At 63.7% G+C, this 57671-nt stretch carries 50 protein-coding genes; 30 read left to right on the forward strand and 20 right to left on the reverse strand.

All coding sequences use genetic code 11. From position 1 onward, the window contains the following. Window positions 1-105: 105 nt before the first annotated feature. Window positions 106-909: a heme-containing CO-sensing transcriptional regulator RcoM gene (rcoM, locus tag NE850_RS34545; protein WP_007181868.1), complete on the reverse strand. Its 804-nt coding sequence runs from the start codon at window positions 907-909 to the stop codon at window positions 106-108. A gap of 366 nt (window positions 910-1275) precedes the next feature. On the opposite strand from rcoM, the gene NE850_RS34550 reads away from it, so the two are divergent. The 8 genes from NE850_RS34550 to NE850_RS34585 all read left to right on the forward strand — a co-directional run bounded on the left by NE850_RS34550 (window position 1276) and on the right by NE850_RS34585 (window position 9674). Further along, window positions 1276-2142, forward strand: a complete 867-nt coding sequence (locus NE850_RS34550; protein ID WP_007181869.1) for a xanthine dehydrogenase family protein subunit M — start codon at window positions 1276-1278, stop codon at window positions 2140-2142. A gap of 25 nt (window positions 2143-2167) precedes the next feature. Further along, window positions 2168-2689 carry a (2Fe-2S)-binding protein gene (locus NE850_RS34555; RefSeq protein WP_007181870.1) on the forward strand — a complete coding sequence of 174 codons (522 nt, stop codon included), beginning with the start codon at window positions 2168-2170 and terminating at the stop codon, window positions 2687-2689. 16 nt (window positions 2690-2705) lie between these two features. Next, the gene (locus NE850_RS34560; RefSeq protein WP_007181871.1) at window positions 2706-5117 is read left to right on the forward strand and encodes an aerobic carbon-monoxide dehydrogenase large subunit; all 2412 of its coding nucleotides are present in this window, start codon (window positions 2706-2708) and stop codon (window positions 5115-5117) included. A 100-nt stretch (window positions 5118-5217) separates the two neighbouring features. Next, entirely contained in the window at window positions 5218-5844 is a 627-nt protein-coding gene (locus tag NE850_RS34565) for an SRPBCC family protein (protein ID WP_007181872.1), read from the forward strand. Between the two features lie 15 nt (window positions 5845-5859). Continuing rightward, the gene (locus tag NE850_RS34570) at window positions 5860-6753 is read left to right on the forward strand and encodes a MoxR family ATPase (protein WP_165186013.1); all 894 of its coding nucleotides are present in this window, start codon (window positions 5860-5862) and stop codon (window positions 6751-6753) included. Then, window positions 6747-7955, forward strand: a complete 1209-nt coding sequence (locus NE850_RS34575) for a VWA domain-containing protein (protein WP_007181874.1) — start codon at window positions 6747-6749, stop codon at window positions 7953-7955. The genes NE850_RS34570 and NE850_RS34575 overlap by 7 nt, the downstream gene beginning before the upstream one ends. Window positions 7956-7965: 10 nt before the next feature. Then, a complete protein-coding gene (locus NE850_RS34580; RefSeq protein WP_310699995.1) occupies window positions 7966-9027 on the forward strand; it encodes an XdhC family protein in 1062 nt (353 codons plus the stop codon). Next, entirely contained in the window at window positions 9024-9674 is a 651-nt protein-coding gene (locus tag NE850_RS34585; RefSeq protein WP_007181876.1) for an NTP transferase domain-containing protein, read from the forward strand. Before NE850_RS34580 ends, NE850_RS34585 begins: the two co-directional genes overlap by 4 nt. Before the next feature lie 47 nt (window positions 9675-9721). On the opposite strand, the gene NE850_RS34590 is transcribed toward NE850_RS34585, so the two are convergent. The 8 genes from NE850_RS34590 to NE850_RS34620 all read right to left on the reverse strand — a co-directional run bounded on the left by NE850_RS34590 (window position 9722) and on the right by NE850_RS34620 (window position 17716). Continuing rightward, window positions 9722-11275 (reverse strand): phospholipase D family protein, encoded by a 1554-nt coding sequence (locus tag NE850_RS34590; RefSeq protein WP_310699996.1) that lies wholly within the window; start codon window positions 11273-11275, stop codon window positions 9722-9724. Window positions 11276-11399: 124 nt separating this feature from the next. Then, on the reverse strand, window positions 11400-11855 hold the full coding sequence (locus tag NE850_RS39555; protein ID WP_405044915.1) for a TauD/TfdA dioxygenase family protein: 456 nt from the start codon (window positions 11853-11855) through the stop codon (window positions 11400-11402). Further along, complete coding sequence (locus tag NE850_RS39560) at window positions 11737-12351, reverse strand: TauD/TfdA dioxygenase family protein (protein ID WP_405044914.1); 615 nt, start codon at window positions 12349-12351, stop codon at window positions 11737-11739. The genes NE850_RS39555 and NE850_RS39560 overlap by 119 nt, the downstream gene beginning before the upstream one ends. Window positions 12352-12441: 90 nt before the next feature. Beyond that, on the reverse strand, window positions 12442-13818 hold the full coding sequence (locus NE850_RS34600) for an LLM class flavin-dependent oxidoreductase (RefSeq protein ID WP_007181879.1): 1377 nt from the start codon (window positions 13816-13818) through the stop codon (window positions 12442-12444). A gap of 46 nt (window positions 13819-13864) precedes the next feature. Beyond that, on the reverse strand, window positions 13865-14731 hold the full coding sequence (locus tag NE850_RS34605) for an ABC transporter ATP-binding protein (RefSeq protein ID WP_165186006.1): 867 nt from the start codon (window positions 14729-14731) through the stop codon (window positions 13865-13867). Window positions 14732-14765: 34 nt separating this feature from the next. Further along, the gene (locus NE850_RS34610) at window positions 14766-15644 is read right to left on the reverse strand and encodes an ABC transporter permease (protein ID WP_007181881.1); all 879 of its coding nucleotides are present in this window, start codon (window positions 15642-15644) and stop codon (window positions 14766-14768) included. Window positions 15645-15764: 120 nt separating this feature from the next. Further along, the gene (locus NE850_RS34615; protein ID WP_007181882.1) at window positions 15765-16616 is read right to left on the reverse strand and encodes an ABC transporter permease; all 852 of its coding nucleotides are present in this window, start codon (window positions 16614-16616) and stop codon (window positions 15765-15767) included. A gap of 32 nt (window positions 16617-16648) precedes the next feature. Continuing rightward, a complete protein-coding gene (locus tag NE850_RS34620) occupies window positions 16649-17716 on the reverse strand; it encodes an ABC transporter substrate-binding protein (protein ID WP_007181883.1) in 1068 nt (355 codons plus the stop codon). Between the two features lie 300 nt (window positions 17717-18016). Here NE850_RS34620 and NE850_RS34625 point away from each other — a divergent pair, with 300 nt between their 5' ends. From NE850_RS34625 to NE850_RS34700, 16 genes are all read left to right on the forward strand, one after another. Beyond that, window positions 18017-19516, forward strand: a complete 1500-nt coding sequence (locus NE850_RS34625; protein ID WP_165186002.1) for an MFS transporter — start codon at window positions 18017-18019, stop codon at window positions 19514-19516. Window positions 19517-19680: 164 nt separating this feature from the next. Continuing rightward, window positions 19681-21135 carry a SidA/IucD/PvdA family monooxygenase gene (locus tag NE850_RS34630; protein ID WP_310699999.1) on the forward strand — a complete coding sequence of 485 codons (1455 nt, stop codon included), beginning with the start codon at window positions 19681-19683 and terminating at the stop codon, window positions 21133-21135. 56 nt (window positions 21136-21191) lie between these two features. Then, window positions 21192-22253: an ABC transporter permease gene (locus NE850_RS34635; protein ID WP_007181886.1), complete on the forward strand. Its 1062-nt coding sequence runs from the start codon at window positions 21192-21194 to the stop codon at window positions 22251-22253. After that, window positions 22247-23077 (forward strand): ABC transporter ATP-binding protein, encoded by an 831-nt coding sequence (locus tag NE850_RS34640; protein WP_007181887.1) that lies wholly within the window; start codon window positions 22247-22249, stop codon window positions 23075-23077. Before NE850_RS34635 ends, NE850_RS34640 begins: the two co-directional genes overlap by 7 nt. A gap of 41 nt (window positions 23078-23118) precedes the next feature. Beyond that, entirely contained in the window at window positions 23119-24156 is a 1038-nt protein-coding gene (locus NE850_RS34645) for an ABC transporter substrate-binding protein (protein ID WP_007181888.1), read from the forward strand. A 12-nt stretch (window positions 24157-24168) separates the two neighbouring features. Then, window positions 24169-25446: a sulfite dehydrogenase gene (gene soxC, locus NE850_RS34650; RefSeq protein WP_165185999.1), complete on the forward strand. Its 1278-nt coding sequence runs from the start codon at window positions 24169-24171 to the stop codon at window positions 25444-25446. Further along, entirely contained in the window at window positions 25439-26017 is a 579-nt protein-coding gene (locus tag NE850_RS34655) for a c-type cytochrome (RefSeq protein ID WP_007181890.1), read from the forward strand. The genes soxC and NE850_RS34655 overlap by 8 nt, the downstream gene beginning before the upstream one ends. A gap of 535 nt (window positions 26018-26552) precedes the next feature. After that, complete coding sequence (locus NE850_RS34660) at window positions 26553-29648, forward strand: enterotoxin A family protein (RefSeq protein WP_232292903.1); 3096 nt, start codon at window positions 26553-26555, stop codon at window positions 29646-29648. Between the two features lie 237 nt (window positions 29649-29885). Further along, window positions 29886-30794: a TauD/TfdA family dioxygenase gene (locus tag NE850_RS34665; RefSeq protein ID WP_007181892.1), complete on the forward strand. Its 909-nt coding sequence runs from the start codon at window positions 29886-29888 to the stop codon at window positions 30792-30794. A gap of 48 nt (window positions 30795-30842) precedes the next feature. Next, window positions 30843-31895 (forward strand): ABC transporter substrate-binding protein, encoded by a 1053-nt coding sequence (locus NE850_RS34670; protein ID WP_007181893.1) that lies wholly within the window; start codon window positions 30843-30845, stop codon window positions 31893-31895. 70 nt (window positions 31896-31965) lie between these two features. After that, window positions 31966-32796, forward strand: coding sequence for an ABC transporter ATP-binding protein (locus tag NE850_RS34675; protein ID WP_007181894.1), 831 nt, complete (start codon window positions 31966-31968; stop codon window positions 32794-32796). Then, entirely contained in the window at window positions 32793-33671 is an 879-nt protein-coding gene (locus tag NE850_RS34680; protein ID WP_007181895.1) for an ABC transporter permease, read from the forward strand. Before NE850_RS34675 ends, NE850_RS34680 begins: the two co-directional genes overlap by 4 nt. Window positions 33672-33860: 189 nt before the next feature. Next, window positions 33861-35267, forward strand: a complete 1407-nt coding sequence (locus NE850_RS34685; RefSeq protein WP_165185997.1) for a selenium-binding protein SBP56-related protein — start codon at window positions 33861-33863, stop codon at window positions 35265-35267. Further along, the gene (locus tag NE850_RS34690) at window positions 35264-35941 is read left to right on the forward strand and encodes a hypothetical protein (RefSeq protein WP_310700006.1); all 678 of its coding nucleotides are present in this window, start codon (window positions 35264-35266) and stop codon (window positions 35939-35941) included. Before NE850_RS34685 ends, NE850_RS34690 begins: the two co-directional genes overlap by 4 nt. 220 nt (window positions 35942-36161) lie before the next feature. Continuing rightward, on the forward strand, window positions 36162-37499 hold the full coding sequence (locus tag NE850_RS34695) for an LLM class flavin-dependent oxidoreductase (RefSeq protein WP_310700008.1): 1338 nt from the start codon (window positions 36162-36164) through the stop codon (window positions 37497-37499). Between the two features lie 127 nt (window positions 37500-37626). Next, window positions 37627-38964: an LLM class flavin-dependent oxidoreductase gene (locus NE850_RS34700; protein WP_007181899.1), complete on the forward strand. Its 1338-nt coding sequence runs from the start codon at window positions 37627-37629 to the stop codon at window positions 38962-38964. 18 nt (window positions 38965-38982) lie between these two features. On the opposite strand, the gene NE850_RS34705 is transcribed toward NE850_RS34700, so the two are convergent. The 3 genes from NE850_RS34705 to NE850_RS34715 form a co-directional block, all read right to left on the reverse strand. Continuing rightward, window positions 38983-39759: a molybdopterin-dependent oxidoreductase gene (locus NE850_RS34705; RefSeq protein ID WP_007181900.1), complete on the reverse strand. Its 777-nt coding sequence runs from the start codon at window positions 39757-39759 to the stop codon at window positions 38983-38985. Between the two features lie 14 nt (window positions 39760-39773). After that, entirely contained in the window at window positions 39774-40400 is a 627-nt protein-coding gene (locus tag NE850_RS34710; protein WP_007181901.1) for a cytochrome b/b6 domain-containing protein, read from the reverse strand. Window positions 40401-40532: 132 nt separating this feature from the next. Continuing rightward, the gene (locus tag NE850_RS34715) at window positions 40533-40814 is read right to left on the reverse strand and encodes a pentapeptide MXKDX repeat protein (RefSeq protein ID WP_310700011.1); all 282 of its coding nucleotides are present in this window, start codon (window positions 40812-40814) and stop codon (window positions 40533-40535) included. 266 nt (window positions 40815-41080) lie between these two features. Between NE850_RS34715 and NE850_RS34720 the strand changes: the two genes are divergently transcribed. Further along, on the forward strand, window positions 41081-41653 hold the full coding sequence (locus tag NE850_RS34720; protein ID WP_007181903.1) for a sigma-70 family RNA polymerase sigma factor: 573 nt from the start codon (window positions 41081-41083) through the stop codon (window positions 41651-41653). Next, a complete protein-coding gene (locus tag NE850_RS34725) occupies window positions 41650-42291 on the forward strand; it encodes a DUF1109 domain-containing protein (protein ID WP_310700014.1) in 642 nt (213 codons plus the stop codon). The genes NE850_RS34720 and NE850_RS34725 overlap by 4 nt, the downstream gene beginning before the upstream one ends. A gap of 148 nt (window positions 42292-42439) precedes the next feature. On the opposite strand, the gene nudC is transcribed toward NE850_RS34725, so the two are convergent. Continuing rightward, window positions 42440-43399 (reverse strand): NAD(+) diphosphatase, encoded by a 960-nt coding sequence (nudC, locus tag NE850_RS34730; protein WP_007181905.1) that lies wholly within the window; start codon window positions 43397-43399, stop codon window positions 42440-42442. A gap of 186 nt (window positions 43400-43585) precedes the next feature. On the opposite strand from nudC, the gene NE850_RS34735 reads away from it, so the two are divergent. Then, window positions 43586-45031: a DEAD/DEAH box helicase gene (locus tag NE850_RS34735; RefSeq protein WP_165185995.1), complete on the forward strand. Its 1446-nt coding sequence runs from the start codon at window positions 43586-43588 to the stop codon at window positions 45029-45031. A 194-nt stretch (window positions 45032-45225) separates the two neighbouring features. On the opposite strand, the gene NE850_RS34740 is transcribed toward NE850_RS34735, so the two are convergent. The 3 genes from NE850_RS34740 to NE850_RS34750 all read right to left on the reverse strand — a co-directional run bounded on the left by NE850_RS34740 (window position 45226) and on the right by NE850_RS34750 (window position 48866). After that, on the reverse strand, window positions 45226-46242 hold the full coding sequence (locus NE850_RS34740; protein ID WP_007181907.1) for an aldo/keto reductase: 1017 nt from the start codon (window positions 46240-46242) through the stop codon (window positions 45226-45228). A gap of 55 nt (window positions 46243-46297) precedes the next feature. After that, a complete protein-coding gene (locus NE850_RS34745) occupies window positions 46298-47545 on the reverse strand; it encodes an ABC transporter substrate-binding protein (protein ID WP_007181908.1) in 1248 nt (415 codons plus the stop codon). A 76-nt stretch (window positions 47546-47621) separates the two neighbouring features. Then, a complete protein-coding gene (locus NE850_RS34750) occupies window positions 47622-48866 on the reverse strand; it encodes a DUF1479 domain-containing protein (RefSeq protein ID WP_007181909.1) in 1245 nt (414 codons plus the stop codon). 93 nt (window positions 48867-48959) lie between these two features. Between NE850_RS34750 and NE850_RS34755 the strand changes: the two genes are divergently transcribed. After that, window positions 48960-49934 (forward strand): helix-turn-helix domain-containing protein, encoded by a 975-nt coding sequence (locus NE850_RS34755; RefSeq protein ID WP_007181910.1) that lies wholly within the window; start codon window positions 48960-48962, stop codon window positions 49932-49934. Window positions 49935-50048: 114 nt separating this feature from the next. On the opposite strand, the gene NE850_RS34760 is transcribed toward NE850_RS34755, so the two are convergent. Further along, the gene (locus NE850_RS34760; RefSeq protein WP_165185977.1) at window positions 50049-50240 is read right to left on the reverse strand and encodes a DUF2964 family protein; all 192 of its coding nucleotides are present in this window, start codon (window positions 50238-50240) and stop codon (window positions 50049-50051) included. Between the two features lie 511 nt (window positions 50241-50751). Then, window positions 50752-51123, reverse strand: a complete 372-nt coding sequence (locus NE850_RS34765; RefSeq protein ID WP_165185974.1) for a hypothetical protein — start codon at window positions 51121-51123, stop codon at window positions 50752-50754. 180 nt (window positions 51124-51303) lie between these two features. Here NE850_RS34765 and NE850_RS34770 point away from each other — a divergent pair, with 180 nt between their 5' ends. Continuing rightward, window positions 51304-53178 carry a glycoside hydrolase family 15 protein gene (locus NE850_RS34770; protein WP_310700019.1) on the forward strand — a complete coding sequence of 625 codons (1875 nt, stop codon included), beginning with the start codon at window positions 51304-51306 and terminating at the stop codon, window positions 53176-53178. An 81-nt stretch (window positions 53179-53259) separates the two neighbouring features. On the opposite strand, the gene NE850_RS34775 is transcribed toward NE850_RS34770, so the two are convergent. Then, window positions 53260-55788 (reverse strand): transglycosylase domain-containing protein, encoded by a 2529-nt coding sequence (locus NE850_RS34775; RefSeq protein WP_310700022.1) that lies wholly within the window; start codon window positions 55786-55788, stop codon window positions 53260-53262. A gap of 180 nt (window positions 55789-55968) precedes the next feature. Between NE850_RS34775 and fabV the strand changes: the two genes are divergently transcribed. Then, a complete protein-coding gene (fabV, locus tag NE850_RS34780; protein ID WP_007181915.1) occupies window positions 55969-57165 on the forward strand; it encodes an enoyl-ACP reductase FabV in 1197 nt (398 codons plus the stop codon). A gap of 67 nt (window positions 57166-57232) precedes the next feature. On the opposite strand, the gene NE850_RS34785 is transcribed toward fabV, so the two are convergent. Next, entirely contained in the window at window positions 57233-57577 is a 345-nt protein-coding gene (locus NE850_RS34785) for a hypothetical protein (RefSeq protein WP_007181916.1), read from the reverse strand. Window positions 57578-57671: the final 94 nt, after the last annotated feature.

The following is a 57671-nucleotide window of genomic DNA, read 5'->3' on the forward strand; positions in this document are numbered from 1 at the left end:
GCCCCGGCCCCGGCCCCGATCGCGGCGTGGCTCAAGCTTGCCAAGGGTTCTGACATGCCCGATACATGCCCGCGCCGCGACGGAAGCGCGCTCGCCATCACCTTCTCAAACCACTCCGAGAAGCTCCTTCAGTTGCGCCGTTCGCGAGCGGCTGACCGGCACCTGGGTCTGTTCCGCGTCGTCCATGACGAGATTGACGCTCTCGTCCAGTTTGACCAGCTCGACCGCATATTGCAGGCTCACAATATGGCTGCGATGAACGCGCAGATAAATGCTGCTGTCGAGGCGCAGCTCCAGGTCGGCCAGTGAAAGATTGGACAGGTAGCGGTCGTCTCGCGTCACGATCGTCGTGTAGTGGCCGTCGCCCTGAAAGCGCACGATATCCTTCAGATCGAGCAGGATCACGCGGTTTTTCCGGTACACGGGAATCTTGAAGAGGCGTCTCGGCGAGGGCGCGCTGCCGCCTGCCGGCAGGCCGGACGGTTCGGTGGTCAGATCGGTGACGTCGTAGAAGATCATGCAGGTGCCGCACGCGCCGCCGGCGGCAATCATGCTGGACACCTTGATCATCAGGATGCGGTCGGGGATGTTGATCATCATCGCTACCGGCGGCGGCGACTTGACCGGGCAGCCACCCACGTCTTTCGACTGCAGCAGGAAGCGCAGCTTGTCGCGGCTTTTCTCCGGGTGCAGTTGCACCACGTCGATGCCGAACAGACTATCCTGCGTCACGCCTAGCGATTGCTCGCCGGCCGGCCCGAGAATTTGCAGCGCGACGTCGTTGAATGCCGTGACGCGGCCGTGCTGGTCCAGCCAGACGATCCCCGGATTGAACTGCTCGAGTTTGTGCTGGAACGTCTCCGCGCGGCGCTCGGCCGCCGATACGGAAGCGGGCTCAGACGATTTCATGCGGGCTCTCCTGTCCTCATGGGGCTGTCCACGTTCTCAGTCGATTTTTATCTGCCAGTCTCTGTATCTGCCGATTTTCGCGCAAATTTCCGGGTCGTTCACGCAGGTAAACCCGCCATTCGGGAAACCGGCGTCAAATGGCCCGTTGCGTAGTGAAATCGCGCTTTCTGCCGCGCGCGAGCGAACGAGCGCCGTAACGGCCGCATCAGCCGGGCGGTTCGGGTTTCATGTACGTTTTCCGGTAGTTGGCGCGCGTGAACCGCCGTTCGGGAAATTGCGTTGAATTGCTGCATTGCATTGTGAAATCCTTGACCAAAGGCCCGTGACGTTTCCGGTCGTGCGCCTTTGACAACAAAGGAGGCCAGTGTGATCCCCCGCCCGTTCGAATACCATGCTCCCCGAAGTCTGCCGGAAGCCATCGCGCTGCTCAGCGAATATGGCGACGAAGCGAAGCTGCTGGCCGGCGGCCACAGTTTGCTGCCCATGATGAAGCTGCGTTTTGCCGAGCCCGCTCATCTGATCGATCTGGGCAAGCTCAGCGAACTCAAGGGCATTCGCGAATCGGGCGGCGAAATCCGCATCGGCGCAATGACGACCGAGAACGAATTGATCTGGTCTGAACTGCTGCAAACGAAGTGTCCGTTGATCGTCGAGGGCGCGCGGCAGATTTCCGATCCGCAGGTACGTTACCGGGGCACGCTCGGCGGCGACCTTTCGCATGGCGATCCGGGCAACGACCACCCCGCGCTGATGATGGCGCTGGGTGCATCATTCGTGCTGGCAGGCGGACAGGGCGAACGCGTCGTGCCGGCCGACGGTTTCTTTCTCGGCACGTACACGACGCAGCTCGAACCCGGCGAAATCATGACGGAGATCCGCATTCCGACGCCGGCGCCGGGCACCGGTTATTGCTACGCCAAGCTCAAGCGCAAAACCGGCGACTTCGCGACGGCCGCCGCGGCGGTCACGCTGCGAATCAGCGCGGGAGCGGTCAGCGACGTGCGGATTGCTCTGACCAATGTTGCCGAGACCGCACTGCGTGCGAGCGACGCGGAGCACGCGCTGCAGGGCAAACCGCTGGATGACGCCACGCTCGCCGAAGCCGTCCGTCTGGCGATGGCGGCCTGTGCGCCGGTCGCCGATCTGCGCGGCGACGCCGAATACAAAACGGCGATGGCCGGCGAGATGACGCGCCGCGCGCTGACCAGCGCCTATATGCGGGCGCTGCACTGAACGCGGTTTCCAGGAGACAAGCGACATGAGCAAAAAAATCATGGTGTCGTTCAATCTGAACGGCAAGGAGACGGACGTGATAGTGGAGCCGCGCGAGCTGCTGATTCATACGCTGCGCGAAAAGTGCCTGCACACCGGGCCGCATATCGGCTGCGAGACCTCGCACTGCGGCGCCTGCACCGTCGACTTCAACGGCATGTCGGTCAAGTCCTGCACGGTATTGACCGTGCAGGCCGAAGGCGCCGAGGTGCTGAGCGTCGAAGGCCTCGCGCAAGGCGGCGAGCTGCATGCGCTGCAGGAAGGCTTCATGCAGGAGCATGGGCTGCAATGCGGCTTCTGTACGCCGGGCATGCTGATGCGGGCCTATCGGCTGTTGCAGGAAAATCCCGATCCGAGCGAAGAGGAGATCCGTTACTGGATGGCGGGCAACCTGTGCCGCTGTACGGGCTATCAGAACATCGTGAAGGCGGTGCAGTACGCGGCGCGCAAGCTGCGGGGCGAAGCGGTGGAGACATCGCATCCGCTGATGACAGCGGACACCCACTGACGACCGGGAGAACGTGATGGGCAATCTCGACACCAATCTCGATCGTCTCGCCGCGCTGGAAGGCATGGGCTGCTCGCGCAAACGCCGCGAAGATCCGCGCTTCATCCAGGGCAAGGGCACGTATGTCGATGACGTGAAGATGCCGGGCATGCTGTTCGGCGTGATGGTGCGCAGTCCCTATGCGCATGCCCGCGTGAAGAAGATCGACAAGTCGCGCGCGCTCGCGCACCCTGGCGTACACGCGGTGCTGACCGCCGACGACCTGAAGCCGCTCAAACTCCACTGGATGCCGACGCTGGCCGGCGACGTGCAAGCCGTGCTGGCCGATGAAAAGGTCTGCTTCCAGAATCAGGAAGTCGCGTTCGTGGTGGCCGACGACCGCTATGTGGCGGCAGACGCCGCGGAACTCGTGGAAGTGGAGTACGAGGAACTGCCCGCCGTGGTCGATCCGCTGACGGCGCTCGCCGCGGATGCGCCGGTGATCCGCGAGGACATTCAGGACAAGCAGGCCGGTGCGCACGGCGCGCGCAAGCACCCGAATCACATCTTCACCTGGCAGGTCGGCGACAAGGACAAGACCGACCGTGTGTTCGACAACGCCGAGGTCACGGTCACGCAGGACATGCTGTACCCGCGCGTGCACCCGTGTCCGCTCGAAACCTGCGGCTGCGTGGCGTCGTTCGACAAGGCGCGCGGCGACCTGACCGTCTATATCACGTCGCAGGCGCCGCATGTGGTGCGAACGGTGGTCGGCCTGCTGTCGGCGATTCCCGAGTCGAAAATCCGCATTATCTCGCCGGACATTGGCGGCGGCTTCGGCAACAAGGTCGGCGTGTATCCGGGCTACGTGACCTCGATTGTGGCGTCGATCGTGCTGGGGCGGCCGGTCAAGTGGATCGAATCGCGCGCCGAGAACCTGAGCAGCACCGCATTCGCGCGCGACTATCACATGAGCGGCGAACTGGCGGCGGATCGCGATGGCCGCATCAAGGCGCTGCGTGTGCACGTCACCGCGGATCATGGCGCGTTCGACGCCTGCGCGGACCCGACCAAATGGCCCGCCGGCATGTTCCATGTCTGTACGGGATCCTATGCGATTCCCAACGCCTTCGTCTCGGTCGACGGCGTCTATACCAACAAGTTTCCAGGCGGGGTCGCGTACCGGTGCTCGTTCAGAGTCACCGAGGCGGTCTATCTGATCGAGCGTATGGTCGACGTGCTGGCGCAAAAGCTCGGCATCGACAAAGCCGAAATCCGCTTGCGCAACTTCATCCGCAAGGAGCAGTTTCCGTACACCACGCCGCTCGGCCTGGAATACGATTCGGGCGATTACGAACCGGCGCTGAAAAAAGTGCTCGCCGCAGTCGACTACCCCGGACTGCGTGCCGAACAGGCCGCACGGCGCGCGGATCCGAATGCCGAATGGCTGCTGGGCATCGGCGTCGTGAACTTTACCGAGATCGTCGGCGCCGGGCCGTCGAAAATGTGCGACATCCTCGGCGTGGGCATGTTCGATTCATGCGAGATTCGCGTGCATCCCGACGGCTCCGCCATTGCGCGCATGGGGACGATCACGCAGGGACAGGGGCATCAGACCACTTACGCGCAGATCATCGCGTCAGAAGCGGGAATTCCGGCGTCGGTGATTACGGTCGAAGAAGGCGATACGTCCACCGCGCCTTATGGCCTCGGCACCTACGGCTCGCGTTCCACGCCGGTGGCGGGCGCGGCGATCGCGCGCGCGTCGCGCAAGATTCGCGAGAAGGCCCGGCAGATCGCCGCGCATCTGCTCGAAGCCAGCCCTGGCGACGTCGAGTTCGATCTCGACCGCTTTGTCCTCAAAGGCTCGCCGGGCCAGTTCAAAACCATCAAGGAAGTGGCGTGGGCGGCGTACAACAACGTGCCCGACGGGCTTGAGATGGGCCTCGAAGCCGTCGATTACTACGACCCGCCCAACTTCACGTTCCCGTTCGGCGCATACGTCTGTGTGCTGGAGGTGAACCGCTACACCGGCGAAACGCGGGTGCGCCGCTTCTACGCGCTCGACGATTGCGGCACGCGGATCAATCCGATGATCATCGAAGGACAGATCCACGGCGGTTTGACCGAAGGCTTCGCGGTGGCGATGGGGCAGGAGTTGCCCTACGACGAGGCTGGCAATCTGCTGGGCGCGACGCTGATGGATTACTTCGTGCCGACATCAGTGGAAACGCCGCACTGGGAGACCGATTTCACGGTGACGCCGTCGCCGCATCATCCGATCGGTGCGAAGGGCGTGGCGGAATCGCCGCACGTGGGCTCGATTCCGTGCTTTACGGCGGCGATGGTCGATGCGTTCGCGCACCTGGGCGTCACGCATATGAACATGCCGCACAACGCATATCGCGTCTGGCAGCAGTGCCGTGCGCTAGGACTCACGCGCCAGTGACGCCTGCCTGTATGCCGGGCTAACGACATACAGGCAGGCACGCCGGCAGGCCCACGGGCAGACACGCAGGCAGCGCGCAACACAGGCAAAGGATGGTCCGATGAAAGTCGTGCTCGAAAAAGTATTTCCGCTGGCCGCCACGGCGGACAGCGCGTGGCAACTGATGCAGGATATCGAGGCGGTGGCCGGCTGCATGCCGGGCGCGAAGATCACCGAACGCATCGACGACACGCATTACAAAGGGACGATCACGGTGCGGCTTGGACCGGCCACCATGTCGTTCAAGGGCGATATCGAGGTGCTGGATCTCGACCCGGCGGCGCGCAGCCTGCATCTGACCGGCAAGGGCGCGGACGCGACCGGCACCTCGGCGGCCTCGATGGATCTGGTCGCCGCGGTGCAGGCGAGTGGCGAGACCTGCGAGCTGACCGGCAGAAGCGAAGTGACGATGAGCGGCAAGGCCGCTTCGCTCGGCGGCCGGCTAATGGGCCCGGTGTCGGAGCAGATGCTCAAGCAGTTCGTGGCGAACTTCGCGGCGCGGCTGCCGGCTTTGCCGGCGCAGCAGAGCGCGTCGCCCGCCGGCACGGCGGCGGCAAACTCGCAGCCGCCGCAGCCGTCCGTCACGCCTGAAGCCGCCGCGCAGCCTTCCGAACTGAACGGCCTCGCGCTCGCATGGGCCGTGATACGCGAGTGGCTGCGGGGGCTTTTCTCCCGCAAGACGGCTTGAGGACGCGAAGCGATCATGGCCACCGACCGCATGCACGACGTCGTCGATCTGCAGGCGCGGCTTGCGCAGCACGGCTTTATCGCCGAGCGCAGCTTTGCCGCGACCTTGCTGCTGACGATGGAAATGCGCCGGCCGTTGCTGCTCGAAGGCGAGGCCGGCGTCGGCAAGACGGAGGTCGCCAAGGCGCTCGCGCGGCTGCTGGACACGCGGCTGATCCGCCTGCAATGCTATGAAGGGCTCGACGCGCATTCCGCGCTCTATGAATGGAACTACCAGCATCAACTGCTGGCGATCAAACTGCTCGAACAGGACGACCGGCCGATCCCCGACAAGGAGCAGGACATTTTCTCCGAGCGCTATCTGCTCAAACGGCCACTGCTCGAAGCGATCACCACGACGCCGGCACCCGTGTTGCTGATCGACGAAATCGACCGGACCGACGAAGCGTTCGAAGCCTATCTGCTGGAGTTGCTTTCCGACTTCCAGATGTCGATTCCGGAGTTGGGCGTGATACGTGCCGCGGAGCGGCCGTTCGTGATTCTGACCTCCAACGGCACGCGCGAAATCTCCGACGCGTTGCGGCGCCGCTGCCTGTATCAGTACGTCGACTATCCGGGCTTCGACAAGGAACTGCTGATCGTGCGCACCCAGATTCCCGACGTGCCGGAGAAGCTGGCGCGGCAGATGGTCGAATTCGTCCAGTCGGTCAGGCAAATGGATCTGCGCAAAAAACCCGGTCTTGCCGAAACGCTCGACTGGGTTGCCGCGTTGCTGCGCCTCGGCGTCAGCGCGATCGATGCGGACGGCGTCGAGCGGATCATGGATTCACTCGCCGCGCTCGTCAAAACACGCGAGGACCAGGCTGGCCTGACCCGGCCGGTTGTCGAAAAACTGGTGGCGTCATGCTGACCGGCATCGACCGCGCCGACGTGCGGCGCCCTCCGCCATCGAGCCTCGAAGAAGCACTGGTGGCCCGCTATGCCGGTTTTGCCGGCTGGCTGCGCACGAACGATTTTCATGTGACGAGCAGCGATGTGGCCGCCTCGATGGAAATCGCGCTGCGCATGGGCCAACTGGACAGCCAGGTGCTGCGCTGGAGCCTGCGCGCGTTGCTCTGCTCGCGTGCGCAGGAGTGGCGGCGCTTCGACGAACTGTTCGACGCGTATTTCCTCGCGCCGAACCGCCGCAAACTGGTCGAAACGCGGGCGGGCGGTGCGGGTCGCATCGAACGGGACAATGGCGCGGGGCTGCGCGACGGCAGCGAAGGCATGCCGCTCTCTCTGGCAAGCGGAGGCGACGGCGCCGCGGCGCTGCCCAACGGCAGCACGGCCGGGCAGGGCGCCAGTCTTGAGGCGTCGTTGGGCTACGCGGATTTCCGCCATCTGAACCAGCCCGACGAACTGTTCGCGATCGACGCCGCGATCCGCCGTTTCGCGCAGCGTCTGCAAGGCATCCAGTTGCGCCGCGAGCGGCGCGCGAACGCCGGCCGCGTGATCGACATGGCGTGGACGGTGCGCCGCAGCGTATCGCGCGGCGGCCTGCCGCTCGACCTGGGCTGGCGCCGCAAGCGGCGGCTGCGGCCGCGCATCGTGCTGCTGCTGGACGTGAGCCGCTCCATGAGCCTGTACAGCTTTTTCTATCTGCGGCTTGCGCGCGTGTTGAGCGCGCGGGTGTCCGACGTGCATTGCTTCATCTTTCACACGCGGCTGGTGGGCGTCGAGCAGGCGCTGCGCGACCCGGACCCGTGGCGCTCGCAGGAGCGCCTGCAATTGCTGTCGGCAGGGTGGGCGGGCGGCACGCGCATCGGCGACAGTCTCGACGAATTCAACCAGCGGCATGCCACGCGGCTGCTGCACTCGCGCACGGCTGTGGTGGTGGTCAGCGACGGTTACGACGCCGGTGAACCCGCGCGCCTCGAACAGGCGCTTGCCACGATGCGGCGCCGCTGCCGGTGTCTGGTGTGGCTCAACCCGCTGGCAAGCCGCACCGATTTCACGCCGGCCAGCGCCGGCATGCAGGCGGCGCTTCCCTATGTCGACCTGCTGGCCGGCGCACGCGATCTGGCGAGCCTCGAACGCGTGCTGCCGCAAGTGCTGTCGGTTTTGCAATGAGCATCCTGCCATGAGCAATGAAACCCTACTCCAACTCGAACAACGGCTGATCGAAGAAGCGCAGCCGTTCGCCGTCGTGACCGTGATTCGCGCGGCGCCGCCAACCTCTGCGTGGGTAGGTGCGCAGGCGCTGGTCGAGGGCGACGGCGCGTTGCATGGCTGGATCGGCGGCGGCTGTTCGCGCTCGATCGTGGTCGCGGCCGCCCTGCAGACCATCCGCGCCGGCCAGCCCAAACGTGTGCGCATCAGTAACGAGCCGGGCAGGCCGGAAGCCGATGTCGAGGCGCACGCCATGCCCTGTGCGAGCAACGGCACGCTCGAACTGTTCATCCAGCCTACCTTGCCCGCGCCGATGGTGCTGATACTGGGTTCGACGCCCACCTCGCTCGAAGCCTGCGTGCTGGCTCAGCGAGTGGGCCTGCGCGTGGGCGCCGCGGCGAGCGTGACGGCACCGCTGGCGGCGCTCGGTCTGCCGTGGGTGAGGCAAGGCTTCGACGCGGCCGCGTTCGACCAGATCGAGCCTCAATTGATTCTGGTCGCGACTCAAGGCGACAACGACGAAGACGCACTCGAAGCCGCCTTGCGCAGTACGGCCGCCGCCGTGCTGCTGGTCGCGAGCGAGCGCAAGGCAGACCGCTTGCGCGACGCGATGCGCCGGCGCGGCATTACGCCTGAGCGCCTCGCCGCGCTGCATTCGCCCGCGGGTCCGCACATCCACGCGCGTACGCCGCAGGAGATCGCGTTGGGCGCGGTCGCGGGCCTCGTGACGCTGCGCCGTGAACTGCAGCAACAGGCCGCCGCTGCCGGGGCCGACGCATCGCATCTCGTGAGTGGCGAAACGGTGCCGGCGTTGTCGCCGTGTGAAACGTCGGCTTCGATCGAAACGCCTCGCGCGCGCTATCTGAATCCGGTGTGCGGGATGGCGGTCGAGCCTGCGTCGGCAAAGCACGTGCTCGACTACGGCGGTGAGCGTGTCTATTTTTGCTGCGACGGTTGCAAGCTCGAATTCGAACGCGCGCCCGACAAATATCTGGCGATCGCTCAAGGGCGCGCCCAGTTGGAGAAGACATGAACGACGCATGGAAGGTCGCCACGCCCGGCGAGGCGCCGACATTCTCGGCGGTGGTGCTGGCCGCCGGCCTGTCGTCCAGGATGCAAGGGCAGCATAAGCTGCTGCTGCCGCTCGATGGTCAGCCCGCCGTCAGGCGCACCGTGGGCGCGCTCGCCGGGGCAGGTCCCGCGCAAATCGTGGTCGTCACCGGTTACAAGGGACGGGCGGTGATGGAAGCGCTCGACGGCCTGCCGGTCAGCTTCCAGAGCAATCCGCGCTATGAGGAAGGGCAGATGAGCTCGGTCGCTGCGGGCGTGGCCGCCCTGACCGCGCCGTGCGGCGTGGTGATGGTGTGTCTGGGCGACCAGGTACTGCTCGACGCCACCGATTACCGCGAGTTGATCGATGCGTTCGCCGCGATGCCGCGTGGCTCGATACTCGTGCCGTTCTTCAACGGACAACGCGGCAACCCTGTGGCGTTCTCCGCGAGCTATGCCGCCGAGGTTGTCAGCGGCCACGTGAATCCGGGATGCCGCAAGCTGATCGCCGAGCATCCCGACGACGTGTTCATCCACGAAGCTGCCCATGACCGCTTTACGATCGACATGGACACGCCGGAAGATTACGCGCGCATTCTGGAGCGGCTGGCGTCGCGGGAGAGATGCTGATTCGCTTCAACATGCCGGAGCATGACATGATGCACGTGGTCTGCGCATCACAACTCCGATTCGATCGGCAACAAGCCGAGAAACCAGATACCCACACGCTTCATACCGGACACACCCGGTTCGTCGCTCTCGGTCACCTTGCCGTCCGGCGCGGTGTCGATCCACACAATGCGGCTCGTGCCGTTGGCATCCGTGCGGGTTTCGAGCCGCCACGCGATCTGATCCAGTTTCGGTTCGAGTCCATCCGCGACTTGAGCGGCGAGCGGGGCGCTTTCGCAGTACACGCCAATTTCCGTATTGAGCGTGATCGAACGGGGATCGAGATTCATCGAGCCGATGAAGACACTGGTCCTGTCGAACACATAGGTCTTGGCGTGCAGCGAGGCTTTCGAGGAACCCAGAATCGATTTCTTTTTCTCGCCGTGGTCTTCGCCAGCAACCGGCTTCAGTTCGTAGAGGTGCACGCCCGCGTCGAGCAGATCCTTGCGGTAGCGCTGATACCCCGCATGAACGGCGGCTACGTCCGTGGCGGCGAGCGAGTTCGTCAGCACCGTCACGCGCACGCCGCGCTGCGTTTGTGCGCGCATCCACGCGACGCCCTTTTTACCGGGCACGAAGTACGGCGAGATAATCAGGACTTCCTTCGCGGGCTCGATACTCAGCGCATTGAACTGCGACAGCAAATGTCCCTGGGGATCGTCCGGCGAGCGTGTGATCTTGGCGGGATCGTCGTAGAGGAGCGTGGCTTTTCCCCAGGAGAAGTCGGTCTCGCGCGCATTCAGGGTGTCGCGAAGCCGGGCTCTTGCCTGCGTGACGTACGGCGAATCGTGCTCGGACGCAACGAATGCCGTGAGCTTCGCGCGATAGCCCGGCAGCGCGTCCGGTTCGGCGGCATGACCGGTCAGATTGACGATCGGATAGGCGGCATCCGAGTTCCAGAATTCGTCGAAGGCATTGGAGACTTTGTGGACCACCGGCCCGAACGTCAGCACGTCGAGATCGCCGAAATCGACCTCGCTGGATGCGCCGAAGTATTCGTCGCCGATATTGCGGCCGCCCAGGATGGCGGCCTGATTGTCCGCGATCAGCGCCTTGTTGTGCATGCGGCGGTTGATCCGGCTGAACTCCAGCGCGGTGCCGAGCTTCTTGAAGCTGCGGCTGGCAATCGGATTGAACAGCCGTATTTCGATGTTGGGGTGTGAACTGATGGCGAGCAGAACCTGGTCGTCGGCGCCGGTGCCCAGGTCGTCCAGCAACACGCGAACCCTGACGCCGCGATCGGCCGCCTTCAGCACGGCATCGGCCAGGTGGCGGCCGGTCAGATCGTCGTGCCAGATGTAGTACTGCAGATCGAGTGTGCGCTCGGCCGCATCCGCCAGCACGATACGGGCGAGAAGGGCATCGACGCCATTGGGTAACAGCTGGAATGCGCTGCTGTCGGGATGCTTGCGCTCCTGCGGCACGAAGGCGGCGCCGAGCCGGGTGCTGTCGGTGTCCGTCAGCGCGTGCGTCGCGCTGCGCCCGGTCTGCGGCGGTAAGCTCGCGCAGGCGGACAGCACCGCGATCAGCAGGATTACCGCAATGCCACGAAACGTCGCCATGTTGTGCCCTTCGATCGCCCAGTCCGTAAGATAGCCGCAGACTGGGGTCGAGTCGAGTGAGCACTGATGGTCCGGTCAGATTGGCGCGCTCATGCCGGTCATGCCGGGCGCGGGCGTGCTCAGGTCAGTTCAATGCGACGGCCGCAGCGGCGCTCACCGGCGAGCCTTCGATAGCCACCGATTGCGTGCCGTCCGGGCCGACGGGCACGTCGCCGACCAGCGTGGTGCGATACAGTTGCCGGTCGAAGTCGAGATCGAAAATATCCGTGGGCGCGAGGTGCGCCGTTGCCCGGTTGTCCCAGAACGCGACGCTGCCGGCCTGCCATTTGAAACGCACCGTGAACTCCGGCCGCGTTACGTGTTCCCACAGCAGTTCGAGCAGCACCTGGCTTTCGCGCGGGCTCACGCCGACGATCGACTTCAGGAAGCTCGGGCTGACATAGAGCGCGCGCTCGCCCGTTTCAGGATGAACTCTGACCAGGGGATGCTCGGTGACGAGGACGCGCTGCTCGACGGCTTCGAGAAACGCCTGCGTTCCGCTCGCGCCGGCCGGCGGCGTAAAGCGGTGAATCCCGCGCAGACTGTCGACGAACGAACGAACGCAGCGGCGCCGACAGTTTCTGATACGCGGCCACCAGGTTGGTCCACTGCGTGTCGCCGCCATAGGGCGGAATCGTCACGCCGCGCAGGATCGACGCCCACGGCGGATTGACCGCCGCCGTGACGTCCGTATGCCAGCCGGTCCACGGGCGTTGCAGCGTTTGCCCCTCGAAGCGCGTGGCCTTACGGTACTTCGAGATCGAATAGACCTCCGGATGACCCTCCACGTGGCCGAACACGGGATGCCCCAAGGTCAGTTCGCCGAACTGCGCCGAGAACGCGACGTGCTGCCCGTGCGTCAGGAACTGCTCGCGAAAGAATACGACGCGCCACTTCAGAAGCGCCGCGCGAATCTCCGCGATCTGGCGCGCATCCAGCTTCTGCGTAAGATCGACGCCGTGAATCTCCGCACCGATATGCGCGGAAAGCGGCGTAACCTCGATCGACTGTACTTCCTGCACTGCGGCTGCACTCATGAATGAAAAGCTCCTGATGAAGAGAACGGTTCCAACGGCGCGAATGCCGTCGCTTTACTGGCCGCTTATCGGCCGCTCTTATCGGCCCGTTTATCGGCCGGCCGCGGCAGCGACCTGCTGCGTGGCGGAGGTGTAACGATTCGCGGGGCGCGGCAGCCCGAGATTGCCGCGCAGCGTGCCTGCCTCGTATTCCGTGCGGAACAGTCCGCGCCGCTGCAACTCAGGCACCACCAGTTCGGCGAATTCCGTCAAGCCGCCCGGCAACCACGGCGACATGATGTTGAAACCGTCGGCGCCTTCTTCTTCGAACCACTGCTGCAGTTGGTCGGCGATACTCCGCGGCGTGCCGACCACCTGCTGATGGCCGCGAGCGCCCGCAATGCGCAGATACAGATCGCGGATCGTCAGGTTTTCGCGTCGTGCGAGATCGAACAGCAGGCGTTGACGGCTCTTGCCGCCATTGGTTTCCGGCAATTCGGGCAGCGGCCCGTCCACGGGATACGATGACAGGTCGACGCCGCCCGACATGTTCGACAGCAGCGACAGACCCACGGTCGGATGAATCAGGTTCTGCAGCGCGGCGAATTTCTCTTCGGCTTCTTCCTGCGTGCGGCCGACAACCGGGAAAATGCCCGGCATGATCTTCAGATGCTCCGGCGCGCGTCCGTATTTCGCCAACCGCCCTTTGACGTCGCGATAGAACGACTGCGCTTCGTCGAGCGTCTGATGCGCGACGAAAATGACCTCGGCGGTTTGCGCCGCGAGTTCGCGCCCGGCCTCGGACGCCCCGGCCTGCACGACGACCGGCCAACCCTGCGGCGAACGCGCGACGTTCAGCGGCCCGCGTACCTTGAAATGCTTGCCGGCGTGGCCGAGCACGTGCAGCTTGTCCGGATCGAAATAGACGCCGCTTTCCTTGTCGCGGACAAACGCATCGTCTTCCCAGCTATCCCAGAGGCCCGCCACCACGTCGTAGAACTCTCTGGCGCGCTCGTAGCGGACCGCGTGATCCGGATGCCGATCGAAACTGAAATTGTGCGCCTCGGATTCCGTGCTCGACGTGACGAGATTCCAGCCCGAACGGCCACCGCTCAGATGATCGAGCGACGCGAATTTGCGCGCGAGGTTGTACGGTTCATTGAACGTGGTGGAGACCGTCGCGATCAGCCCGATATGTTTCGTCACGACCGAGAGCGCCGACAGCAACGTTAGCGGTTCGAAATGATCGGCGCGCGCGGTGCGCGACAGCGAGGGCAGATGGGTGTCGCGCACGCTCACGCTGTCGGCGAAAAAAATCGCGTCGAACCGGGCGCGCTCGGCGATCTGCGCGAGCTCTGCGTAATGCGCGAAGTCCAGTCCGCCGCCCGCATGCGCATCGGGATGCCGCCATGCGGCGATATGATGGCCCGTCTCCATCAGGAAGGCCCCCAGTCTGATCTGCCGCTTCTGCTGTTTTCCGCCGCTCATCGTTTGCTCCGTGAAGGATTGTTGTGGGTATGGGAGAGCGCGTGCATCACCATGCGAGCCGCCATTCGGTGATCGGGGCGCTCGCCGCCGGAATACGCGTGCCGTCGTGCGGCGTGTCGTCTTCGCGCGGGTCGCGTTGCGCGCCGTCATGCTCGGCGAAATCGGCCAGCACTTCGTCGCGCAAACGGATGAAGCGCGGATCGTGGCGCTCGCGCGGGCGCGGCAGCGCCACGTCGACGATCCGTTTGATGCGGCCCGGGCGCGGCGCCATCGTGACGACACGGTCGCCGAGGTAAAGCGCCTCGTCGACATCGTGCGTGACGAGAATCATCGTGATGCGTTCGTGTTCCCAGATGCGCTGCAACTCGTTCTGCAAACGGCCGCGCGTGAGCGCGTCGAGTGCGCCGAACGGTTCGTCGAGCAGCAGTACGCGCGGGCGGTTGACGAGACCGCGCGCGATCGCCACACGCTGCGCCATGCCGCCCGATAGTTGATGCGGATAGGCATGCTCAAAGCCGTCGAGGCCGACGAGCGCGATATGTTCCGCCACGGCCTCGCGTTTTTCGGCCGCGGAAAGCGGCGCATTGCGCAGCGCGGCGAGAATGTTTTGCGAAGCCGTGAGCCACGGAAACAGCCGGTGGTCCTGGAACACGATCCCGCGTTCGAGCGACGTGTCGCGAACCTTGTCGCCGGCCACCACGATGTCGCCGCTATAGTCGGTGTCGAGTCCGGCGATCAGCCGCAGCAACGTGGATTTGCCGCAGCCGCTCGAACCGAGCACGCTGACGAACTCGCCGGCGCGCACGCGCAGGCTGATGTCGTCGAGCACCGCGAGCGGCGCACCGCCTTGCTGCGCATAGCGTTTGCTGACGTGAAGAATGTCAATGCTGTCGGAGAGCGTGGAAGACGTCATGAGCGATCCGGGTGGTGAGAGTTCGGGTACGGGTTCAGCGGGTGGCGGACTGGAGCCGGCGCGCAAAGATCGCCCGCTCCACGGCACGCGCCAGCGCATTCAACGCCCAGCCCGTCACGCCGACCACGATCACGCCGAACAGCACCAGATCCATGCGGAACTGCTCGCTGCCGTCGATCAGCGTGTTGCCGATGCCGCTGCCCGCCACCAGCAGATATTCGGCGCCGAGCGTGGCGAGCCACGAATAGATCAGCGCGAGGTAAATGCCGGTGAAGATCGACGGCAGCGCGGCCGGCAGGATCACCGCGCGGATGAGCTGCCACCGCGAGTAGCGGAAAGCGCGCGCGACCTCGATATAGGCGCGCGGCACCGCGTGGATGCCGTCGCAGGTGTGCGCGGTGACGGGCAGCAGCGCGGCGAGTGACAGGAACACGACTTTCGCCGCGTCGCCCAGACCGAACCACACGGAAATCAGCGGAATCCACGCGAACAGCGAGATCTGTTTGAAGGTGTCGAAGCTCGGCCCGATCATGCGTGTCGCGAGCCGTGAGAAGCCGAGCACGCTGCCGAGCAGCAGGCCGCCGAGCGTGCCGATCACAAAGCCGCTGGCTTCGCGCGCGAGCGACGCCGAGAGCGCCTTCAGCAGCGCGCCGCCGATGATCTGCTGCCACGCGGTGGCGAGAACCTGCGCGGGGCTGACCAGCAGGCCGCTTTTGATCACGTGCGCCTCCGAGACGGCCCACCAGATCGCGATCGCGACGAGGGGCAAGACAGTGCCGCGCCAGTCGAAGCGGGCCAGCAGCGGACGGCGCGGCCGCGCCGCGCGCCGGAAGGCGGCGGGCGCGGCGCAGTCGCAGGATGCGTCGGCGGGTTTTGGCGACGGCTTGGAACGCTTGAAGCGGGCGAGAGTCATCGTGGTTTCCTCACGGGCGGCGCCTCGTGCGCATGGCTGCCGGTGGTGCGTGTTTGTGGGTAACGGTGAGCCTGGTCAGTCTTGATGCGTGTTCGTGCGCGCGGGTGTCCGCGGGTGCCATCACTCGCGAAATGCCGACGGCTGTCCGCGCCGCAAGCGCGCTTCGAGTGCGTCCAGCGCCCGATTCACCGCATAGCCGATCGCGCCGACCACGACCACCGACGCCATCACCAGGTCGAGTTGAAAGAGCTGCCGGCCGTAGACGATCAGATAGCCGAGCCCTTCGGAAGACGCCACCAGTTCGACCACCACCAGCGCGAGCCAGGCCTTGGTGAAGGCGAGCCGCACACCCGTGGCGAGCGTCGGCACGGCAGCGGGCAGAACCAGATAGACAATCCGCTGCCAGCCGCTGTATTCGAACACCCGCGCGACTTCGTCGAGCGTGGCGGGTGTTTGCCGGAACCCTTGCAGCGTGCTCAGCGTGACCGGCACGAGCGCCGCATGCGCGATCAGAATGTATTTGAGCGGTTCGCCCACGCCCACGAGCAACAGCAGAAACGGCAGCCAGCCGAGCACCGGAATCTGCACCAGCGCATTGAAGCTCGGCAGCACATAAGCCTCGAGCGTGCGCGACAGACCCAGCGCCGCGCCGAGCGCGAAGCCGAGCAGTGTGCCCGCGCCGAAACCCAGCAGCACACGCTGCAGGCTGATCAGCGTATTGCGCGCGAGATCGCCGCTCTTTGCGAGCTCCACGAGGGTGTCGAACACGCGCTCAGGCGGCGGCAGGATTTGCGGCGCGATCCAGCCGCGTTCGCAACCTACCGCCCACAGCGCGAGCAGCAGGGCGGGCAACACCCACGGCGCGAGTCGCCAGGCGAGCGCGCGCAGCCGCGGATCACGCAACAGCGACGCGTGCGGCGCGGCGGCGGGCGCGAGCCGCTCGCGTTCGACGTGGATTGCGGTTTCGCTCATCGTGATCGCTCCGGTGAGTTGGTTGGCAGGCGTTAGCTGAGCGGTTTGCCCGCGGCGTCGTAGCGCGTCCAGTAGTGGTCGAGCTTTTGTGCGCGCAGCGCGTTGTCGAGATATTTCGTTTCGAACCAGCCATCGACCTCGACAGGCTGGCGAATCAGTTTGAGCTTCAGCGCGTCGTCCGCCACGGCTTTGTAGCGCGCCACGACGAACGGATCGATCAGCGGCGAATTGCGGTCCTTCAGGCTCTGGTTCGCGAACTCGGCCTGCCACGACGAATAAGGCACGCCGCTCCTGGCCCATAGTTTGAAGAGGGCGTCGCGGTTGGCTTCGTCGGAGGACCATTGCGCGCCTTTCACGAACACGTTGACGACGCGCTGCACGACATCCGGATGCGCGTGATCGAAATCGTCGAGCACGAGCAGATGGGACTGGCGGGTGAATTGCGGCCCGTCGTTCTGCGATTCGTAGACGACTTTCGCAAGGCCCTGGTCGCGCAGCTTGTACACGTGATAATCGTTGACCGACGCGTCGATACCCTTGGACGCCAGCGCCGCGAGCGAGCTCGCGGTGTCCAGATTGATCACACGCAGGTCGCGTTCGTTCAGCTGATTGGCGGCGAGCGCGTTATCGGCGACGAGCTGCAGATTGGTGCCGCGAAAGATCGACACGCGCCGGCCTTTCAGATCCTTGATCGAACGTACATCCGAATCCGCTGGCACTGCGATCTTGATGCCGGTGCGTACGCCCGAGGCGAGCAGAAGGTGCGTTTTCAGGCCGTTGGCGCGGGCGAGCACTGCGGGCAGATCGCCCTGGAAGGCGAAGTCGAGCGATTTGTCGGCGATTGCCTCGTTGACCGCCGGGCCCGCGCCCTTGAAGAACAGCCACTCGACCTTGATGCCGTCGGCGGCGAATTCCTTTTCGAGCGACTGCTGCAACTGCACGGTCGCCGCCGGCGAGCCGCCGAACGAGGGCGGATCGCCGGTGCCTTGTTGCGCGACACCGATGCGGATCACCGCGGGTTTGTCGGCGTACGCGTGAGTCACGGCAAGCGAGAGTGTCGCCATGGCGACGAAAAACTTCAGCAGACGGAAATAGCGCATGCGCAAATACCAATCAAGGGAAGGAGGCGGGTGCAAAAAACGGGTGCAAAACGGGTGCGAAAGCTCAGGTCGGCGCCGGGCCGGAACTACACGTTAGATTCGCGTGCGCTCGAATCCAACCAATCATTGCAGATAAGAAAATCTGCAGAAGTGCGAACTGTGTCTGCTGCGCGTCGCGTCGTGGCGGTGCATCGAAGCCAGCGCGGAATTACCGATTTGCATAGTTAAATTCGTCGTTTTGCCGGCATCGATCGCATGGCTACCATGCAACGCTTCAGCCACTCATGTGAAGTCCGGATCATGTCCACTGTTGCTTTTCCATCGACCGCTGTCGACCCGCAAGCGAGCGTCGATAGCGCCGCGCGGCCCGCTGTCATCCGTAGCGCGCAAGACGTCTCGCGTATCGTCAATGCCGGCGCCGCCAAGGGCAGCAATGCGCGCATCGTGATTGCGATCGCGCTCGGCGGCGTTTTTCTGGATGCTTACGACCTGACCTCGCTCGCTTACGGGATCAAGGACATTGCGCGGCAGTTCTCGCTCTCGCCGGTGCAGGTGGGCTTCGTTTCATCGGCCATTACGTTCGGCGCGATTCTCGGCGCGCTGTTCGGCGGCTATCTGACAGATCGCATCGGACGTTATCGTGTGTTCATGGCCGACATGCTGTTCTTCGTGGTCGCGGCGATCGCGGCCGGTCTGGCGCCGAATGCGTGGGTGCTCGGCGGCGCGCGGTTTCTGATGGGTTTCGGCGTCGGGCTCGATTTGCCGGTGGCAATGGCCTTTCTCGCGGAGTTCTCGCGCGTGGCGGGCAAGGGCAACAAGGCGGCCAGCGTCGCCGCCTGGTGCCCTGCGTGGTATGCGGCCACGAGCACCTGCTATCTGCTGATTCTCGGTCTCTACGCGATTCTGCCCGAGCATCAACTCGGCTGGTTATGGCGTTTGACGCTGGCCTTCGGTGCGGTGCCCGCCATCGCGATCATTCTCGTGCGCAGCCGCTATATCAGCGAATCGCCGGTGTGGGCCGCGAATCAGGGCAATCTCGAAGAGGCCGCGCGGATTCTCAAGCGCTCGTACGGCGTGGACGCCGTGGTCGAACCCGGCGCCGTACCGGTGAAGGCGCCGCGCGCGGCGTCGTGGCGCAACTTCGGGGTGCTGTTCAACGCCACTTACCGGCGCCGCACGATTCTCGCCGCGGTGATCGGCAGTGCTTCCTCGTTCGGCTATAACGCGATCATCTTCGGCTTGCCGGTGATCATCACCAGCTTCTTTCATCAGGGTCCGCTCACCACGATCGTCGCGGCGCTAGGCCTGAATCTGGCGTTCGCATTCGTGGGCGGCCTGATCGGCGTGCGCACCGCGCCCACGGTCGGCGCCTGGAAAATGACGGTGCTCGGACACGCGCTGCAGTTCGCCTCGCTGATCGGCCTCGCGCTGATCGGCAAACCGGGCAGCGGCGCGCTCGTGGTGGTGGCGATCCTGCTGCTCGGCGGCTATCTGTTCGGGCAGGGCTTCGGACCCGGTTCCCATTCGATGACCTATGCGTCGCTCAGCTATCCGACCTCGCTGCGCGGCATCGGTGTGGGCTTCAACCAGACGCTGGTGCGCAGTGCCTCGACGGTGTCGCTGTTCCTGTTCCCTGTGCTGGCCGCCGCATTCGGTACCAAAGTGTTCTGGTTGATCGCGATTGCGCCGCTGAGTTCGCTGCTCGTGCTGCTGGTGATCCGCTGGGAGCCGTCGGGCTATGACATCGACGGTGAGGACTATACGCAGCCCGCCGTGGCAGGGGAGCCCGCGCGTGCCTGACGGGATCCGAACGCGCTGTGAACAGCAGCACGGAACAAATAAGCAAAGCGAAATTAGTTGGTTTGGGTAAGCCATCGGTGCCGCGATACTGAATTTACCGATGGCGCCTCCTTACCATCCTGGCGTTTTTGCCCGTCGTTCAATATCCTGACCGAATCGACACCATGACGGAATTCACCCATCCCGACCAGCATGCGCTCGACACATTGCGGCTGATCGGCCCCGCGCCCGACAACTGGGTGCCGCCGCGTGACGGCATCGATCATAACGTGGCGATCATCGGCGGTGGACAGACCGGGGCGGCGTTTGCTTTCGCGCTGCGGCGTGCCGGCATCGGTCAGGTCAGCGTGATCGACGCCGCGCCCGACGAAAGTCAGGCAGGCATCTGGTTGAATCGCGCGCGCATGAACAAGCTGCGTACGCCGAAAACATTGGTGGGCCCCGAAGCGGGTCTGCCGGGTCTGAGCTTTCAGGCGTGGTACGAAGCGCGCTTCGGCGCCGCTTCGTATGCGCAGATCGACCGGATTCCACGCACACGCTGGGCGGAATATCTTGCGTGGTACCGGCATTTCCTCGACATCCCGATTCGCTACGGCACACGTCTGACGCGAATCGAACCCGTGGGCGAGCATTTCGGTCTGCATCTGGAAGTGCGCGAAGGCGCCGCGGTCCGCAGCGTGGTGGAAACGGCACGCAAGATCGTGCTCAGCAACGGTGTTGCGGGCAACGGCGGCCCGAATCTTCCCGCTGTGCTGAAAGATCTGCCGCCGACGCTCTTTGCCCACACCTCGCAAGCGATCGATTTCGCGGCGCTGCGCGGCAAATCCGTGGCGGTGATCGGCGCGGCCGCGTCCGCATTCGACGCGGCCGCAACGGCGCTCGAAGCCGGCGCGGAGCAGGTGCATCTGTTCGCGCGGCGCGAGCGTATCGCGTCGGTGCCGGTAACGCGTACGCGCGCCTATCCCGGCGCGTACGACAACTATTTCCAGTTGCCCGACGCGATTCGCTGGTCGCAGGCTCGGCGCTTCCGCGAAGCCGGCTCGACGCCGCCTGCCGACGCCGTGGAGCGCGTCACGCGTTTTCCGAACTTTCATCTGCATCTCGGCGCGCCGTGGACCCAAGCCGCTGTGCGAGACAAACACGTCGAAACCCGCGTGGCGGGCGAACCGTTTGCATTCGATTTCGTGATTGCCGGCACGGGTTATGTGGTGGATCCGGCGCTGCGCCCGGAGCTCGCGGAGTTCGCCGCGCATATCCGGCTCTGGCGCGATCAGTACGTCCCCAACGAGGCTGACAGCGACGAAGCGCTGGGTTCGCATCCCTATCTCGGCGCGGGGCTCGAATACCTGGAGAAGGTGGAGGGCGCAGCGCCGTATCTGAAGCATATCCACGTCTACAACCCGGCGGCGTTCGTCAGTTTCGGCTTGCCGGTCGGCGACGTGCCAAGCATGAAGCGCAACATTCCCGCCGTGGTGCAGCGAATCAGCCGCGATCTGTTTCTCGCCGATCTGGACGCGCATGAAGCACGGTTTAACGACGACATCGGCGCGGATTTCGACGATTCGATCTATGCGCGCAGCGTCTGGCAGCGCGAGGGCGTCGACGTCGATATCGCGTGAAATCGCGCTTCGGCGTGCGCGAACGCTAATTCAACAATGCAGGAGGCTGGAACGCTATGTCCACCCAGTTCGAATCGATTGCGACGCGAGGTGCGGCCGTCGACGGGGATTCCGGCAATGCCGGGCACCGCGCGACACGGCGCGGCCTCCCGCGCGGCGTGCCGATCGCATGGCTCGCCGCGCTCGCGTGGCTGGCCAGCGCGGCACTGACCCAGTGGTGGCCGAGTCTCGACGACTGGCCGTACACGAAAACATTCATCGCGCTCAAGCTGGTGCTGGCGGCCTTCGCGGTTGCGACGGCGGTGGCGGGACGGCGCGATCCGTCAAACCGTAAGGCGGTGACGGCCACGCGCATCAGTGCATGGCTCGCCGCTATGCCCTGGCTGCTCGCGCTGGCGCTCGGCGTCAGCGTCTGGGAAGCGGTCACGGCACAACTCGAATGGCTGCCCCGACCCTTCTTCGCGCCGCCGCAAGCGCTGATCGGCGTCTATGCCGAAGACTATCCGCGGCTCGGCACGAGCGTCGTGCATTCGTTCGGCCTGCTGGCTTACGGCTACCTGCTGGGCGCGATTGCGGGTTTTGCGATCGGCGTGAGCATCGGCTGGTCGCAGGCCGTCAGTTACTGGGTGCATCCGGTTCTGCGGCTGATCGGCCCGCTGCCGGCCACCGCGTGGTTGCCGCTTGCGTTCTTCTTCTTTCCGTCCAGCTTTAGCGCGAGCGTGTTCCTGATCGCGCTGGCGACCGCGTTTCCGGTCGCCGTGCTGACATGGTCGGGCGTGGCCGGCGTCAACTCCGCGTACTACGACATTGCGCGCACGCTCGGCGCGAGACCGTCTTTCCTGATCCTGCGCGTCGCGATTCCGGCCGCGTTGCCCTCGGTGTTCGTCGGGCTGTTCATGGGGCTCGGCGCGTCGTTCTCGGTGCTGATCGTCGCCGAGATGATGGGCGTGAAAGCGGGGCTCGGCTGGTATCTGCAATGGGCGCAAGGCTGGGCGGCGTATTCGAATATGTACGCCGCGCTGCTGGTGATGGCGCTGATGTGCTCCGGTCTGATCACGTTGCTGTTTCGCGTGCGTGACCGCCTGCTGGCCTGGCAAAAAGGACTGCTCAAATGGTAGCCGTACCCGAGGTATTGAATCAGCCGGCCGCCGCGGCGCCCGTTCGCGACGGCGCGCGTATCGACGTGCGTCACGTGAGCCAGCGTTTCGCGCTGCGCGGCGCCGCGTTGCCCGTTCTGCAGGACGTCAGTTTCGCCGTCGAGCCGGGCGAGTTCGTCGCGCTGCTCGGCCCGAGCGGCTGCGGCAAGTCCACCTTGCTGCGGCTGGTGGCCGGGCTCGATACGCCGACGCAGGGCGGCGTGCAGGCCGACGGCGCCGCGATCACGGGCCCCGATCCGTCGCGCGTGGTGGTGTTCCAGGATCCGACCTTGTACCCGTGGCGCACGGTGCGCGGCAATGTCGGTGTCGGGCCGCAGGCGCAGCGCAGAGGCTTTGCCCGGCGCGGCGCTGCGCAGGACGCACGGGTGCAGCAGCGCATCGATGCCGCGCTGGAACTGGTCGGCCTGACCGAATTCGCCGAAGCGTTTCCGCATCAGTTGTCCGGCGGCATGGCGCAGCGCGTGGCGCTGGCCCGCGCGCTCGTCAACGATCCGGCGCTGCTGGTGCTGGACGAGCCGTTCGGTAAGCTCGATTCCCTGACGCGCATCCGCATGCAGAACGAACTGGCGCGACTCTGGCAGGACGCGCGGTTCTCCGTGCTGCTGGTGACGCACGACGTGGAAGAGGCGCTGCTGCTGGCGAACCGCGTGATCGTCTTCAGCGAGCGGCCGGCGCGGGTGATCGCCGAAGTCCGCAACGACGCGCCGTATCCGCGCCATCGCGACGACCCGAAGCTGGTAGCCCTGCGCCGCGAGGTGCTCGCCCAACTTGGTCTGGATACCTGAACGAACAGAACAATCGATAGACGACCTGAGGAAGACCCACCATGAATCCGTACGATCAAGCTCCGCCGAACCCGGCGCGCCGCGCATGGTTGCGCAAGACGGCCTGGAGCGCGGGCGCCGCGGCGCTGGGCGGCACGATACTGATGCCCGGCCCGCTGACCTTTGCGCAAACGCCGCAGGCTCCGCTCAAGCCGCTCAAGCTCTCGTGGAATGCAGGCGCGATCTGTACCGCACCCGTGGCCGTAGCGGTCAAGCAGGGTTTTTTCGAACGTCACGGCTTGCAGGTCGAACTCGTGAATTTTTCCGGCTCGACCGACCAGTTGCTGGAAGCGATCGCCACCGGCAAGTCCGACGCGGGCGTCGGCATGGCGCTGCGCTGGATCAAACCGCTGGAGCAGGGCTTCGACGTGAAACTGACCGCCGGGATTCACGGCGGCTGTATGCGTTTGCTGGCCACGCGGGCCTCGGGCATCGTCGATGTGGCGGGGCTGAAGGGCCGCACGATCGGCGTCAGCGATATGGCGAGTCCGACCAAGAATTTCTTTGCCATCGTGCTGAAGAAAATCGGCGTGGATCCGGATCGCGACGTGAACTGGCGCCAGTATCCGGCCAATCTGCTGGGCGAGGCGCTGAAGAAGGGCGAAGTGCAGGCCATCGCGGACGGCGACCCGACCATCTGGACGATCCGCGAGTCCGACCATCTCTACGAAGTGTCGAACAATCTGTGCGGCGAATACCAGACGCGCGCGTGCTGCGTGCTCGGCGTGCGCGGCTCGCTGGTGCGAAAGGATCGCGCCACCGCGCAGGCCTTGACCCAGGCGCTGCTCGAAGCCACCGAGTGGACCGCGAATCATCCCGCGGACGCGGCCGCGATTTTCTCGGTCTATACGCCGTCCGCCGACGTGGGCCAACTGACCGCAATGCTCAAGAGCCACACCGATCACCATCATCCGGTCGGCGACGCGTTCAAGAAAGAGATTTCGCTCTATGCCGATGACCTGAAAGCGGTCGGCGTGCTGAATAGCGGCACCGATTCGAATCGCCTCGCGGACCGGGTGTTCTCGAATGTGCTGGCTTGACGGCGAGGCGTGATGCCGTTACGTATTTCAAAGCCCGACACGCCGCCCTCGCGCGGCCGCCGTCGATTGCTCGGCCGTCTGGCGGCCGGCGGCCTTGCCGTTTCGCATGCCGCGGCGGCGAGCGAACTGCTCAAGCCGCTCGACGTCGCACCTTCGAGCCGCGTGCCTGGCGCGCCTATTCTCGAGCATCCTTATGGCGTGCCTTCGCCGCACGAAGCGGACGTCGTGCGGCGCAGCGCGCGAGCGTGGCCGCTGCCCGGCGCGGCTTCGTCGATGACGCCGCTCGCGGATCTGCACGGCACGCTCACGCCCAACGGTCTGGTCTATGAGCGCCATCATGGCGGCGTGCCCGACATCGATCCCGATCAGCACCGGCTGGCGATTCATGGCCTCGTACGCGCGCCGAAACTGTTCACGCTCGACGACCTGCTGCGCCTGCCGTCCGAATCGCGGATTCATTTTCTCGAATGCTCCGGTAATACCGGCAACGAATGGAATGGTCCGAGCGGCATGCCGTTGCAACTCACGCACGGTCTGCTGTCGTGCTGCGAATGGACCGGCGTGCGCTTATCCACTTTGCTGGAAGAGGTGGGCGGCGTTTCGGTGTCCGGTAACGCAGCCGGCGGCGGCTGGTTGCTCGCGGAGGGCGCCGACGCCGCCGCGATGACGCGCAGCCTGCCGCTCGATCGCATCCTCGACCTGGCACTCGTGGTCTATGCGCAAAACGGCGAGCGCCTGCGCCCGGAGAACGGTTATCCGCTGCGGCTGATCGTTCCCGGCTTCGAGGGCAATACCAACGTCAAGTGGCTGCGCCGGCTGAAAGTGGTCGACGCGCCATTGCAAACGCGCGAGGAAACCTCGAAGTACACGAGCCTGCTTGCGAACGGCAAGGCGCGTCAGTTCGCCTTCGAGATGGATGCGAAGTCGGTGATTACGCGGCCGTCGCCAGGCCATCGGCTCACCACGCAGGGTTATTACCCGATTACCGGTCTTGCGTGGTCCGGACGCGGCACGATCCGCAAGGTCGAGGTCTCGACCGATGGCGGCGCAACGTGGCGTGCCGCGCGTCTGGTCGGCGCGATTCATGATCGCGCGCTCACGCGTTTCGAAGCGGACTGGCGCTGGGACGGCGGTGCTGCCGCCATCCTCTCGCGTGCCACGGATTCGACCGGCTATCTGCAGCCGACACGCGCCGAACTCGTCGCCGCGCGCGGCCTGAATTCGCAATACCACTACAACGCAATCCAGCAATGGCGCGTGGACGAGAGCGGCGAGGTGCGCAATGCGTGACGGCCACCGCAAACCTGCGCCGGCGCGCATGGCGTTGGCCGTGTTGCTGTCGCTGGCGGCGCTGGCGTCCTGTGCATCGACCACGCCGATCGCACGGAATGCCGGCGCGGCTCATGATATCGGCACACCGCTCACCGATCAGGATCTCGCCGCGTGGAACATCGACGTCGCACCGGATGGCCGCGGCCTGCCCGCGGGCAGCGGCGACGTCGCGACCGGCGCGCACCTGTTCGCCGCGAAGTGCGCCGCGTGTCACGGCGCGCAGGGCCAGGGCGGTCTCGGCGACCCGCTGGTGGGCGGCCAGGGCTCGCTTGCGAGCGCGAAGCCGAAGCGCACCGTGGGCAGCTACTGGCCCTATGCGACGACGCTCTTCGACTATATCCGCCGCGCAATGCCGTACAACGCCCCCGAGTCGCTCTCTGCCGACGAGGTGTATGCGGTGAGCGCGTTTCTGCTCAACCAGAACGGCATCGTGCCGGCGAATACGCGGCTCGACGCTGCGTCTCTGCCACGCGTGGTCATGCCCAATCGCGGCGGCTTCGTGGCTGATCCCCGTCCGGGGCAATTGTGACCGGTTCGCGCCGGATAACGGGCGGAGTTGGTGTCCCCAGTTAGCGGCGCGTGTGGAGAAGAGCGACAGTCCCACGCCGTACCGCGACATTTGCAACGACCCGGCACGCTAACGTCGGTTCTCGTTGTAGCAGTTATTCAGTTCCCCACGTGAAGCAGGCTCCCCGACACTCGACCTGTGCCGTCCACCACCGCTGTCCGTACGGAAGGCGCAATCGTGGACTTTCATCGCCGCGGCACATTTATCGTGTTCCTTCTCGTGGGAGAACCGTATGGAAATCAGCCGCACCTATGCATCGTCGTACCCAGTGGAACCACGCGGCCAACCGGGCCATGATTCGTCGCGCACAAATACGGCGGTGCAGCCGCACAATGGTTCGCCCGCACGCGTCGCGGGTCACTCCGCAAACGCCGGCACATACGCCGCACCAGCGTCGACCCTTTCCCGCGTTCGACGCGGCGGCGTACTCGGCACCTGCGGCACGCAGTCCGAGTTCCGCGAATGTCGCGGCGGCGAAGCATTGAAAGAAACGGCCGTGTCTTATCAGAAGTTCGATCAGAACGATCGCCGGCGCACGCGCGGGCCACAAGGTAAGGGAGCCTGCAATGGCCTCGTTCGCGAAGCGATGAGCCGCATCGACCGCGACGATGGCGGGAACACCGTGGACCTGCCATCCGCCGTCAACCAGATGTTGATCGACGCGGACTCCCGCGCTCCCGCCAGCCGGGAGATGTTCGACCGGATCGACCGGTTTCAGGACAGATTGACGCCGTTCGCGCTCGGACGGTATGAGCAGCGCAACGCCGACCCATTCACCGAAACGCAGGACCGCAACCAGCGCATCGCAAGCTTGATGACCCGTCTGCATGATTGGCTCCAACCGGGCGACATGGCGTACCTGCTGCTCGGTATGACATCCCCGGTCGACAACTCCTGGCAACACGGCCACGCGCTGCTGATACAAAGGCGAGTCAGCGGCGATTACGTGGTCTTCGATCCGAACACCGGCGCATTCGTGTATCGCGACGAGGCCGACATGGCGCATGCACTGAGAGGGTATCTGGACACCGCGTACAGCGAAACGGGTCTTCAGGTCGTGCCCGACAGCATCCAGATCTATGCTCGGGGGCAGCCGCGAGCGCGTGCAACGCAGGCACCCCCGGCGCCATGGCTTCCAGAACCCCCACCAGAACTCTATCGTCACGGCCTGTATGCACGCACCGCGGTCGACGCGAACGGGCTCTCTCAAGGCGTCCTCTCCGCGGCCGCGGGGCAACCGCGCGCGCTGGCCGGCTCCGCTAGCGGCATGGCCGCCGACGCGCTTGCGACTATCGCCGGTGGATATTCGACAGACCTGGCAAGCGCGACAGCCGATCTCAGAGCGCGGCTGCGCAATCCGCCGACGAGGCAAGCCACAGTCGACGAGCTCCACCGCCTGCAGATCGCGAACCGGCATTCGGTGGTCTCGAATGTGCCGAACCGTATCAGACATGAAGGCCAAAGCCATATTCGAAGCGCCTCCGGGTTGGCCGACGAACTCAACCAGCACTTTGGACATCCTTATGTTCGCGACAACAGCCTGCGGGGCTACGACGACGACTTCGTGGAAATCCGGTTCACGTCCCGCGGCAGTCCGGTTGACGGGGAGGGTGCCCGTCCACAAGACAACGTCGGCCCAGCGGATCCCCCGGTAATCGTGCAAAGAGTCAAGCCATCGGCAAATTATCTGAATGACGCGTACCAGATCTACGATCCGGCAGTCGGTGTTTTCAGTTATCGGAATTTTGCCGATATGTCGTCCGCAATCAGCAGCCGGTACGGCACGGAGCATACGGAGGAGGGCGGCACTGACCACGCGGCGACCACGTGGTTCGCCAATCTGAACCGAAGCCGGCCCGTGCGCGGCGCCAGCCAGGCCGAATTCGCTGTTGCGAGAGAATCGCCCATCAACAACGTCACGTTAGCCGATATCGCGCAAGCGCATCACGTAGCCGTGCCGCCTATAGCTCTGCCGCCTGAGCCGGACATGGAGAGGCTCGCGCTGCCTCGCGACGAGGTCCGGAAACGATCCGCCGACCCGCCGGAGCAATCTCCGCACACCGTGCTCTTCCGCCCATCGACGGTGACGCCTGAAGCACTGAAGGCGCAGGGCGGCTTCAACGTCGAGGACACGCCGCTGAAAGACGTGAGCCTCGACATGCACGATTTCGACCTGAGTTCGAATCCGTCAGTTGTCGACTCAGCGGGTTATCTCGGCACTTTCCAGCGCGGCAGCACAGCGTTGGACCGACTCACGTCCCGCTCGAGCGACGGGTACATCTACCGTGTCGCACCGACACCGAACATGGTGGATGTCAATGGAAGTCTCGGCGCCGGCGCCCGCGACCCGCAACGCCACGAACAGGCGGCGATGGGGCATATCGACTTCACGCAGATCGTGGGTTGGCAACGCATCAAAGACGGCAGGCTGCAGCCGTTCTTTCCCAACCCGGATTACCGCTGGGACGTCTACGATCAGACGCAAACGGCCGGCGCCCAGCCGCAACTGGCGCGTTATCCAGTCGACAGTTCGGGCTGGAGCGACAAGCGTCACAGCCCGTTTGTGTCGCGCGTCTCATACGACGGCAAATCCGCCGTCCCGCAGCTCAACCAGGATCCGAATCGCACACAAGCCGAGTTCTACGACCATGCACGGTCAAAGATCGAATATCTCGCGAACCGGCAAGCCACGGGTCTCGACTATCGCGGGCCGATGACCATGTGGGGGTACGGCGATTCCAGATGGCAAACCAAGCTCTACGTCGACAGCAAGGGCGATGTCTGCTTCGATTATTCGGGCATGGTCGATGTTCCGGGGAATACAAGCCAGTTCGTGATGGGCGAAGATGGCCGCTTTCACCTCGCCAATGACAACAAGCGGGTGCTTCGCGTCGGAAACAACGGCTACCTCTACGCCGGCTCGGTGCCGTCCGATCCGTCTAATCTCAATGGCGTTTTTGAAAAAATCGGCAATCATCTCATTCACGCGGAGGATCGCAAGTTTCTCAGCGTCGGCAAATACTCGTACTACCCCTATGTGTCGAGAGAAGACCTCGGTAGTCGATCCGCCTGGAGCTTGACCGGCTTCAACGGGAAAGCGGTCGTACCGCCGCCCGTCAACTTGCACTCCTTCCTGAACAACTCGGCGGGCAACCGGTTCAGGCTCTACGAATTCGCAAGAAATCCCGATTCGGCGTTACCGCCAGGGACAACGCGATTCGTCACGCAAGTGCCGGGCATCGAACGTCAGGAGCTATTTATCGAATACGCCAGAAAATGGACAGCGACGGAGATCGGCAAGGCGTCCAGATGGCTTGCGCAGAACAACATTGCATGGCTGTTCAGAGACGGATATTGTGCCGTTGCCCACGGACCGAATCAGCTCGAAGTGCGCAACCTCGACGGCACGCCCGTCTGGCGCGCGACCATCGACCCGGTGACACGCAAAGTGCGCGCGCAACGCCTGACCGATCTCGCGTCCCAATACAGGATTCCCGACGCTACCTGGGACGCGATCAAGGCGGATGAAACGAGGAATCGGCTGCTGCAACGTATGCTCAAGAGCCATTATGACTTGCGCGGCAAGGGCTGAAAGGCGCTAGGACATGCGGGACAGCCATGACAGGCGCCTGCGTGCGCGTAGGCGAGGGCGGCCGCATGAGGCGGCGGCGCTCGCTCCGCGGCCGCAACGCGTTAAAGCATCGGCTTTATCACTTCAGCAGATATCCGTATCGGATTTGCTTCGTTGCCGGAGCGCGCGCGCGCCGGTAAATTCGTCTGACTGCGCCCCCGCTGGCGTCTTCCGACCAGATTCGACGACGAGTGTCCTGTGACGACTGCCTTTGCATCTACCGCCGCCAGCCAGGCTGGCCTTGCCAACCCTGCCCAGCACATCGGGATTCGCGCGTTCGACGGCCCCGTCGGCGCGGAAGTGCTCGGCCTCGATCTCGGCCGGCCGCTGAGCCAGGACGATTTCGAGCGCATTCACCGTGCGCATCTGGACCATCACGTGCTGGTGTTCCGCGATCAACGCATCACGCCGGATCAGCAGATCGCCTTCAGCCGCCGCTTCGGTCCGCTGCAGATTCACGTGCTGCACCAGTTCCAGTTGCCGGGCCATCCGGAGGTGCTGGTCGTCTCGAACATCGTCGAGAACGGCCAGCCGATCGGTCTGGGCGACGCCGGCCATTTCTGGCACTCCGATCTGTCCTACAAGGAGACGCCGAGCCTCGGTTCACTGCTGCATGCGCAGGAGTTGCCTGCGGAAGGCGGCGACACGCTGTTCGCCAACATGCATCTGGCGTGGGACACGTTGCCGGCGCATTTGCGCGCCGCAGTGGAAGGGCGTTCGGCGGAACACACGTATCTCGCGAAATACGCGGAGCTGCAAAAACGCAGCCCGTGGCGCCCGGATCTCACCGCCGGGCAGATCGCCCAGGTCAAGCCGGTGACGCACCCGATCGTCCGCACGCATCCGGAGACCGGGCGCAAGGCGCTCTTTGTCAGCGAGCATTTCACGACCCGCGTGATCGGCTTGCCGGAGGATGAGAGCCAGTCGCTGCTCGAGGAAATTTTCGCGCATAGCGTGCGGCCCGAGCATCTGTACCGGCATCAGTGGGCCGAACACGACATGGTGTTCTGGGACAACCGCTCATTGATGCACCTCGCGGCCGGCACGCCGGATCATCTGCGCCGCAAACTGTACCGCACGACAATTGAAGGCGACGTGCCGTTCTGACGGCAACGTGGTCCGTTTTACCTCTCTCACACGCTGACCGGAGTTCCGATGCTCGCCATGTTTCGCCCGACCGCTGCGCGGTCGTCTTTTGCTCGCCGTCTGACCGCGGCGCTGCTGACCCTGTCGACGGGCGTGGCCGGCCTCGGCGCGGCCGTGCCCGCGCATGCCGAAGGGCAGATCCGCGTGGCCGAACAGTTCGGCGTGGTCTACCTGCTGCTGAACGTGGCGCGCGACCAGCAGTTCGTCGAAAAAGAAGGGCGCAAGCAGGGCATCGACATCAAGGTCGACTGGGTGAAGCTCTCCGGCGGCGCCGCCGTCAACGACGCGCTGCTCTCCGGCGCGGTGGATATCGCCGGCGCGGGCGTCGGTCCGTTGCTGACTATCTGGGACCGCACGCGCGGCAAGCAGAACGTGAAAGGCGTGGCGTCGCTCGGCAACCTGCCGTATTACCTCGTCAGCAACAATCCCGACGTCAGGACGATCGCCGACTTCACCGAAAAGGACCGCATTGCGGTGCCGGCCGTCAATGTGTCGGTGCAATCGCGCGTGCTGCAATACGCGGCGGCGAAACGCTGGGGCGACAAGGATTACAACCGCCTCGACAAGTTCACGCAGGCGCTGCCGCATCCCGACGCGGCCGCGGCGATCATTGCGGGCGGCACGGAAATTACCGGACACTTCGGCAATCCGCCGTTTCAGGAGCAGGAACTCGCCGGCAATCCGAAGGCGCACATCGTGCTGAATTCATACGACGTGCTCGGCGGACCCAGTTCGGCGACCGTGCTGTACGCGACGGAGAAATTCCGCGACAACAATCCCAAGACCTACCGCGCATTCGTCGATGCACTGGCGGACGCGGCGCGCTTCATCACGGCGAATCCCGACGCCGCGGCCGACATCTACATCCGCACCAATCAGTCGAAGATCGACCGCAACCTGTTGCTGAAGGTCATCAAGGATCCGCAAGTGCAGTTCAAGGTCGCGCCGCAAAACACGCTCGGACTTGCGCAGTTCATGCACCGCGTGGGTGTGATCAGGAACGACCCGCAGTCCTGGAAGGATTACTTCTTCGACGACCCGGCAACCGCGGCGGGAAGCTGACCGTGAACGTGTACCCGCGCTTTGCCGGATACCTGTCGGCCCGAGCGGTCGGCTTACAGGGAGCGATCTGATGGTGGCCAATCCTGCCTCGCTGTTTCCGAACCACGGTAATGAAGCCGCTGCGGCGACCAGCGGAAAACTGCTCGCGGTCGAACACGTCAACCTCGAATACCGCACACGTGAGCGGATCGTTCGCGCGACCCATGACGTGAGTTTCGACGTCTACGGCGGCGATCGTTTCGTGCTGCTGGGGCCGTCGGGTTGCGGCAAGTCGACCCTGCTCAAGGCCGTGGCCGGCTTTATCGAGCCGACCTCCGGCAGCATCTCGCTCGACGGCCAGATTGTGCGAGGCCCGGGGGCCGACCGTATCGTGGTGTTCCAGGAATTCGATCAATTGCCGCCGTGGAAGACGGTTCTGCAGAACGTCGCCTTTCCGCTGCGTGTCGCGAAGAAGCTTTCGCGCGTGCAAGCCAACGAGCGGGCGCTGCATTATCTGGAGAAGGTGGGGCTTGCGTCATTCGCCAACGCCTATCCACATACATTGTCGGGCGGCATGAAACAGCGTGTCGCGATTGCCCGCGCGCTGGCGATGCAGCCGCGCGTGCTGCTGATGGACGAACCCTTCGCCGCGCTCGATGCGCTCACCCGCCGCAAGATGCAGGAAGAGCTTTTGCGCTTGTGGGAAGAGGTGAACTTCACGCTGCTGTTCGTCACGCATTCCATTGAAGAAGCGCTCGTGGTCGGCAACCGCATTCTGTTGCTGTCGCCGCATCCGGGCCGTGTGCGCGCGGAGCTCAACAGCCATCAGTACTCTCAGGACAGTTTCGGGCGCACCGATTTCCAGCGCAGCGTCGCGCGTATTCATCATCTGCTGTTTGAAGAGACGGAGGGCGCGCAATGAGCTCACCCGCCACCTTGCTGCCGCCGGTTCGCGAAGAATACGAGCGTCCGCTCGAACCGCTCGGCGAACTCGTTCTCGAAGCCCCGCTGCCGCTCGGCAAGCGGATTTTCGCGCAAGGCTGGGTGCGCAAGACGCTGATCGCGCTGGTGTTGATCGGCATCTGGGAAATCGCCGCGCGCGCAATCGACAACGATCTGCTGCTGCCCACCTTCGGCGCCACGTTCAGCGCGTTCGTGCAAGGCGTGTGGTCCGGCGAGCTGCTGCAAAAAACGGCCGTGTCGATGTCCGTGCTGCTGCGCGGCTATCTGCTCGGCGCCGCGCTCGCGTTCGTGCTGACGTCGCTTGCCGTGTCGACGCGCCTCGGCCGCGATGTCCTGTCGATGCTGACGGCGATGTTCAACCCGTTGCCGTCCATTGCGCTGTTGCCGCTCGCGCTGCTCTGGTTTGGTCTCGGCACTGGCAGCCTGCTGTTCGTGCTGGTCCATTCGGTACTCTGGCCGCTCGCGCTGAACACTTACTCCGGTTTTCAATCGGTGCCGGCGACGCTGCGCATGACGGGCCGCAACTACGGGCTCACCGGCATACGCCATGTGCTGCTGATTCTGGTGCCGGCAGCGTTGCCGGCGATTCTGGCGGGCTTACGGGTGGGCTGGGCATTTGCCTGGCGCACGCTGATCGCGGCCGAACTCGTGTTCGGCGCGAGTTCCGGTAGTGGCGGCCTTGGCTGGTACATCTTCCAGAATCGCAACGAACTGTATACGGATCGCGTTTTTGCGGGTCTCGCCGCAGTGATCGTGATCGGTTTGCTGATCGAGCATCTGGTGTTCGATACGCTGGAGCGCGTGACCGTCCGGCGCTGGGGCGTGCAGCACTAACGGCTGAGCGACGATCCTGTAGCGCTATTCGGTGTTGGCGACTACGATATGGTGAGAGGGCGCCCGGCTACGGCAAAGGCGCAGTGCACAAAAACTGGCGAAACTCCCGGTTGCTCTCGCCGCCACCGTGGACTACAAATCTAGAGCTGTGCCACGGCCCCGAACCCGACAGACAAGGAGACTCCCGTCATGGGTATGCGTCCGGATCCTACGTTCCATGCATCACCGAAACTCGCGATGGATGCGCCGGCGGAAGAGTACGCCTATACGGTACTTCTCAGCCCCGATTTTTCGCAGCCGGACGCGCTTGCCGTCATCGACGTGAAACCCGGTTCGCCGACCTACAGCCAGGTGGTTCACACCGTGCCGGTGCCGTACAAGGGCGACGAATTCCATCATTTCGGCTGGAATGCCTGCTCGTCCTCACTGTCGCCGCTGACCGGCCACGCTTTCCTCGAACGGCGCTACCTGATCATTCCGGGCATGCGTTCTTCGCGTATCTACATTGTGGACACGCATCCGCATCCCACCCAGGCGCGCATTCACAAGATCATCGAGCCGGAGGAAATCTTCCGCAAGACGGGCTACTCGCGCCCGCATACCGTGCATTGCGGACCCGAAGGGATTTACATCAGCACGCTCGGCGGCGCAGGCAAAGACGGCACCGACGGGCCGCCCGGCATTTTCATCATGGACTGCGAAACGTTCGAAGTGCTCGGCCGCTGGGAGATCGACCGCGGCTTGCAGGAGAAACACTACGATTTCTGGTGGAACCTGCCGCGCGACTATATGGTGTCGAGCGAATGGGCGTTGCCGCCGCAGTTCGAGAACGGGATCGTCGCCGAGGATCTGCTGGCGAACAAATACGGGCACCGCATCCACTTCTGGGATCTGAGCGGCAGGCGCAACGTGCAGACAATCGACCTCGGCGCGAACCACCAGATGGCGCTCGAAGTGCGGCCCGCGCACGATCCCAGCCGGGAATACGGCTTCGTCGGCGTCGTGGTCGATACGACGAATCTGGAAGGCTCGATCTGGACATGGTGGCGCGAGGGCGGCCAGTTCCACATCGAGAAAACGGCGACCATTCCGCCCGAGCCCGCAGCCACGGAATTGCTGCCGCCGCTGCTTCAGGGTTTCGGCGCGGTGCCGCCGCTCGTCACCGATATCGATCTCTCCATCGACGACAAATTCCTGTACGTCGCGTGTTGGGGAACCGGCGAAATGCGCCAGTACGACGTGACCGAACCCCGCAAGCCGAAGCTCACGGGATCGGTTCACATAGGCGGGATTGCGCGGCGTACGCCGCATCCGGGCGGCAAGACCTTCGCGGGCGGCCCGCAGATGGTCGAGATCAGCCGCGACGGCAAGCGCGTCTACTGGACCAACTCGCTCTATTCGACCTGGGACAACCAGTTCTACCCGGGCGGCGTACCCGCGGCACAGGTCATGGCGCGGGCCGAACCCAGCGGCGGCCTCAAGCTGACCGACGACTACTGGGTGGACTTTCCCGACGGATACCGCGCGCATCAGATCCGGCTCGAAGGAGGGGACTGCTCGACCGATTCGTTCTGTTACCCGTCGGTGGGCGTTTGATCGGGGCAGGCTGGTCGCAGACCGGCCTTTGGCTGGCCATTCTCGCGAGCGGCCTTTATCACGGCATCAACCCGGCAATGGGATGGCCGCTCGCAGTGTCGGGCGGTTTGATGGAAAGACGGGCGCGGGCGCTGTTCAGCGCGCTCGTCTATCTCGCGGCGGGGCATATGCTGGCGGTGTTGCTGGTGATGCTGCCGTTCGCCATGCTAACCATGCTGCTCGCCTGGCAGCGCCAGATCCAGATCGGCGCCAGCGTGCTGGTTATTGGCTTCGGCGTATTCCTGCTGATCCGCAGACGCCATCCGCGCATCCTCAGGCGGATTCCGCCCTCACGGCTCACGCTCTGGTCCTTCACCATTGCGCTCGCGCACGGCGCCGGACTGATGCTCGTGCCGATCTATCTCGGCCTCTGCCGCGCCTACGACGAGCAAGGCCACCGGGCCGCGCAAACGCTGATCGAAGCCAATCTCGGCATGGCGTTGCTGGTCTCGGGTGTGCATGCGTGCGCCATGATGGTGGTGGGCGGGCTGCTGGCATGGTTGGTCTACCGCTACCTGGGGCTCAGGTTCGTGGCGCGGAGCTGGTTCAATCTGGACACTGTCTGGGCGGTGAGTCTCGTGCTGGTCGGCGTGCTTTCACTGACGATAAATGCTCTCATGGCGGGCGAAGGGTAACAGGGGCCGCCAGCTTTCGTTAGTGCATTGGCGAATATGGATCTGCCGATTTGTTCGTGGCGCAAGGCGGCGAACACAACGAGAATCAGACAGGTCGCATGCCTTCGCCTGTCAGCGCCGGCCGCATGCCGCGCTGCTCTTTGGCGAACCGACACGGTGCCGCGCGCGTTCGGCCGGGCAGGTGCGGCGCGTCCCATCCATTCCTGATTCGCGGACTTCCATGAGCAGACGTAGCGGGCACTTGCGCCTCGGCGCTTTCCTTTACCCTTCCGGGCATCATATTGCGGCGTGGCGGCATTCCGAGGCACGGGCGGACGCCGGTGTCGATTTCCGTCATTACGTCCAGCTCGCGCAGACGGCGGAAGCTGCAAAGTTCGATCTGGTCTTTCTCGCCGACGGCGTGGGCACGCGTGGCGACAACGTCGACTTTCTCAGCCGCACGGCGCACAGCTATGTGGCGCAGTTCGAACCGATCACCTTGCTGTCGGCGCTGGCCGCCGTGACGGAACGCATCGGCCTGGTCGGCACGGCCTCGACGAGTTTCAACGAGCCGTATCACATCGCGCGCAAGTTCGCGTCGCTCGATCATATTAGCGGGGGACGCGCGGGCTGGAATCTGGTCACCTCGTCAAGCGAGCATGAGGCGAAGAACTTCAATCGTGACAGGCATTTCGACCATGCCGAGCGTTATGAGCGTGCCGCCGAGTTCGCTGAAGTCACGGCGGGGCTATGGGACAGCTGGGAAGACGACGCCTTTGTTCGCGACAAGACAGAAGGCCGTTTCTTCGACCCGGCCAAACGCCATGTGCTGCATCACAAGGGACGTTTCTTCCAGGTCAAGGGGCCGCTCAATGTCGCCCGTTCTCCTCAAGGGCATCCGGTCGTCGTGCAGGCGGGGTCGTCCGAAGCCGGCCGGGATCTGGCCGCGAAGACCGCCGAGGTGATTTTCACGGCGCAGCAGACGTTGCAGGACGCCGTCGATTTTTATGCCGATGTGAAGGGCCGACTGGAGGCCTATGGCCGCCGTCCGGACGACCTGAAGATCATGCCCGGCGTGTTCCCGATCGTGGGCCGCACCGAGGACGAAGCGAAGGAGAAGTTCGAGCACTTGCAGTCGCTCGTGGACCCGAAGGTGGGGCTCGCGCTCGTCTCCGGACTGACCGGCGGCTTCGATCTGTCCGGCTATCCGCTCGACGGGCCGATTCCGGATCTGCCCGAAACGAATGCGAGCAAGAGCCGGCAAGTGCTGACGATCGAGTTGGCCCGCCGCGAGAATCTGACGATCCGCCAGCTCTATTTGCGGGTGGCGGGAGCGCGTGGTCATTGGCAACTCGTCGGCACGCCGGCGCAGATCGTCGATCAACTGGAAGAACGCTTCCTGAATTACGGCGCGGACGGTTTCAACGTGATGCCGCCATTGCTGCCCACCGGCTTGACCGATTTCGTCGAACTGGTGCTGCCCGAATTGCGCCGACGCGGCCTGTTCCGCGAGGACTACGAAGGCCGCACGCTGCGCGACAATCTCGGCTTGCGGCGGCCGGCGCATCGCGCCGGATAGCGGCGCGGTATAGCGGCGGGCACAGCAGCGACAACAGCGCCGACCACACCCGCGCCGAGGGCTTGCAAGCAGCCGCGCCGAAGCCGGATTAAACTGGCTCGACCCAGTTCGGGACGGAGATCGTTTAATGTCACGTCAGCTTCGCCTCGGCGCATTCATGCGTCCCACTACGATTCATACCGGCGCGTGGCGCTATCCCGGCGCCTATCCCGACGCCAACTTCAATTTCGGGCATTTGAAGCGTTTTGCGCAGACGCTGGAGCGCGGGCGCTTCGACGCGTTCTTCATGGCCGACCACCTCGCGGTGCTCAACATGCCGCTCGACGCGCTCAAGCACAGCCACACGGTCACGTCGTTCGAGCCGCTCACGCTGCTCCCCGCGCTCGCTGCGGTCACCGAGCGGCTGGGGCTCATTGCCACCGCGTCCACGACATTCGACGCGCCGTATCATGTGGCAAGGCGTTTCGCCTCGCTCGACCACATCAGCGGCGGCCGCGCGGGGTGGAATCTCGTCACCACGTCGAACCCGGACGCCGCGCTCAATTTCGGCCTCGACGAACATGTGGAGCACGACGAGCGCTACCGGCGCGCCCGCGAATTCTTCGATGTCGTCACCGGACTGTGGGACAGTTGGGCCGACGACGCTTTTATCCGCGATACGGCAACCGGCACATTCTTCGATCCGCAGAAACTGCATGTCCTCAACTACAAAAGCGAGAACTTCTCGGTACGCGGGCCGTTGAATATCGCGCGCCCGGTTCAGGGTTGGCCGGTCATCGTGCAGGCGGGATCGTCGGAAGCCGGGCGGCAGATCGCCGCCGAAACGGCCGAGGTGGTGTTCACCGCGCAAACTCAACTGGCGGACGGCAAGCGCTTTTATGCCGATGTCAAAGGCCGCATGGAGAAGCTGGGGCGCTCACGCGATCACATGAAGATCCTGCCGGCCGCCTTCGTGGTGGTGGGCGATACGCTGGAGCAGGCGCTCGAAACACGAGCGCGACTCGACACGTTCGTTCATTACGAGAGCGGTATCGCTTCATTGTCGATTGCATTGGGGCACGACGTGTCAGGCTTCGATCCTGACGGCCCGCTACCCGACATTCCTGAAACCAATGCGAGCCGCACCTCGCGGCAGCGCGTGCTCGAATGGGCGGAGCGCGACCGGTTGACGATTCGCCAGTTGGCCCAGCGCATTGGCGGCTACGCGGGACTTGAGATGGTCGGCACGCCGGCCATGATCGCCGATCAGATGGAGCAGTGGCTGGTGGAAGAGGGCTCCGACGGATTCAATGTGATGTTTCCGTATCTGCCGGGCGGTCTCGACGACTTCGTCGACAAGGTGATCCCTGAGTTGCAGAGGCGAGGGCTGTTCCGGCGCGAATACGAAGGGGCCACGCTGCGAGAGAATCTGGGGCTGCCGCGGCCTGAGAACCGGTTCTTTGCGGGTTCCGGTGCTCGAACGTAATCGCATTCAGCTCGCTGTTCACGAACCGCCGAACCAGTTGTAGCCCTGATCGACCCAGTAGCCGCCCGGAAACGTGTTAGTTACGAAGATCTCCATGATGTGCTTGGGGTTCTTGTAACCGAGTTTGGTAGGCATCCTGAGCTTCATCGGATAGCCGTATTTTGCCGGCAATTGCTGGCCGTCGTAGGTAAAGGTCAGCAATGTCTGCGGATGCAGCGCCGTCGGCATATCGATGCTTTCGTAATAGTCGTCGGCGCATTTGAAGCCGACGTATTTCGCCGATGTATCAGCGCCCACGCGTTTCAGGAATTCGGAAAACGGTGTGCCGCCCCATCGGCCGATCGCGCTCCATCCTTCTACGCAGATATGCCGCGTAATCTGTTCGGCTTTCGGCAAGGCGTACAGATCATCGAGGGTCCATGTCTTTTTTTCCTGCACGAGGCCGCTGACTTTCAACCGGAAGTCGCTTCCGTCCACGTGCGGGACATCGTCGATCCCATAGAACGCGTTGAAGGGAAACGGACGCGTGATCTGTGCTTCCGTGTAGGTCGGCGCGAGACGATCCGGATCGAACAGCCAACCCTGCACGCTGTCGTTGATTTTCGACACGCGCGATAAGAACGTCTCGACCGATTTATCGTCCGACAGGCTGCATCCTGTCAGCATCGCAAGACCACCGAGCGTGATGATGCGCTTGCCGAACAGCCGGCGTGACGGCATATCGAGTTCACGGCGCACGTCGATAGCCAGCGACTCGCGATCCACGCCCAGCGACGAAGGTTTGAATAGCTTCATGGTTTTACTCCCCGTTAGCGGCCGCGAATCATCGTAAGCAACGAACGCGGCACAAGCGCGACCATCGTCAGGTGGACGACGATAAAGCCGGCCAGCAAGGCCATGGCGCAGAAGTGAACGACGCGTGCAGTGTCATATCCGTCCATCAGTTCGCGCAGCAACGGAAACTGCACCGATTTCCAGATCGCGAGCCCCGATACGATCAGGATGGCGATGTCGAGCATCACGAACAGATACGCGAATTTCTGCACGGCGTTGTAGCGGCTCGGGTCCGCGTGCGATAGATGGCCTTTCAGCGCCTCGCCGAGATCGTGCAGGATCGCGCGCGGTGACAGCGGGAAGAATTTCGAGCTGAGGCGTCCGGTGACGAGGTTCATCGCCAGATAGAAGAGGGCGTTGAAGAACAGCAGCCACATCGCCGCGAAGTGCCATTGCAACGCACCGCCGAGCCAGCCGCCGAGCGTGATGCCGGTGGGAATCCTGAAACCTTCGAATACCGGCGACGCGTCGTAGATTCGCCAGCCTGAGAGCATCATCAGCACCGCGGCCAGTGCGTTGAGCCAGTGCGTGATACGTACCCACGCGGGTTGAATCGTGCGCGACTTGTCGTGCGATGCGCCGGGTTCAGGGAGCGCGTTCATAGTGAATCTCCGGTAATCGCGTTGGCGGTGGAGGCAACTTCGTTCAGGACCGGCTCCCGCTGGGCAGGCGAAACGGCATGAGGATCCGGAGGTGCATTCGCGGCCGGCGGGCCGGGAACGCACCCCGGGGACTTACTTGCTCATCGCGTCGCCTTTTTTCATCGCGTCGGGTTTCATCTTGCTGCCGTCTTTGCTCATCGAGTCCTTGGCCATTGCGTCTTTGCTCATCGAGTCCTTGGCCATTGCGTCCTTGCTCATCGAATCTTTGGACATTGAGTCCTTGGCCATCGAGTCCTTGCTCATCGCGTCTTTCGACATCGAATCATGGGACATGGCGCCGCTCGCCTGGGCGAACGCCGAACCACCGCCGACGAGCAACGCTGCGGCGAATACTGCGATTGCAATGCTTTTCATGGCAACTCCTTGAATATTGTTGATCGGACCGTGCGGCCTAAGCGGCGTATAGGATCCGTGTGTTTATGAGGTGAACCTGCTTTCCGGCAACTACCGATGCGTCGTCATTCCGCATCTGTGAGGTAGTTCGCCACGAGTGCCGGCGCGGTTACAGCAGGCGCGATTTTTTTTGCCGAAACGGAAAAAGAGGGCAGTGCGGCACGGTCGTGCGCTCCAGTGCACGGGGTGATGGAATAAACTCCTGTTTCCTGTAACCGACGTCCCAGATGAATCGAACTACCGATATCACCGCAGCGCAGGCGAAAGAGGCGCATCTGCGAACCCTGTTCCTGAGTGGGCTGGACGGCAACGGTGCCGCGTACCGGCAATTTCTCGCGGAACTGGGCGCGCACTTGCGCGGCTTCCTGCGCAGGCGGCTTCACGACGGCGCGTCCGACGCCGAAGATCTCGTGCAGGAAATATTGCTTGCAGTGCACAACGCACGGCATACCTACCGCACGCAGGAACCGCTGACCGCATGGATCCACGCGATCGCACGCTACAAGCTGACGGATTACTTTCGGGCGCGCGCCCGGCACGACGCGCTGAACGATCCGCTTGACGACGCGTTCGAGTTGCTCGCCGCACCCGATCTCGAACCGGCGCAAGCAAAGCGCGACCTTGGGAAACTGCTCGAACAGTTGCCTGATCGCCAGCGCCTGCCGATCGTGCATGTGAAGCTCGAAGGGCTGTCCGTGACGGAGACCGCGAAATTGACCGGCTTGTCGGAGTCCGCGGTCAAGATTGGCGTACATCGTGGACTCAAGGCATTGGCTGCAAAGATTCGAGGAACGCGATGAAAACGGATGACTTTATTTCCCTGCTTGCCACCGGCGTCGCGCCGGTGGACCGTTACGCGCTCACGAAACGCTTCGGCGTCGCGATGCTGGCCGGCGCGGCCGGTGCGACGCTGATCATGGCGCTGGTGCTCGGCATCCGGCGCGATCTCGCCCAAGTGGCGGTCACGCCGATCTTTTGGGCCAAGATCGCGTTGCCGTTATGCGTGATGATCGGCTCGCTGTGGATGTCGACGCGGCTTGCCCGTCCCGGCTTGCGCACGGGCGGCAGCGGCTGGCTGATCGCGGCGCCCGTCGCGGCGGTGTGGTTGGCCGGTGCGTATGTACTGATGGCCGCACCGGGCGACGCGAGACTCGCACTCGTGCTCGGCAAAACCTGGCGGGTCTGTCCGTTCAATATCGCGATGCTGTCGATTCCCGGCTTTGTGGCCGTGTTCTGGGCACTCAAAGGACTGGCGCCGACCCGGCTCGTGTTGACAGGCGCCGTGGGCGGCCTGCTGGCCGGGTCGACCGCGACGCTCGCGTATTGCCTGCATTGCCCGGAGATGGGGATTCCATTCTGGGGTGTGTGGTACGTGCTTGGAATGCTGTTGCCGGCGATCGTCGGCGCGCTGCTGGGGCCACGGTTGTTGCGCTGGTGATTGCCGTGCCGGCCGACTCCTCAAAGTCGCGCACGCAATCTCCGCGACTGACTCAATAGCCGAACTTCTGATACGCCTGCGGCGCGCGGGCAACGGAATCACCGCGGTGGTGCCGTGCAGTAAGTGCAGTGCTCTTTTTGCGGGATCCTCAGCCGAGCAATATCGAGCCGCCTTTCTCGACGTACGCCCGCAGCAAATGATGGGCAATGGCGAACGGCTTGGGCGCCGACAGCCCGTCCGCATGCGTGCCCGCGAGCATTGCCGCGACCTCCTGGCGCGTGAACCAGCGAGCGTCTTCGAGTTCGGCCGTATCGACGACGATGTCGGTATCGCTCGCCTGTGCAAAGCAGCCGATCATCAGCGATGAAGGAAAGGGCCACGGCTGAGACGCGAAGTAGACAACCTGTTCACACTTCAGGCGAGCCTCCTCCATCACTTCGCGGCGCACGGCGTCTTCCGCCGTCTCGCCCGGCTCAACGAAACCGGCAAGCGCCGAATACATGCCGGGGGCAAATTGGCGCTGGCGGCCGAGCAGACAACGTTCACCGTCTATCACCAGCATGATCACGACGGGATCCACCCGGGGAAAATGGCGTGCGCCGCAAACATCGCAGGCGCGTTGCCAGCCGGCCATCGCGACGCGGCTTGCAGAGCCGCAGTTCGCGCAGAAAGAGTGGCGGCGATGCCAGTCGAGCATCGACTTCGCCTCGGCCAGTATGCCGAGCGCTCCCGCAGCGACCAGGCCCTGCTGCGCGAGCGAGCGCAGGTCGATGCGCTCATGGCCGGTGCCTGGCAAAGGGGCCTTTGGCGCAAGGTCGAGCGCGAAGCCAAGCGCGAACCGTCCGCTGCCGTCGGTGTCTTCCCCGAGGAAGACGCTATGCAGAGGTTGGCCGAAGGCTGCGGTCTCGCTGGAGACGAACCACGGGTCGTGCTCGCTGCCTCGCTTGAGCAAGGGGACGTCGCCGTCGAAGACAAGAAACCGCGCGGCCGGGTCGCTGCGCAGATGCTCGAGGTAGGCGTGGTCGTCCCGCTTGTCGGAGCGGCGGTTCAGCGGGTTGAGGTTAAAGCCGATGGACGCGGGAAGGGCGGTTATCACGGTCGTTGACATAGAGGCAGGAGGATCCGCAAGTATGGCACGGGGTTCAGTCCGCTCGCACGCCGGGGTTCGTGAGGATTCACACGGCGCAGTATTTTTCCACTCCATTTGAAGCGCCGCTTTGGCGCAGTCAATGGGTTCTACAACTCGCGTGACAAAGTACCCGCTAGAATTGCGGCTTTAGCCCGGAATACGCCAATGTCCTTTGCCTCACTTGGCCTGATCGATCCTTTGCTGCGTAACGTGCAGGATCTCAATTACCAGACACCTACGCCGGTGCAGGCCAAGGCGATTCCTGCTGTGCTGAGTGGCAAGGACGTCATGGCTGCGGCACAGACCGGCACTGGCAAAACGGCGGGTTTTGCGCTGCCACTGTTGCAACGGCTGGTGCAACACGGCCCGGCGGTGTCCAGCAACCGCGCGCGTGTTCTGGTACTGGTGCCCACGCGTGAACTGGCCGAACAGGTGCTGCAAAGCTTTATCGATTACGGCAAAGGCCTCGACTTACGATTTCTGGCCGCCTATGGCGGCGTGAGTATCAACCCGCAGATGATGAAGCTGCGCAAAGGCGTGGATGTGCTCGTCGCTACGCCGGGCCGTTTGCTGGATCTCAATCGCCAGAACGCCGTGCAGTTTGATCAGGTGCAAACGCTGGTGCTGGATGAAGCCGACCGCATGCTGGATCTGGGCTTTGCGCGCGAGCTCAACGCCGTCTTTGCTGCGTTGCCCGTTCAGCGCCAGACCTTGCTGTTCTCTGCCACGTTTACCGATGATATCCGCGCGATGGCGGCGGGCATTTTGCGCGACCCGCTCAATATCAGCGTCAGCCCGCCCAATGCCACGGCTAGCAAGATCAGGCAGTGGGTGGTGACGGTGGATAAAAAGAACAAGCCTGACCTTTTCATGCACCTCGTGGCTGAGAACAACTGGCGGCACGCGCTGGTGTTCGTCAAAACCCGCAATGGCGTGGATTACCTGGCGGCCATGCTGGATGAAGCGGGCTATGCGGTCGACACCATCCACGGCGACAAACCGCAACCCGCGCGCTTGCGTGCGCTGGAACGTTTCAAGACGGGCGAAGTACAGATGCTGGTAGCCACCGATGTGGCTGCGCGCGGTCTGGATATCGACGATCTGCCGCTGGTGATCAACGTCGATCTGCCGATCGTGGCGCAGGACTACGTGCACCGGATTGGCCGTACCGGCCGCGCGGGCGCCAGCGGCGTGGCGGTGTCCCTTGTGTGTGCCGATGAAGCGCCGCAACTGGCCGCGATTGAAGCACTGATCCGGCAAACGCTGCGCCGTGAAGAAGAACCGGGTTTTGAAGCAGAACACCGCGTGCCGCAAACTAGCGCGACGGGCGAGATCATCAGGAAGCCCAAAAAACCCAAGAAGTCCAGAGTGCCGCACGCTGCGCCGCGCGACATGCAGGTGCTCAGCAAAAAACCGCGCCCGCAAAGTGGCGAAAACCAACCCAAGCTTGCGGCGCAATGCGCCGTGGCTGTGGGTAAGGGCACAAGCCTGGTGGGCGGTAGCCCATTCAGCGTGCAAAAGCCACGTAGCAAGCCCGCCGGCAAGCCAACTGCGGGGTCACGTAAGCCGGCTGGCAAACCCGCTGGTGGGCGCGGGAAACGCCAATCTTGATTCGTGGGGATGAGTAAGGCCAGCCCGGAACAGGCTGGCGGTTCGTTTAAGCGAATGAACGATAGGAGGATCGAGCGTCCTGGGATTAAATCCAATATTTGACATAATATAAATTATCAACAAATTGTCTGTTAGTCCAAAGTTCAGATGTCGTGTTTCCGCTAAATTGGCCAGGCGCACTCCATATACAAACCCTACTGCGGCGTCGGCGCATCTTCGCGGATCAACTCGCGGCGTTTCAATTCCGCCCAGAATTCCGCTGGAATTTCAGCCCGGAAGGTTCGAAGATTGTCTTCCAGTTGAGCAACCGTGCGCACGCCCGGAATGTTGGTAGGAATAGCCGGATGACCGAGCACGAATTGCAGCGACGCTGCCTTCAGCGGCACCGAGAACTCGCGGCACACCTGCTCCATCTTGCGCACGCGTTCCAGAATCGCTTCCGGCGCGGGCGCGTAGTTATATTTGGCACCGGGCACCGCGCCCGTCGCGAGAATGCCGCTGTTGTAGCCGCCGCCGAGAATCACCGACACCTGTTTCTCTTCGCAAAGCGGCAGAAAGCCGTCCAGCGCATCCTGCTCCAGCAGCGTGTAGCGCCCCGCCAGCAGCAGGCAGTCGAAATCCTGCCGGCGAATCGCCTCGTGGGCGACCTGCCACTCGTTGACACCCAGCCCCACCGCCTTCACCACCCCTTCGTCACGCAGTTTCAGCAGGGCCTTCGACGCGCCCGCCATCGCCGCCTCGAACATCTCAGGTTGACGCTCGCCGTGAGTAAAGACGTCGATATCATGGATCAGCGCGATGTCGATGTGCTCCAGCGCCAGCCGCTGCAGACTGTCTTCGATCGAGCGCATCGTGCCGTCGTAGCTGTAGTCGAAAACCGGCTCGAACGGCAGTCCATCAACCCACGGCGCGAAGTTGATCTCGGCGCGCTTGCGCGGCTTCAGGAGCCGTCCAACCTTCGTCGACAGCACATACTGGTCACGCGGACACCAGCGCAGCCCCTGCCCGCAGCGCGCCTCGCTCAAGCCGTAGCCATACATCGGCGCGGTGTCGAAGTAGCGCACGCCTGCGTCCCACGCTGCCTTGATCAGTGCAGCCGAATCCTCCTCGCTGATCGGCCTGAAGATGTTGCCGATCGGCGCCGCGCCGAACCCCATCACAGTTGTTTCGAGCCCTGAACGCGGCCATTTTCGCCTTGCTACCGGATCCATCGTTGTCTCCTTTCAACAGTCAAGCAGCGTTTGATAAAGAGTCAATACAGTGCTCTTATTTGACCTTCGCGGCAGCGGCAAGCTTTCGCACGCCCTCTTTCGCATCCTCATTCGAGTTCATGAAATTCGTGACGACGTCGGTTATCGCGCCGGCGGTCACCGAGGACTGAAGCTCACCGAAAGCCAGCGACGGCAGAAATCCGCCCGATTTGATCGTGGCCAGCTCGTCCGTACGTGACTTTCTGGCGCAGCTGTCGAACTTGTCCATAGGCACATCGAGCCGGACAGGAATGGAACCCTTGTAGAGACTGAACTGCTGCTGGAAATCAACCGACATGATCGTTCTGGCGAGCGCAAGCTGCCCCGGCGTCGCATCCTTTTTGCCGTTCTGCTGAAAGAACACGAATGCATCCGCCGTGTACGTATAGGCATTCGACGTGCCGGGCGCGGCGGCGCAGATATAGTCGACATCCGCCTTTTTGTTCGCGTTGGCGAACTCTCCCTTTGCCCAGTCGCCCATGAACTGCATGCCGCCCGAGCCGGAAATCACCATTGCCGTCGCGAGATTCCAGTCGCGGCCGTGATAGCCCTTATCGAAGTAAGTGCGGATTTTCTGGACAGTCTCGAACACCTGCACCATTTGTGGCGAAGTCAGCGTTTTCTGATCGAGATCGACGAGAGCTTTCCGGTAAAAGTCCGCGCCCTGGGACAGCACCACCGTCTCCCAGATAGTCATATCCTGCCAAGGCTGACCACCATGCGCAACAGGCGTGATGCCGGCTGCGCGAAACTTGTCGGCGAGTGCGAAGAACTCGGGCCATGTGGTGGGCGGCGTACCGCCGACTTTGTCGAGGTCGGCTTTGTTGATCCACAACCAGTTGATTCGATGCACCGAGAACGGTGCAGCCACATAGTGACCGCCCGCCTTCATGGCACTGTCTATTTGCGCGGGCGTATGTGCCTTCCAATCGGTCGCGGCCTGATCGATCGTGACCAGCGACCCCTGCTCCGCCCAATCCTGGATCAATGGCCCCTTGATCTGCGCCGCCGAGGGCGCGTTGCCCGAGATGACCTGCGTCTTCAGCGCGGTCATGGCCGCCGCGCCCGCGCCCCCCGCGATCGCAAAGTCTTTCCACTCGTAGCCCTGTTTGCTCATATCGTCCTTGAGCACGCGGATCGCTTTCGATTCGCCGCCGGAGGTCCACCAGTGCAGCACCGAGAGCTGTTCGGCGGCAAATGCCGCATGCGTTCCAGCCGTGAGCAGCGTGACAGCCGTCGCAACCGACGTCAGTGATCGTTTCATTGCAGTCTCCGAGTTTTTCGTTATGGTTGGACGACGCGTGCGCAATCAGACGACCGCGCGTGCGTGCCCATGTCAACTACAGATCAAACCCGAGTTGTGCCCTGCCAAGCGGCGTCAGGTCTTCAGCCGTGGCGCGGCCGGTGAAATCGACTTCAAAATGGTCGGCTGGGAAATCAGGCGGGCTTTCACCCTTCAGGAAGCTCGGCAATTGACGCTTCAGGTAAGCGTCGTTTTTTGCGCACGCGGGGACGGAGGCAATGTACATCACATTGCTATAGCCGGCGCCCTTATGCTCGTCTTCGACCGCATGGATGACGTCGCTGTGCCAGAACACGGTGTCGCCCGCTTCCATTCTGGGAATCGACGACAATGCCTCGAACAGTGGCGCATGAAATTCCGGCTTGATCGAGAGCGCGCGTCCGGGCATTGCACCGCACAGGTCGTCTTCCGCGACGTCGTCCTGAAGCGCGCGCAGCAGGATATACACCATCGAATTGGCAATCGGGACGAGTTGCAGCGTGCCGTCGCCAGGGCCTTGCGGGGTCAAGGCTGTCCAGCCCTGAAACGTGCGGAACATCGAACAGACGGCCGGCGAAGCGATTTCCTCGACATCGGTTCGGAACGCCGCGTCGAAAGCATCGTAGTCGCGCCAATTGCCCGCGAACACGTGGCGGTACACCTTGCGGAAATTGCTCTCGATCCAACGCTCGACCGAGCCGCCGTCGCAATGCGCCGACAAGCCGAGCGACGCCGAGCCAGGCGGCCGGCGACGCAAACGGTCGGCATAGACAGGCACATGCAGCGGATCGAAGTGGACGCGCCCGTCGCTCTCATTGCGCCACAGTTTGTTGAGGAACACGCGCGCCACGGTCAGCGATTCCGACTGACGGGCCAGCACTTGCGGCTTCGACCAGTACACGCCATAGATCTGCGGCTTGCTTGAGGCCAACTGGCCGAAGTATTTGTCCTCGGCGCGGTTTTCGAGGCGTTTGTCGAGGTTATTGGTCTCGACATAGTTGGCAATGTCCTGGTCCCAGCCGTGCACGAGTACGCGAGGAAACACCTGACGAATAACGCATGCACCACGCGCCTTGACGAGCGCAATCTGGTCCGGCGTGACACGTTGTCCGGTTATGTCTGAAAACTGAATCTCGGGAATGACGTCTTCTCCACGATCCCGCTGAGCGGCGATTCGCTTTGCCTCGGCAATGATCGCCGCTTCGACTTCGGCGAACACCTCCCGGTAGTTCGGCAAGGCCGCGCGCAACTCCTTTTTTGCTTGCCGGATTGCGCCTGGCAAGTCATCGATTTTCAGCGCCATGAATGTCTCCGTATGAATTTCGTATGCGCTAGGATATGCCGCGCATGCGGGCCGTGGTGATACTATTCAGGCAATTCATTTGCGTTTTCGGCCATGAAACCAGCCTACGAACACGTCGAATTTGGCAAGGACTGTTCGGTCCGGGTTTACCACCGGCGGCTCCCGCGTATTCCGTTCGAGTGGCATCATCATCCGGAGTACGAGTTAACGCTGACCATGAACAGTCATGGCAAGCGCTACATCGGCGACTCGGTCAACGACTATGAGGCCGAGGATCTCGTCCTCGTGCCGCCGGATTTGCCGCATACGTGGGCATCGAATCGCTCGATCGAGCCGTCCTCGCCGCAAGTCGCCATCGTTATCTGGTTCGACGGCGATTGGGCGCGGCGCATGGCTGACTGTTGCCGCGAATATGAACCGTTGCGCAAGCTGTTGCGCAGGGCCGCATGTGGGCTGGCGTTCGAACCGCCTGCGGGTGAATGGATGCGTGGGCGGCTGGAGCAATTGCTATCGAACGTGGCGCGCGAGCGCCTGAGCGCCGCGCTCGATATTCTGTGCATGCTCGCTGACGCGCCGGGTCAACCGCTCGCTTCGCCGAGCGCGTTCAATCAGGCGAGCATGGGTCCATCCGGCCACGAGCCCGAACAGATCAACCGCGTGCTTTCGATGATCGACGCGCGCTTTGCCGAACCGCTGCGGCTGCCGGAACTCTGCGCGGCGGCCAGCCTGTCGGAACGCACGCTCACGCGTTACTTCGTTCAACATATCGGTGAGAGCGTGGGCCGGTATATCGCCCGGGTTCGCATTGGACACGCGTGCCGGATGCTGGCCGATACCTCTCTGCCTGTCGCCGTGATCGCCGCGCGGTCCGGCTTCGCGAACGTTGCCAATTTCAATCGACAGTTCAAGGCCGCGAAGCAGACGACGCCGGCTGAATTCCGCCGGCAGTTCGCGACTGCGGGTTCGGCAGATCAGGACGCGGAGGCGCGCTTGACCGAGCGGTCGCCTTCCCTTCAAAGAAAGCGAAAATCGTCAGGCGAAAAAAACGGCGAGGCGAGCGCCTCGTAGCGGCCGGCCTGAGCGCCCCTGCGCGGGACGTCTCGCTTATTGTCTTACTGTCCGGGCAAGACGTGGCCTTGCCGGAACGGAAGACCGGAACACTTCCTCAAGCATCGCGAAACCTCACAACTTGTCCGTCGGCCGCGGAGTCAGCATCAGCGCGAGCACCGCGACGCCGACCACCAGCAGCACGCCGCCGTATAACGTCGCGTTGCGAGTGTCGAACAGCACACCGTGAATGACCATTGCCATGCCGGCCAGCGCGACGAATACCGCGATGGCCGCGAACACGATCCGACGTTCGGCGCGAATCATGGCGCTCTCCCGCGAGATGGTTAGTGCCGTAAGACGCACTGGGACAACGGAGAGCTTCGACCCGCGCAGTATTCTCTTTCTGGCAATGCTGGTTGCGCGCTGGAGTCGAGTCATCCGCCCGGGTTACCGTGAAGAGCCGGTTAGCTCGCGTATCGACGGTGCCTGTCGGAAAGCTTGCAACAGGTTCGCTGCGAACCGTTGCCAAGCCTGTTTTAAGCCCATTTTCAGGCCTGTTTGTAAGCCGGCCGGTCGGCGGGCTACCGAATCTCCGCTACCACGATCGTATGGGTCGTGAGGCGGGAACCTCAATCTATCGTAGGCGGCTCTCGGCCAATAGTAAATACGGATAACCAGGCCCGCTCGCCACCTGCGCTGCCGCGAATATCCACGGCAAGCGCCATCGCGCAACGCGGATTTTCTCGGGATCGAGGGTGTACTCAGGGATGCTGACGATCGACCGGCAAGGCGACGACCAATCGATTCATGACAAGATGCAACGCCGATTTCACGCCTAGAATTTCGGATGACATTCGAAGTTCATGGATGACCCATGCTCCGTCAGCACTTGCACGCCGCTGACGGTTTCCATCGTCACGCTGGTCTGCATGCCGCGGCGCTCGCAATAGTCGCGCGCCTGATTCATGGCCTGTTCATGCGCGCGAGCCCATGCCATCCGGCCGCCTGTCGCGCTTGCCGCGACCGCGTAGGTGTTGGGCTTGCCGGTGGCCACCACGTCGCTGGATGACGCGCATCCCATCAGACTCGCGCACGCGGCAATGGCCGCGACGACCGCGCGCGCGTGCCGCGACAACGGGATTCGCCCGCTGAGCACGCCGGATGTCGCCGCGTCTTCGCGTATGCGGCCTGAAACCGTGTTGAACATGTATCACCTGCACATCATTGCGGATTAACCAGTCATGAATTATCCGCAATCGCGCGCCAGAGATCAGCCTCGCCATCTGAAAACACTGTTGCTTGAGCCTGAACAATCCGGCCCGGCACGGTCGTTGCTGACGGTCGTTCATGTGAGCGCATCGTGGCTCGTTTCACGGAGTGTGCAGGCATGCCCGATCATCGACCTTTCCTGCCGAGACCCGCCCTCGCGACCGACGCGCGCGGCGTGATCGGCAATATGAAAACGACAGCGCTGGTTTCGCTGCGCGGCTCGATCGACTTCATGTGTTTTCCGCGCATCGACTCTCCGGCCATTTTCGCCAGCCTGCTCGAACCTTCGCGTGGCGGTGCCTTTTCGATCGCCCCCAGGTGCGAAACCGCCAACGTCAAGCAGATGTATCTTCCGGACACCAATGTTCTGTTGACGCGTTTCATGACGCCCGAAGGCGTGTGCGAACTGATGGACTTCATGCCGGTGCCCAGGGACGGCGGCGAGCTCAGCGCCGATACGCCGTTGCCGAACTGCGTCATCCGCGTCGTACGGATGGTGCATGGGCGCATGGCGTTCACGATGCGTTGCGAACCGCGCTTCGACTACGCGGACGGCACGCACACGGCGCATATCGTCGAAGACGGAGCGGTGGAATTTCGCGCCGCGCAGACTGGCATTGAAGGCGGCAGCGAAATGCAACTGCGCCTGAACAGCACCCTGCCCCTCGCACTCGACGGCCGCGCCGCGCATGCCGAATTCGAACTCCAGCATGGCGAGTCGGCCGGCTTCGCTTTCGGCGACGCCGCCGGCTTGCGCGAAAAGTCATTCGACTGCGAAGCGGCGCTCGCCGATACGATGCAGTACTGGCGAAGCTGGTCGGCGCAATCGACCTATCGCGGCCGCTACCGCGAAGTCGTGATGCGCTCGGCGCTGACCTTGAAGCTGCTCAGTTCCAGCGAGCACGGCGCGATCGTGGCCGCGCCGACCTTCGGCCTGCCCGAAGCGCTCGACGGTTCGCGTCGCTGGGACTATCGCTTCACCTGGATTCGCGACGCCGCTTTCTCCGTGTACGCGCTGTTGCGCCTCGGCTATACCGGCGAAGCGCGGCATTTCATGAAGTGGATCGCCGAGCGCAGCCGTCATTGCGACTCGGACGGCTCGCTGAACGTCATGTACACCGTCGACGGCAGGAAGCCGCCCGCGGAGACCGAAGTCGCGTCGCTATCGAACGGCGACAGCGCCACGGGCGCGCCGCTCGTCGGCAACGCCGCGCGTGAGCAGATCCAGCTCGACGTGTACGGCGCACTGCTGGATGCGATCTATCTGTACAACAAGTACGGCGCCGCGATCTCTCACGCAGGCTGGCGCGACGTCACGCGCACCGTCGATTACGTGGTCGAACACTGGCGCGAGCCGGACCACGGCATCTGGGAGTTTCGCAACGGCCTGCGGCCCCTGCTCCATTCCCGGCTCATGTGCTGGGTCACGCTGGACCGTGCGCTGCGTCTGGCGGAAAAGCGTTCGCTGCCCGCGCCGCTCAAGCGCTGGTTCGATACACGCGACGCAATCCGCGCCGACATCCACGAGAACTTCTGGAACGACGAACTGGGCGCGTTCGTGCAGACGCCGGATTCGAAACGGCTCGATGCATCCGCGCTGATGATGCCGCTCGTGCGCTTTATCGGTCCGACCGATCCGCGCTGGCTCGGCACGCTCGACGCAATCGGCAGCGAACTCAAGGTGGACCCGCTGATCTTCCGCTACACGCGAGGCTCGACTCTCGACGGCCTGCCCGGCATAGAAGGCGGTTTCAGCGCCTGTTCGTTCTGGTACGCGGAAGCGCTGGCGCGGGCCGGGCGCGTGGACGAAGGCCGGCTCGTGTTCGAGAAGATGCTCGCGTACGCCAATCACGTCGGCCTGTTCTCCGAGGAGGTGGCAACCAGCGGCGAGGCGCTCGGCAATTTTCCGCAGGCTTTGACGCATCTGGCGCTGATCAGCGCCGCGTATCAGCTCGATCGCAATCTCGACAAGGTGCACATTCCGTGGACGTGACGAGCACGGCGTGCGGCGCAAAAACGTCCGCAATCGGACCTCGGCGCCGGCTCTGCGTCGACATCGTGCCAGCTTCGCACCTCAAGGCGAGCTGCCGCCGTTCGTCGACGTTTCCGGCAACGCGTTGGCCGGGCTGCCGGCGTCCGGCGGCACCACATCGTCGGGCGTGGGCGTCGGCGCCAACGCCGGCTCGCCACCGCCGCGCGCTTCACCGTCGACCGCCCCGCTCGCTGCTGTCGGCGCTGAACCCGGCGCGGACCCGGGCGCCTGAAGCAACGGCGGTTGCGGTATGTCACGCGGCTCCGCCACCGTAACGGACGCCGACGGCTCCGTGGGTACGGCAGGCACCGCAGGCACAGCAGCAGCCGGCGCGCGCCGCGTCGTACCGCGCGGCGCAACCGTCGCCTCCGGCCCGGCCGGCGACGACGATGCGAACAGATTCCCGAACCACTCGCGCAACCTGGCCGAGCGCTCGGCGAACCAGCCCGGCTCCTGGTCGGTCGCGAATTTGACGCGGGTATCGATCAGCCTCGAGCGCTGCGCGCGCTGGAAGAAATCGCCGACGATCGGCAGCGCGCTGTGCGCCCCCTGCCCCCAATAGTCGCTGCGCAAGGTCACGCGGCTGTCGTTGAAGCCGACCCACGCGCCCGCCACGAGCTGCGGATGGATCAGGATGAACCAGCCGTCCGCATTCCCCTGTGTCGTCCCCGTCTTGCCGGCGACATCGCCACGCACGCCAAAGCGGCTGCGAATGCTCGACCCCGTGCCGCGGTTCACCACGTCGCGCATGACGTCGATGAGCATCCGGTCGGCATCGGCGGAGAGTTCCTGTTTGGGCGGCACCGGCGCGAACTCGGCCAGCACGTCGCCCTTGCGGTCCTCGATACGCGTGACCATCACCGGCTCCACGTAGCCGCCCAGATTGGCGATTGTGCTGTAGGCCGAGACCATCTCCTTCAGCGTGACGGGGCTCGTGCCCAGCGCGAGCGACGGCACCGGGTCCAGCTCGCTGTCGCGCACGCCCATCGCGCGGGCAAGGCGCGCGACCTTGTTCGGCCCCACCGTTTCCATCAACTGCGCGGTGATCCGGTTGCGCGAATACGCGAGGCCGTCGCGCAGGCTGATGTTGCGTTCGCTCGGCTCGTCCTCGTCGCTCGGACGCCAGACTTCGCCGCCTGCCAGCGGAATTTCCACCGGCTTGTCCACGAAGGTATCGGTGGGCTTGGCGCCTGCCTCGAAGGCCGCCGCGTAGACGAACGGCTTGAAGGTCGAACCCGGCTGGCGCCGCGCCTGCTGGACGTGGTCGAACGGATCCTGGCTGAAGTCGCGGCTGCCCACCCATGCCCGGATCTGGCCGTTGCGCGGGTCCATCGCCAGAAAGTCCGCCTGTACGCGCGTCTTGGACTCGCACAGCGACTTCACGAGGTCGCGATCGGACGAGACGCGCTTGAGCGCGTCGTCGTCGCTCAGGCCCGCGTCTTTGGCGGCGTGATAGTCCGGTGTTTCGCGCAGAAAGGTTTGCAGCAGGTCGCGCCCGTTAGAGCAGCCCGCGCGAGTGCCCCACGCCGAATTGGCGATGCCCTGCAACTGGTTGCCCTGCAAGGTGACCGCCTGGGTGGCCATAGTCTGCAGACGCGAGTCGATGGTGGTGCGCACCACCAACCCGTCGGCGTACATGTTGTAGTCGTTGCGATCCGCCCATGACGCCAGCCACTTGCGCAATTGCTGCGCAAAGTGCGGCGCCGGTCCGGGCGGTTCGGTCTGGCGCTCGAAATCGATGCGCAACGGTTTGCGGCTGAGCGTGGCGTAGGCCGCTGGCGTCAGCTTGCCGTACTTGACCATCTGCCCGAGCACCGTATTGCGCCGCTGCAACGCACGTTCGGGGTTGATCACCGGGTTGTAGTAGCTATTGCCCTTCAGCATGCCGGTGAGCGTCGCGCTTTCCAGCACGGTCAGATCGGAGGCCGATTTGTCGAAATAGGTGCGGGCCGCCATCTCGATGCCGTACGCGTTATAGAGGAACGGCACCGTGTTCAGGTAGGTCTCGAGAATCTCGTCCTTGGTGTAGAGCGCCTCGATCTTGAAAGCCGTGATCGCTTCCTTGAGCTTGCGCGTGAGCGTCGGCGCGCGGCCGATCTCGTCGGGGTAGAGATTGCGGGCGAGCTGCTGGGTGATGGTCGAGCCGCCCTGCCGGTCGCCGGAAAACGTATGCAGCGCGGCCGAGGCCGTGCGCCGCCAGTCGAGACCCCAATGCTGGTAGAAACGGTGATCTTCGGTGGCGATCAGCGCGTTCACCACGTTCGGCGAGATGTCCTTGAGCTTGACCCATTCGCGGTTGGAGGGCTTGAATTCCGCCAGCAGCTTGCCGTCCGCCGACAGAATCTGCGCCGGCTGCTCGACCTTCGCCTTGCGGATGTCGCCGATGCCCGGCGTGAACGGAATCAGGATCAGCACGTACAGGACGAACAGCAGCGGAATCGCGGCACAAGCCTTCAGCACGCCGCGCCGGGTCGGATGGCGCAAGTGCCACAGGGCTTGGGCGATCAGCGGGTTCGCCAGGGTCAGCCCTTTTTCAAGGGTCTCCAGCAATGAGGGGATCAGGCGCTTCACACTAGCTCGTAGTCGGCTTGGAAAGGCGCAATCCTACCAAGATGCGCGGCGGCAGCCGATTTTTGTGGTCCCAGCGCGTGGCGGGAGCGCCGCAAGCCGCCAAACCGGCGCGGCGCGCCCGCCACGCCCGCAACAATCGAGGCCCACTATAATGTCGCCAATTCCGACAAGAGGTGCTTCATGATCATCAAACCGCGCGTGCGTGGCTTCATCTGCGTTTCTACTCACCCGACCGGCTGCGAGGCCAACGTCCGGGAACAGATCGAGTACGTCAAGGCACGCGGCCCCATCGCCAATGGCCCGAAGAAGGTGCTCGTGATCGGCGCATCCACGGGTTATGGCCTAGCCGCCCGCATCAGCGCGGCATTCGGCTCCGACGCCGCCACGCTCGGCGTGTTCTTCGAGCGCGCCGGCAGCGAAACCAAGGCGGGCACCGCCGGCTGGTACAACACCGCCGCCTTCGAGAAATTCGCCACGGAACAAGGCCTGTACGCAACGAGCGTCAACGGCGACGCCTTCTCCGACGCAGTCAAGCAGCGCACCATCGAGGTCATCAAGCGCGATCTCGGTCAGGTCGATCTGGTCGTCTACAGCCTCGCCGCGCCCAAGCGCACGCATCCGAAAAGCGGCGAAGTGTTCAGCTCGACCCTGAAGCCGGTCGGTAAGGCCGTGAATCTGCGCGGTATCGACACGGACAAGGAAGTCATCAAGGAAACCGTGCTCGAACCCGCCACCCAGGACGAAATCGACCACACCGTCGCGGTGATGGGCGGCGAAGACTGGCAGATGTGGATCGACGCCCTGCTCGAAGCCGGTGTGCTCGCGGACGGCGCGAAGACCACCGCGTTCACCTATCTCGGCGAAAAAATCACGCACGACATTTACTGGAACGGTTCGATCGGCGCCGCCAAGAAAGACCTCGACCAGAAGGTGCTCGGCATTCGCGAGAAGCTGGCGGCCAAAGGCGGCGATGCGCGCGTCTCCGTGCTCAAGGCGGTCGTCACGCAGGCCAGCTCCGCGATCCCGATGATGCCGTTGTATCTGTCGCTGCTCTTCAAGGTCATGAAGGAAAAAGGCACGCATGAGGGCTGCATCGAGCAGGTCTATGGCCTGTACAAGGACAGCCTGTACGGCGCGGCTCCGCATCTCGACGACGAAGGGCGTTTGCGCGCGGACTACAAGGAGCTCGACCCTGAGGTGCAGAACCGCGTGCAGGCACTCTGGAGTCAGGTGACCAACGACAATATCTACGAACTCACCGATTTCAGCGGCTACAAGACGGATTTCCTGCGTCTGTTCGGCTTCGAGATCGCGGGCGTGGACTACGAAGCGGACGTCAATCCGGACGTGCAGATTCCGAAGCTCGTTCAGGTTTGATGAATGCAGGGCTTGCGGCGGCCTCGTTCGCTATACAGCACCGCCGGTCACGTTGCCCCGATCTATCTCAGCAAGGAAACGCGGCCTGAAGCGAACGAAGAATCGCGAGGCCGATCGGAAAGTCGTCCGAAATGCTCGGGTGATTGTTGAAAAACTCGTCGAGCAACGGGTAGACGTTCTGGTTGCCAATGGCGAGATTTTGCGGCGGGCAGAAAAGCGGCGGACGCTTCTTCGATACCAGGTCGCCGTTCGCCCAGCCGAACGCGTTGATCGTGCCGGTAATGTACGCCGCGTAGATCGAGTTGTTATCGGCGTGCGCCCATTTTTTGTACTGCGCGGCCGTCATCTCGGCACTCGCATTCAGAGTGAAGCACGCTGTCAGTAACGCCAGCGCAATTTTCGATACCCGCATCGTGGAACCTTCAATCGGTGTCGCAAAAGCGGCCATTGTAGGCGACTCGGAGCACGGTGCGCAGAAGCGCTTGCGCCGCCAGCAATTCGTAAGC

The organism is Paraburkholderia sp. USG1 (assembly GCF_031570135.1).
Classification (GTDB): Bacteria; Pseudomonadota; Gammaproteobacteria; order Burkholderiales; family Burkholderiaceae; genus Paraburkholderia; species Paraburkholderia dioscoreae.

Excerpts from the sequence above, each read along its gene's own strand:
- NE850_RS34600 (WP_007181879.1), bottom strand. The coding sequence starts at position 13,818 with ATGAGCGGCGGAAAACAGCAGAAGCGGCAGATCAGACTGGGGGCCTTC.
- NE850_RS34590 (WP_310699996.1), bottom strand. The coding sequence starts at position 11,275 with ATGGCGACGTTTCGTGGCATTGCGGTAATCCTGCTGATCGCGGTGCTG.
- NE850_RS34755 (WP_007181910.1), top strand. The coding sequence starts at position 48,960 with ATGAAACCAGCCTACGAACACGTCGAATTTGGCAAGGACTGTTCGGTC.
- NE850_RS34715 (WP_310700011.1), bottom strand. The coding sequence starts at position 40,814 with ATGAAAAGCATTGCAATCGCAGTATTCGCCGCAGCGTTGCTCGTCGGC.
- NE850_RS34615 (WP_007181882.1), bottom strand. The coding sequence starts at position 16,616 with ATGAGCGAAACCGCAATCCACGTCGAACGCGAGCGGCTCGCGCCCGCC.
- NE850_RS34745 (WP_007181908.1), bottom strand. The coding sequence starts at position 47,545 with ATGAAACGATCACTGACGTCGGTTGCGACGGCTGTCACGCTGCTCACG.
- NE850_RS34685 (WP_165185997.1), top strand. The coding sequence starts at position 33,861 with ATGGGTATGCGTCCGGATCCTACGTTCCATGCATCACCGAAACTCGCG.
- NE850_RS34770 (WP_310700019.1), top strand. The coding sequence starts at position 51,304 with ATGCCCGATCATCGACCTTTCCTGCCGAGACCCGCCCTCGCGACCGAC.
- NE850_RS34560 (WP_007181871.1), top strand. The coding sequence starts at position 2,706 with ATGGGCAATCTCGACACCAATCTCGATCGTCTCGCCGCGCTGGAAGGC.
- NE850_RS34710 (WP_007181901.1), bottom strand. The coding sequence starts at position 40,400 with ATGAACGCGCTCCCTGAACCCGGCGCATCGCACGACAAGTCGCGCACG.
- NE850_RS34740 (WP_007181907.1), bottom strand. The coding sequence starts at position 46,242 with ATGGATCCGGTAGCAAGGCGAAAATGGCCGCGTTCAGGGCTCGAAACA.
- NE850_RS34630 (WP_310699999.1), top strand. The coding sequence starts at position 19,681 with ATGACGGAATTCACCCATCCCGACCAGCATGCGCTCGACACATTGCGG.
- NE850_RS34720 (WP_007181903.1), top strand. The coding sequence starts at position 41,081 with ATGAATCGAACTACCGATATCACCGCAGCGCAGGCGAAAGAGGCGCAT.
- NE850_RS34555 (WP_007181870.1), top strand. The coding sequence starts at position 2,168 with ATGAGCAAAAAAATCATGGTGTCGTTCAATCTGAACGGCAAGGAGACG.
- NE850_RS34785 (WP_007181916.1), bottom strand. The coding sequence starts at position 57,577 with ATGCGGGTATCGAAAATTGCGCTGGCGTTACTGACAGCGTGCTTCACT.
- NE850_RS34680 (WP_007181895.1), top strand. The coding sequence starts at position 32,793 with ATGAGCTCACCCGCCACCTTGCTGCCGCCGGTTCGCGAAGAATACGAG.
- NE850_RS34675 (WP_007181894.1), top strand. The coding sequence starts at position 31,966 with ATGGTGGCCAATCCTGCCTCGCTGTTTCCGAACCACGGTAATGAAGCC.
- NE850_RS34635 (WP_007181886.1), top strand. The coding sequence starts at position 21,192 with ATGTCCACCCAGTTCGAATCGATTGCGACGCGAGGTGCGGCCGTCGAC.
- NE850_RS34585 (WP_007181876.1), top strand. The coding sequence starts at position 9,024 with ATGAACGACGCATGGAAGGTCGCCACGCCCGGCGAGGCGCCGACATTC.
- NE850_RS34640 (WP_007181887.1), top strand. The coding sequence starts at position 22,247 with ATGGTAGCCGTACCCGAGGTATTGAATCAGCCGGCCGCCGCGGCGCCC.
- NE850_RS34580 (WP_310699995.1), top strand. The coding sequence starts at position 7,966 with ATGAGCAATGAAACCCTACTCCAACTCGAACAACGGCTGATCGAAGAA.
- rcoM (WP_007181868.1), bottom strand. The coding sequence starts at position 909 with ATGAAATCGTCTGAGCCCGCTTCCGTATCGGCGGCCGAGCGCCGCGCG.
- NE850_RS34620 (WP_007181883.1), bottom strand. The coding sequence starts at position 17,716 with ATGCGCTATTTCCGTCTGCTGAAGTTTTTCGTCGCCATGGCGACACTC.
- NE850_RS34605 (WP_165186006.1), bottom strand. The coding sequence starts at position 14,731 with ATGACGTCTTCCACGCTCTCCGACAGCATTGACATTCTTCACGTCAGC.
- NE850_RS34765 (WP_165185974.1), bottom strand. The coding sequence starts at position 51,123 with ATGTTCAACACGGTTTCAGGCCGCATACGCGAAGACGCGGCGACATCC.
- NE850_RS34575 (WP_007181874.1), top strand. The coding sequence starts at position 6,747 with ATGCTGACCGGCATCGACCGCGCCGACGTGCGGCGCCCTCCGCCATCG.
- NE850_RS34670 (WP_007181893.1), top strand. The coding sequence starts at position 30,843 with ATGCTCGCCATGTTTCGCCCGACCGCTGCGCGGTCGTCTTTTGCTCGC.
- NE850_RS34645 (WP_007181888.1), top strand. The coding sequence starts at position 23,119 with ATGAATCCGTACGATCAAGCTCCGCCGAACCCGGCGCGCCGCGCATGG.
- NE850_RS34655 (WP_007181890.1), top strand. The coding sequence starts at position 25,439 with ATGCGTGACGGCCACCGCAAACCTGCGCCGGCGCGCATGGCGTTGGCC.
- NE850_RS34705 (WP_007181900.1), bottom strand. The coding sequence starts at position 39,759 with ATGAAGCTATTCAAACCTTCGTCGCTGGGCGTGGATCGCGAGTCGCTG.
- NE850_RS39560 (WP_405044914.1), bottom strand. The coding sequence starts at position 12,351 with ATGAGTGCAGCCGCAGTGCAGGAAGTACAGTCGATCGAGGTTACGCCG.
- nudC (WP_007181905.1), bottom strand. The coding sequence starts at position 43,399 with ATGTCAACGACCGTGATAACCGCCCTTCCCGCGTCCATCGGCTTTAAC.
- soxC (WP_165185999.1), top strand. The coding sequence starts at position 24,169 with ATGCCGTTACGTATTTCAAAGCCCGACACGCCGCCCTCGCGCGGCCGC.
- NE850_RS34760 (WP_165185977.1), bottom strand. The coding sequence starts at position 50,240 with ATGATTCGCGCCGAACGTCGGATCGTGTTCGCGGCCATCGCGGTATTC.
- NE850_RS34565 (WP_007181872.1), top strand. The coding sequence starts at position 5,218 with ATGAAAGTCGTGCTCGAAAAAGTATTTCCGCTGGCCGCCACGGCGGAC.
- NE850_RS34735 (WP_165185995.1), top strand. The coding sequence starts at position 43,586 with ATGTCCTTTGCCTCACTTGGCCTGATCGATCCTTTGCTGCGTAACGTG.
- NE850_RS34610 (WP_007181881.1), bottom strand. The coding sequence starts at position 15,644 with ATGACTCTCGCCCGCTTCAAGCGTTCCAAGCCGTCGCCAAAACCCGCC.
- NE850_RS34725 (WP_310700014.1), top strand. The coding sequence starts at position 41,650 with ATGAAAACGGATGACTTTATTTCCCTGCTTGCCACCGGCGTCGCGCCG.
- fabV (WP_007181915.1), top strand. The coding sequence starts at position 55,969 with ATGATCATCAAACCGCGCGTGCGTGGCTTCATCTGCGTTTCTACTCAC.
- NE850_RS34625 (WP_165186002.1), top strand. The coding sequence starts at position 18,017 with ATGTCCACTGTTGCTTTTCCATCGACCGCTGTCGACCCGCAAGCGAGC.
- NE850_RS34750 (WP_007181909.1), bottom strand. The coding sequence starts at position 48,866 with ATGGCGCTGAAAATCGATGACTTGCCAGGCGCAATCCGGCAAGCAAAA.
- NE850_RS34570 (WP_165186013.1), top strand. The coding sequence starts at position 5,860 with ATGGCCACCGACCGCATGCACGACGTCGTCGATCTGCAGGCGCGGCTT.
- NE850_RS34695 (WP_310700008.1), top strand. The coding sequence starts at position 36,162 with ATGAGCAGACGTAGCGGGCACTTGCGCCTCGGCGCTTTCCTTTACCCT.
- NE850_RS34700 (WP_007181899.1), top strand. The coding sequence starts at position 37,627 with ATGTCACGTCAGCTTCGCCTCGGCGCATTCATGCGTCCCACTACGATT.